Source organism: Massilia sp. CFBP9012 (assembly GCF_034045115.1).
Classification (GTDB): domain Bacteria; phylum Pseudomonadota; class Gammaproteobacteria; order Burkholderiales; family Burkholderiaceae_D; genus Telluria.
In genome coordinates, this window is the sequence record NZ_JAXCWM010000014.1 from 115,344 (window position 1) to 170,593 (window position 55,250).

Annotated in this window: 57 protein-coding genes (2 of these 57 cut by a window edge); 31 read left to right on the top strand and 26 right to left on the bottom strand. The window is 65.6% G+C overall.

Features of this window, described 5'->3' with window-relative positions; genetic code table 11:
- The 4 genes in view from SOM61_RS21715 to SOM61_RS21730 are tightly spaced (at most 8 nt apart) and all read left to right on the top strand, a layout consistent with a single transcriptional unit that may run on beyond the window.
- On the top strand, nt 1–454 hold the 3' portion of the coding sequence (locus SOM61_RS21715) for a cbb3-type cytochrome c oxidase subunit II (protein ID WP_320476007.1). 149 nt of this gene lie to the left of the window's left edge; only the last 454 of its 603 coding nucleotides appear in the window; its start codon lies off the left edge, out of view; it ends in the stop codon at nt 452–454.
- Nucleotides 455–462: 8 nt separating this feature from the next.
- A complete protein-coding gene (locus tag SOM61_RS21720) occupies nt 463–1,056 on the top strand; it encodes a c-type cytochrome (RefSeq protein ID WP_320476008.1) in 594 nt (197 codons plus the stop codon).
- Nucleotides 1,034–1,687 (top strand): SCO family protein, encoded by a 654-nt coding sequence (locus SOM61_RS21725; protein ID WP_320476009.1) that lies wholly within the window; start codon nt 1,034–1,036, stop codon nt 1,685–1,687. Before SOM61_RS21720 ends, SOM61_RS21725 begins: the two co-directional genes overlap by 23 nt.
- 3 nt (nt 1,688–1,690) lie before the next feature.
- A complete protein-coding gene (locus SOM61_RS21730; protein ID WP_320476010.1) occupies nt 1,691–2,248 on the top strand; it encodes a hypothetical protein in 558 nt (185 codons plus the stop codon).
- A 159-nt stretch (nt 2,249–2,407) separates the two neighbouring features.
- On the opposite strand, the gene SOM61_RS21735 is transcribed toward SOM61_RS21730, so the two are convergent.
- On the bottom strand, nt 2,408–3,034 hold the full coding sequence (locus SOM61_RS21735; protein ID WP_320476011.1) for a response regulator transcription factor: 627 nt from the start codon (nt 3,032–3,034) through the stop codon (nt 2,408–2,410).
- Nucleotides 3,035–3,182: 148 nt separating this feature from the next.
- Between SOM61_RS21735 and SOM61_RS21740 the strand changes: the two genes are divergently transcribed.
- Nucleotides 3,183–3,632 carry an RrF2 family transcriptional regulator gene (locus tag SOM61_RS21740; RefSeq protein WP_137172863.1) on the top strand — a complete coding sequence of 150 codons (450 nt, stop codon included), beginning with the start codon at nt 3,183–3,185 and terminating at the stop codon, nt 3,630–3,632.
- A 163-nt stretch (nt 3,633–3,795) separates the two neighbouring features.
- Here SOM61_RS21740 and SOM61_RS21745 read toward each other — a convergent pair whose 3' ends face one another.
- Nucleotides 3,796–4,215 carry a hemerythrin domain-containing protein gene (locus SOM61_RS21745; protein WP_320476012.1) on the bottom strand — a complete coding sequence of 140 codons (420 nt, stop codon included), beginning with the start codon at nt 4,213–4,215 and terminating at the stop codon, nt 3,796–3,798.
- A 136-nt stretch (nt 4,216–4,351) separates the two neighbouring features.
- Complete coding sequence (locus tag SOM61_RS21750; protein ID WP_320476013.1) at nt 4,352–5,254, bottom strand: LysR family transcriptional regulator; 903 nt, start codon at nt 5,252–5,254, stop codon at nt 4,352–4,354.
- 106 nt (nt 5,255–5,360) lie between these two features.
- Between SOM61_RS21750 and sugE the strand changes: the two genes are divergently transcribed.
- The 3 genes from sugE to SOM61_RS21765 all read left to right on the top strand — a co-directional run bounded on the left by sugE (nt 5,361) and on the right by SOM61_RS21765 (nt 8,522).
- A complete protein-coding gene (gene sugE, locus SOM61_RS21755; protein WP_147934392.1) occupies nt 5,361–5,681 on the top strand; it encodes a quaternary ammonium compound efflux SMR transporter SugE in 321 nt (106 codons plus the stop codon).
- A gap of 207 nt (nt 5,682–5,888) precedes the next feature.
- On the top strand, nt 5,889–8,075 hold the full coding sequence (locus SOM61_RS21760; protein WP_320476014.1) for a protein kinase domain-containing protein: 2,187 nt from the start codon (nt 5,889–5,891) through the stop codon (nt 8,073–8,075).
- Nucleotides 8,076–8,111: 36 nt separating this feature from the next.
- On the top strand, nt 8,112–8,522 hold the full coding sequence (locus tag SOM61_RS21765; RefSeq protein ID WP_320476015.1) for a hypothetical protein: 411 nt from the start codon (nt 8,112–8,114) through the stop codon (nt 8,520–8,522).
- On the opposite strand, the gene SOM61_RS21770 is transcribed toward SOM61_RS21765, so the two are convergent.
- On the bottom strand, nt 8,496–10,007 hold the full coding sequence (locus SOM61_RS21770) for a sigma 54-interacting transcriptional regulator (protein WP_320476016.1): 1,512 nt from the start codon (nt 10,005–10,007) through the stop codon (nt 8,496–8,498). The two genes, SOM61_RS21765 and SOM61_RS21770, sit on opposite strands and share 27 nt — an antisense overlap.
- A gap of 313 nt (nt 10,008–10,320) precedes the next feature.
- On the opposite strand from SOM61_RS21770, the gene SOM61_RS21775 reads away from it, so the two are divergent.
- Both SOM61_RS21775 and SOM61_RS21780 read left to right on the top strand, forming a co-directional pair.
- A complete protein-coding gene (locus tag SOM61_RS21775) occupies nt 10,321–11,682 on the top strand; it encodes a hypothetical protein (RefSeq protein WP_320476017.1) in 1,362 nt (453 codons plus the stop codon).
- Nucleotides 11,683–11,717: 35 nt separating this feature from the next.
- Nucleotides 11,718–11,945 carry a hypothetical protein gene (locus SOM61_RS21780; protein ID WP_320476018.1) on the top strand — a complete coding sequence of 76 codons (228 nt, stop codon included), beginning with the start codon at nt 11,718–11,720 and terminating at the stop codon, nt 11,943–11,945.
- Between the two features lie 64 nt (nt 11,946–12,009).
- Here the strand turns inward: SOM61_RS21780 and fliE are convergent, their stop codons facing one another.
- Nucleotides 12,010–12,387, bottom strand: coding sequence for a flagellar hook-basal body complex protein FliE (gene fliE / locus SOM61_RS21785; protein WP_320476019.1), 378 nt, complete (start codon nt 12,385–12,387; stop codon nt 12,010–12,012).
- Nucleotides 12,388–12,576: 189 nt separating this feature from the next.
- Between fliE and fliF the strand changes: the two genes are divergently transcribed.
- The 14 genes from fliF (at nt 12,577) to SOM61_RS21855 (ending at nt 25,204) form a co-directional block, all read left to right on the top strand.
- Nucleotides 12,577–14,277 (top strand): flagellar basal-body MS-ring/collar protein FliF, encoded by a 1,701-nt coding sequence (fliF, locus tag SOM61_RS21790; protein ID WP_320476020.1) that lies wholly within the window; start codon nt 12,577–12,579, stop codon nt 14,275–14,277.
- Complete coding sequence (gene fliG, locus SOM61_RS21795) at nt 14,270–15,274, top strand: flagellar motor switch protein FliG (RefSeq protein WP_320476021.1); 1,005 nt, start codon at nt 14,270–14,272, stop codon at nt 15,272–15,274. The genes fliF and fliG overlap by 8 nt, the downstream gene beginning before the upstream one ends.
- Nucleotides 15,274–16,017 (top strand): flagellar assembly protein FliH, encoded by a 744-nt coding sequence (locus tag SOM61_RS21800; RefSeq protein ID WP_320476022.1) that lies wholly within the window; start codon nt 15,274–15,276, stop codon nt 16,015–16,017. The genes fliG and SOM61_RS21800 overlap by 1 nt, the downstream gene beginning before the upstream one ends.
- Nucleotides 16,017–17,450 (top strand): flagellar protein export ATPase FliI, encoded by a 1,434-nt coding sequence (gene fliI, locus SOM61_RS21805; protein ID WP_320476023.1) that lies wholly within the window; start codon nt 16,017–16,019, stop codon nt 17,448–17,450. Before SOM61_RS21800 ends, fliI begins: the two co-directional genes overlap by 1 nt.
- Before the next feature lie 36 nt (nt 17,451–17,486).
- Nucleotides 17,487–17,930, top strand: coding sequence for a flagellar export protein FliJ (fliJ, locus tag SOM61_RS21810; protein ID WP_320476024.1), 444 nt, complete (start codon nt 17,487–17,489; stop codon nt 17,928–17,930).
- Nucleotides 17,931–17,937: 7 nt separating this feature from the next.
- Nucleotides 17,938–19,257, top strand: coding sequence for a flagellar hook-length control protein FliK (locus SOM61_RS21815; RefSeq protein ID WP_320476025.1), 1,320 nt, complete (start codon nt 17,938–17,940; stop codon nt 19,255–19,257).
- A gap of 330 nt (nt 19,258–19,587) precedes the next feature.
- Entirely contained in the window at nt 19,588–20,109 is a 522-nt protein-coding gene (fliL, locus tag SOM61_RS21820) for a flagellar basal body-associated protein FliL (protein WP_320476026.1), read from the top strand.
- A 12-nt stretch (nt 20,110–20,121) separates the two neighbouring features.
- The gene (fliM, locus tag SOM61_RS21825) at nt 20,122–21,105 is read left to right on the top strand and encodes a flagellar motor switch protein FliM (RefSeq protein ID WP_109346692.1); all 984 of its coding nucleotides are present in this window, start codon (nt 20,122–20,124) and stop codon (nt 21,103–21,105) included.
- 65 nt (nt 21,106–21,170) lie between these two features.
- The gene (gene fliN / locus SOM61_RS21830) at nt 21,171–21,611 is read left to right on the top strand and encodes a flagellar motor switch protein FliN (protein WP_123067746.1); all 441 of its coding nucleotides are present in this window, start codon (nt 21,171–21,173) and stop codon (nt 21,609–21,611) included.
- A complete protein-coding gene (gene fliO / locus SOM61_RS21835) occupies nt 21,608–22,381 on the top strand; it encodes a flagellar biosynthetic protein FliO (protein WP_320476027.1) in 774 nt (257 codons plus the stop codon). The genes fliN and fliO overlap by 4 nt, the downstream gene beginning before the upstream one ends.
- Entirely contained in the window at nt 22,371–23,108 is a 738-nt protein-coding gene (gene fliP / locus SOM61_RS21840) for a flagellar type III secretion system pore protein FliP (RefSeq protein WP_320476028.1), read from the top strand. Before fliO ends, fliP begins: the two co-directional genes overlap by 11 nt.
- Before the next feature lie 10 nt (nt 23,109–23,118).
- Nucleotides 23,119–23,388, top strand: coding sequence for a flagellar biosynthesis protein FliQ (fliQ, locus tag SOM61_RS21845; RefSeq protein ID WP_005665867.1), 270 nt, complete (start codon nt 23,119–23,121; stop codon nt 23,386–23,388).
- A gap of 7 nt (nt 23,389–23,395) precedes the next feature.
- Nucleotides 23,396–24,241, top strand: coding sequence for a flagellar biosynthetic protein FliR (gene fliR, locus SOM61_RS21850; RefSeq protein WP_320476029.1), 846 nt, complete (start codon nt 23,396–23,398; stop codon nt 24,239–24,241).
- 51 nt (nt 24,242–24,292) lie between these two features.
- Nucleotides 24,293–25,204, top strand: coding sequence for an alpha/beta hydrolase (locus tag SOM61_RS21855; RefSeq protein ID WP_320476030.1), 912 nt, complete (start codon nt 24,293–24,295; stop codon nt 25,202–25,204).
- On the opposite strand, the gene SOM61_RS21860 is transcribed toward SOM61_RS21855, so the two are convergent.
- Both SOM61_RS21860 and SOM61_RS21865 read right to left on the bottom strand, forming a co-directional pair.
- The gene (locus SOM61_RS21860; protein ID WP_320476031.1) at nt 25,201–25,686 is read right to left on the bottom strand and encodes a GNAT family N-acetyltransferase; all 486 of its coding nucleotides are present in this window, start codon (nt 25,684–25,686) and stop codon (nt 25,201–25,203) included. The genes SOM61_RS21855 and SOM61_RS21860 overlap by 4 nt on opposite strands.
- Before the next feature lie 75 nt (nt 25,687–25,761).
- Nucleotides 25,762–26,643, bottom strand: a complete 882-nt coding sequence (locus tag SOM61_RS21865; protein ID WP_320476032.1) for a CPBP family intramembrane glutamic endopeptidase — start codon at nt 26,641–26,643, stop codon at nt 25,762–25,764.
- 197 nt (nt 26,644–26,840) lie between these two features.
- On the opposite strand from SOM61_RS21865, the gene SOM61_RS21870 reads away from it, so the two are divergent.
- The gene (locus tag SOM61_RS21870) at nt 26,841–28,868 is read left to right on the top strand and encodes an AsmA family protein (protein ID WP_320476033.1); all 2,028 of its coding nucleotides are present in this window, start codon (nt 26,841–26,843) and stop codon (nt 28,866–28,868) included.
- Here SOM61_RS21870 and flgL read toward each other — a convergent pair whose 3' ends face one another.
- The 11 genes from flgL to flgB all read right to left on the bottom strand — a co-directional run bounded on the left by flgL (nt 28,869) and on the right by flgB (nt 39,764).
- On the bottom strand, nt 28,869–30,098 hold the full coding sequence (gene flgL / locus SOM61_RS21875; protein ID WP_320476034.1) for a flagellar hook-associated protein FlgL: 1,230 nt from the start codon (nt 30,096–30,098) through the stop codon (nt 28,869–28,871).
- 26 nt (nt 30,099–30,124) lie between these two features.
- Nucleotides 30,125–32,122 carry a flagellar hook-associated protein FlgK gene (gene flgK / locus SOM61_RS21880; RefSeq protein ID WP_320476035.1) on the bottom strand — a complete coding sequence of 666 codons (1,998 nt, stop codon included), beginning with the start codon at nt 32,120–32,122 and terminating at the stop codon, nt 30,125–30,127.
- A gap of 90 nt (nt 32,123–32,212) precedes the next feature.
- Nucleotides 32,213–33,175 carry a flagellar assembly peptidoglycan hydrolase FlgJ gene (flgJ, locus tag SOM61_RS21885; protein ID WP_320476036.1) on the bottom strand — a complete coding sequence of 321 codons (963 nt, stop codon included), beginning with the start codon at nt 33,173–33,175 and terminating at the stop codon, nt 32,213–32,215.
- A gap of 31 nt (nt 33,176–33,206) precedes the next feature.
- Nucleotides 33,207–34,331 carry a flagellar basal body P-ring protein FlgI gene (locus tag SOM61_RS21890; protein WP_320476037.1) on the bottom strand — a complete coding sequence of 375 codons (1,125 nt, stop codon included), beginning with the start codon at nt 34,329–34,331 and terminating at the stop codon, nt 33,207–33,209.
- Between the two features lie 15 nt (nt 34,332–34,346).
- Entirely contained in the window at nt 34,347–35,000 is a 654-nt protein-coding gene (locus SOM61_RS21895; protein ID WP_320476038.1) for a flagellar basal body L-ring protein FlgH, read from the bottom strand.
- Nucleotides 35,001–35,010: 10 nt separating this feature from the next.
- A complete protein-coding gene (gene flgG, locus SOM61_RS21900; protein ID WP_320476039.1) occupies nt 35,011–35,793 on the bottom strand; it encodes a flagellar basal-body rod protein FlgG in 783 nt (260 codons plus the stop codon).
- 64 nt (nt 35,794–35,857) lie between these two features.
- On the bottom strand, nt 35,858–36,598 hold the full coding sequence (gene flgF, locus SOM61_RS21905; RefSeq protein ID WP_320476040.1) for a flagellar basal-body rod protein FlgF: 741 nt from the start codon (nt 36,596–36,598) through the stop codon (nt 35,858–35,860).
- Between the two features lie 26 nt (nt 36,599–36,624).
- On the bottom strand, nt 36,625–38,160 hold the full coding sequence (locus SOM61_RS21910; RefSeq protein ID WP_320476041.1) for a flagellar hook protein FlgE: 1,536 nt from the start codon (nt 38,158–38,160) through the stop codon (nt 36,625–36,627).
- A gap of 41 nt (nt 38,161–38,201) precedes the next feature.
- Nucleotides 38,202–38,918, bottom strand: coding sequence for a flagellar hook assembly protein FlgD (locus SOM61_RS21915; protein ID WP_320476042.1), 717 nt, complete (start codon nt 38,916–38,918; stop codon nt 38,202–38,204).
- A 13-nt stretch (nt 38,919–38,931) separates the two neighbouring features.
- Complete coding sequence (gene flgC, locus SOM61_RS21920) at nt 38,932–39,333, bottom strand: flagellar basal body rod protein FlgC (RefSeq protein ID WP_071361650.1); 402 nt, start codon at nt 39,331–39,333, stop codon at nt 38,932–38,934.
- 14 nt (nt 39,334–39,347) lie between these two features.
- Nucleotides 39,348–39,764, bottom strand: a complete 417-nt coding sequence (gene flgB / locus SOM61_RS21925) for a flagellar basal body rod protein FlgB (protein WP_320476043.1) — start codon at nt 39,762–39,764, stop codon at nt 39,348–39,350.
- A 166-nt stretch (nt 39,765–39,930) separates the two neighbouring features.
- Between flgB and flgA the strand changes: the two genes are divergently transcribed.
- The 6 genes from flgA to SOM61_RS21955 all read left to right on the top strand — a co-directional run bounded on the left by flgA (nt 39,931) and on the right by SOM61_RS21955 (nt 45,213).
- Nucleotides 39,931–40,632 carry a flagellar basal body P-ring formation chaperone FlgA gene (flgA, locus tag SOM61_RS21930; RefSeq protein ID WP_320476044.1) on the top strand — a complete coding sequence of 234 codons (702 nt, stop codon included), beginning with the start codon at nt 39,931–39,933 and terminating at the stop codon, nt 40,630–40,632.
- Between the two features lie 117 nt (nt 40,633–40,749).
- Nucleotides 40,750–41,064 (top strand): flagellar biosynthesis anti-sigma factor FlgM, encoded by a 315-nt coding sequence (gene flgM, locus SOM61_RS21935; protein ID WP_147934366.1) that lies wholly within the window; start codon nt 40,750–40,752, stop codon nt 41,062–41,064.
- 3 nt (nt 41,065–41,067) lie between these two features.
- Complete coding sequence (locus tag SOM61_RS21940; protein WP_320476045.1) at nt 41,068–41,538, top strand: flagella synthesis protein FlgN; 471 nt, start codon at nt 41,068–41,070, stop codon at nt 41,536–41,538.
- Between the two features lie 225 nt (nt 41,539–41,763).
- Entirely contained in the window at nt 41,764–42,999 is a 1,236-nt protein-coding gene (locus tag SOM61_RS21945) for a GGDEF domain-containing protein (protein WP_320476046.1), read from the top strand.
- 128 nt (nt 43,000–43,127) lie between these two features.
- Complete coding sequence (locus SOM61_RS21950) at nt 43,128–43,565, top strand: hypothetical protein (RefSeq protein WP_320476047.1); 438 nt, start codon at nt 43,128–43,130, stop codon at nt 43,563–43,565.
- A gap of 301 nt (nt 43,566–43,866) precedes the next feature.
- Nucleotides 43,867–45,213: a chloride channel protein gene (locus SOM61_RS21955; protein ID WP_320476048.1), complete on the top strand. Its 1,347-nt coding sequence runs from the start codon at nt 43,867–43,869 to the stop codon at nt 45,211–45,213.
- A 31-nt stretch (nt 45,214–45,244) separates the two neighbouring features.
- On the opposite strand, the gene rfbC is transcribed toward SOM61_RS21955, so the two are convergent.
- The 8 genes from rfbC to SOM61_RS21995 all read right to left on the bottom strand — a co-directional run.
- On the bottom strand, nt 45,245–45,793 hold the full coding sequence (rfbC, locus tag SOM61_RS21960; protein ID WP_320476058.1) for a dTDP-4-dehydrorhamnose 3,5-epimerase: 549 nt from the start codon (nt 45,791–45,793) through the stop codon (nt 45,245–45,247).
- Nucleotides 45,793–46,683, bottom strand: a complete 891-nt coding sequence (rfbA, locus tag SOM61_RS21965; protein WP_320476049.1) for a glucose-1-phosphate thymidylyltransferase RfbA — start codon at nt 46,681–46,683, stop codon at nt 45,793–45,795. Before rfbA ends, rfbC begins: the two co-directional genes overlap by 1 nt.
- Entirely contained in the window at nt 46,680–47,585 is a 906-nt protein-coding gene (gene rfbD / locus SOM61_RS21970) for a dTDP-4-dehydrorhamnose reductase (RefSeq protein WP_320476050.1), read from the bottom strand. The genes rfbA and rfbD overlap by 4 nt, the downstream gene beginning before the upstream one ends.
- On the bottom strand, nt 47,582–48,658 hold the full coding sequence (rfbB, locus tag SOM61_RS21975) for a dTDP-glucose 4,6-dehydratase (protein ID WP_320476051.1): 1,077 nt from the start codon (nt 48,656–48,658) through the stop codon (nt 47,582–47,584). The genes rfbD and rfbB overlap by 4 nt, the downstream gene beginning before the upstream one ends.
- Nucleotides 48,659–48,931: 273 nt before the next feature.
- Nucleotides 48,932–49,585 carry a hypothetical protein gene (locus tag SOM61_RS21980; RefSeq protein WP_320476052.1) on the bottom strand — a complete coding sequence of 218 codons (654 nt, stop codon included), beginning with the start codon at nt 49,583–49,585 and terminating at the stop codon, nt 48,932–48,934.
- A gap of 110 nt (nt 49,586–49,695) precedes the next feature.
- Nucleotides 49,696–52,254, bottom strand: a complete 2,559-nt coding sequence (locus tag SOM61_RS21985) for an EAL domain-containing protein (RefSeq protein ID WP_320476053.1) — start codon at nt 52,252–52,254, stop codon at nt 49,696–49,698.
- 226 nt (nt 52,255–52,480) lie between these two features.
- Entirely contained in the window at nt 52,481–53,734 is a 1,254-nt protein-coding gene (locus tag SOM61_RS21990; RefSeq protein WP_320476054.1) for a sensor histidine kinase, read from the bottom strand.
- On the bottom strand, nt 53,731–55,250 hold the 3' portion of the coding sequence (locus SOM61_RS21995) for an ATPase domain-containing protein (RefSeq protein WP_320476055.1). The gene runs 40 nt beyond the window's last position; the window shows 1,520 of its 1,560 coding nt (coding positions 41–1,560); its start codon lies off the right edge, out of view — the gene reads right to left on this strand; it ends in the stop codon at nt 53,731–53,733. The genes SOM61_RS21990 and SOM61_RS21995 overlap by 4 nt, the downstream gene beginning before the upstream one ends.

Sequence of the window (55,250 nt, forward strand, 5' to 3'; positions counted from 1 at the left end):
CCAGGTGTACATCGCCAACGGCTGCATCTACTGCCACTCGCAGCAGCCGCGCGATTCCGTACAGGCGCCGGACGACAAGCGCGGCTGGGGCCGCGCCTCGGTGGCGGCCGACTACCACTACGACAAGCCGCACCTGCTGGGCACCATGCGCACCGGGCCCGACCTGTTCAACATCGGCGCGCGCCAGCCCAGCGTCGACTGGCACCTGGGCCATATGTACCAGCCGCGCGCCTACGTCGCCGGCTCGATCATGCCGGCCTATCCCTACCTGTTCGAGGTCAAGGACAAGGCCGAGGAAGGCGAGCGCGTGGTGACGCTGCCGCGCGGCTATACGCCGGCCGGCAAGGTGGTGGTGGCGCGCCAGGAGGCGCTCGACCTGGTGGCCTACCTGGTAGGCCTGGATCACACCTATCCGGCGGTCGAGACCATCGGCACACAGAGGGAACGCAAATGAGTGAGCAGATGAATGATCAGCAGCGTGAGCAAGAACGCGCGCAGCGCCGCGAGAACCCCGATCCGACCGAAGGCGAGCGGCCGTTCCCGAAACCGCTGATGGCGGTGGTGATCGGCCTGGTGGCCTGGGGCATCGGCTACATCTACGTCACCCAGAGCAACGACGACGCCGCCTTCGGCGACCACCGCACCCTGGCCACCCTGCAAGGGCCGGCGCCGGGCGCCAAGGTCGACGGCGCGCAGATCTACAACGCCCAGTGCGTGGCCTGCCACCAGGCCAGCGGCCTGGGCCTGGCGGGCGTGTTCCCGCCGCTGGCGGAATCCGAATGGGTGACGGGCGATCCGAAGCGCCTGGCGCAGATCGTGCTGCACGGCGTTTCCGGCACCCTGACGGTGAAAGGCGCCGCCTACAACGGCATGATGCCGCCCTTCAAGGACAAGCTGGACGACGCCGAGATGGCCGCCCTGCTGAGCCATATCCGCAGCCAGTTCGGCAACCGCGCCCAGGCCATAGACGCCAAGCTGGTGGCACAGGCGCGCAGCGCCAGCGCCGAGCGCACGGCGCCGTGGAAGGGCGACGATGAACTCGCCTCGTTCAAGTAGCACCGGTAGCCGCGCCACCCTCCTGGCCGTGCTGGCCGTCGCCCTGGCCGGCAGCGCCGCCCTGTACTACGGCAGCAGCGGCTTTCGCGCGATCTCGACCGAGGCCGCGCGCCGCATCGAGGTGGCGGAACGTCCGCTGCGCTTGCCGCCGGCGACCCTGAGCGGCGCCGACGGCGCGGCGCGCCTGCTCGCCGACGAACTGGCCCGCGACGGCCGCGTCACCCTGGTCACCTTCGTCTATGCGCGCTGCCAGTCGATCTGCCGCGTGGTCGGCACCGAGCTGCAGCAGATGCAGGAGCAGATCCGCGCGCGCGGCGCGGCGGACAAGGTGCGCCTGGTGACGATCAGCTTCGATCCGCGCGACGATGCCAGCGCGCTGACCCGGTACGGCCGCATGATGAAGACCGATCCGGGCGTGTGGCGCCTGTACGGGATACCGCTCGATGCCGAACGGCGCCGCCTGCTCGATGCCTTCGGCGTGATCGTGGTGCCGGCGCCGCTGGGCGAGTTCGAGCACAACGCGGCCTTCCACGTGGTCGACCGCAGCGGCCGCCTGGTGCGCATCCTCGACTACACCGAGCCCGGCACGGCGCTCGACGACGCGCTGGCGCGCGCCGCGGAAAGGACCTAGGCGATGACGCGCCTGATGCGCTGGAGCGGCCCCGCGCTGCTAGCGGCGTTGCTGGCCACCCGCGCGCCGCTGGAAGCATCGATGCTGCGCCACATGCTGGTGCAGCTGCCGCTGCTGGTGCTGTGCGGCGCGCTGCTGGGCCCCTGGCTGCGCCTGCCGCCGGGCCTGGCGCGCTGGGACTTCCAGGGCCTCACGACCTTCACAGCGACGGCCTTCGTCACCACCTACTGGATGATTCCGCGGGCGCTGGAACAGGCGCTGTACGAGCCGCTCGCGGCCGGCGCCAAATTCGCCAGCCTGCTGCTGCTCGGCGCCGCCTTGCCGGGCGCCCTGCGCCGGGCCCATGTGGTGGTCCAGCTGTTTTATGTCGCCAATATCTGCGCCATGATGGCAATCGCCGGCATGCTGTACCGCGAACTGCCGCAACGCCTGTGCAACGCCTATTTGCTCGACGACCAGACCGTCACCGGCAGCGCGCTGGTCGGCCTGGCGCTGGCGCTGGGCATCGCCTGGTGCATCGTCAATGCCCGGCATTTCGCGGATCCGCCGGAGAAGTTGTAGCACCCGCAGCCTTCGCACGTCGTTCCCGCGCAGGCGGGAATCCAAGTATGCGTGCATGACCGCATCATTTGATGCTTGCCACTGCACGAAGGCCTTGGATTCCCGCCTGCGCGGGAATGACGTGCTTGGGCTGCGGGCGACCCGGTGACGTGCTGAGGCTCAGTTATACGCGCTGCGGATGCCGCTGCCAGGACGGATCAGACCACGCTGGGTGGCGACCACCACCGCATGGGTGCGCGCGGTGGCGTCGAGCTTGCTCATCACGCCCTTCACATGGGTCTTGACGGTGCCGACGCCGATGCCCAGCTTGCGCGCGATCGACTTGTTGCAGCAGCCTTCGGCCAGCAATTGCAGCACGTCGGTCTCGCGGCCGGTCAGGTTTTCGCGGCTGAGGCTATCGGCCACGCTGCGCGTCACCGATTCGCTCAGGTAGCGCTGGCCTTGGGCCAGCGACGCGACCGCCTTGAGCAGCTCGTCCTGGCTGCACGATTGCAGCACGTAGCCATGCACGCCCGCATCCATCGCGAGGCGCACTTCCCATTCCTTGTCGAGCTGGGTGACGATCAGGACACTGGGGCGGCGCAGGCCGGCGTGCTCGGGCTGGCGCGCCAGCGCGAGGCCGGTGTCGTAATCGGCGACCAGCACCCGCGCCACCTGCCGCGCCTCGGGCTGGCTCAGGTGGGTGCTGACACGCCATTCGGGACGGTCGGCAAGGATGGCGTGCAGGCCGGCGGTCATCACCGGATCGTTGTGGATGATATGAACGGCGGATGGAATGGTAGGCATGGTGTACTCCTGATTTAGCTGCGTCGGGCTCGCTACCCGTTCGTTCATATTGGAACGACAAGTTAAGTCCGGCAAGTTAATACATGTAAAAATTGCGCCGCCGGCTCCGGGTCGGCGGCGTGACGGAATGCGTTATACTTGGGCGATCATGCGTCTGACCTCCTTCACCGATTACACGTTGCGCACGCTGCTGCACCTGGGCAGCAACCCCGGTCGCCTGGTGACGATCCAGGAGATCGCTGACCTGCACAACATTTCTAAAAACCACCTAATGAAGGTGGTGAATGAACTCGCACGCAACGGCACCATCGAAACCATTCGTGGCCGCAACGGTGGTTTCCGTCTGGCACACGAACCGAAGGACATCAACGTCGGCGCCATCGTGCGCATGAGCGAGAGCGACTTCTACATGGCCGAGTGCTTCGACCCCAACGGCACGCCCTGCGGCCTGGTCAAGGCTTGCGGCCTGAAGGGCGTGCTGGGCAATGCCACGGCCGCCTATCTGGCCGAACTCGACCGCCATACCCTGGCGTCCCTGCTGCCCGAACCGCGTCCGCGCGAAGTGCCGGTCACGGTGCACCGGCGCAAGGCCGCCTGAACCCTTAGAACCTATCCCGGTAGGTGGCAGTCGCTTCTGGCGCGCCTGACGAACGTGTGCTGCGTTGCTCGTCGTTGCATGGCTAGCCATGCGGCCTCCTCGCGCCTTGCCCACGCTCGCCATGCATCGCCAGCAGCTTCCCGCCACCTACCGGGATAGGTTCTCAGGCGGCGACCGCCCCGGCCTCGATCGCCGGATAGAATTCCCGGTCTTCGCGCCGGATGCGCTGGTACAGCTTGCGCAGCACCCGGTTCGCCTCTTGCCTGAACTGTTCCGGCGCCTTGACCAGCCGGCTGGCCAGGTTCCAGCGCCCGGCGAATGCCAGGTAGTCGGCGGCGATGTCACCCATATCGTTCTGGTACGCCTGGCTCATGCGCGCCAGGCGCAGGTCGCCCCGCGCCAGCGCCGGATACAGGGTGTCGTTCTCGACCGCCAGGTGCAGCCGCACCACGCCGCTCATCGCCACGATCTGCGCGGCGATCTCTTCAGCGTGCTCGGCTACGCCCTCCTGGCTGCTGGCGCGCAGGCGGTCGATGCTGTCGAGGATGTCAAGGTGCTGGTGCTTGAATTTATCGATGTTCATGATCGCTTCCTTCATCTGTCTACCGAGGCTTGTGCTCAGCAGTTGACCAAGTGTAATGCGGTTTTCTTAAAGATGCAAACATTCTACTTCTTTTTATGCGCTCCGCTTTCGGCCAGCCTTGCGGCCTGCCCTGGCCTCAGGATGAATGGATGCGGCGCTCGTTCAGCAGCGCCACGAAGCGCCGCGCCGCCAATCCTTGCGGGCGGTTGTTGGCCCACACCACGTCGACGAACAGCTTCATGATGTTGGTGAAGTTGGCGGACGGGATATGCACCAGCTGGCCATCCGCCAGCGGCGCGCGCACGAAGCCGGCGGGCAGCCAGGCCCAGCCCAGGCCGGCGCTGACGAGGCTCAGCGCCGCCACCGGATTGTCGGTCTTCCACTGCAGGCGCGACATGGCGATGCGCTTGTCGACCTGGTCGGCGTGGCGGCCGGCCATCACGATCTGGCGCTCGCCCAGCAAGTGCTGGTCGCGGATCGCGCCGGCCGGCACCCGCGCCAGCAGCGGGTGATCGGGCGCCAGCACCGCCACCAGCGTTTCGTGGGCCACTTCCTGGAAACCTTCGCGCGGATCCATGCCATAGCGCTCGAACACCAGCGCCAGGTCGGCGCGGCCGTCCTGCAACATCGCCAGCGCATCGGCTTGCGCCGCGCTCAGGACATTCACTTCCAGCAAGGGGAACTCGTCGGACAGCGCGCGCAGCGCATCGTGCCAGGGCGCGGCGGCCATCAGCTCGGGCACCAGCACCAGGGTCAGCGAAGGCTCGAGGTCCTGGCTCAGCGACAGCGCATGCTGGTTCAGCAGCCGCAATTGCTCGACCAGCAGGCGCGCCTGCGGCAGCAAGGCCAGCGCGTGCACAGTGGGACGCGGTTCGCGGCCGCTGCGGTCGAACAGTTCCAGGCCGAGCTCGGCTTCCAGGTTGGCGATGGCCATGCTGACGGCGGACGGCACGCGCCCCAGTGTGCGCGCGGCGGCGGAGAAGGAGCCGTGGTCGACGGCGGCGAGCAGGATGCGCAGGTGGTCGAGATCGAAAGCCATCTATCAATCATACTGATAGCTACTGACTTTTTCCATCATCTTGATTCACATAAGATACGTTCATCAGTCGCGGCAATGTCTGCCGCGTCCATTCAGGGAGAGCATCATGGTGTGGTTGGTATTGTTTTTGGCTGGGCTGTTCGAGATCTGCTGGGCCGTCGGCCTGAAGTACACGGAAGGTTTCACACGCCTGTGGCCGACGGTCGGCACGGTGGCGGCGATGGCGGTCAGCTTCGGCCTGCTATCCCAGGCCATGAAAACGCTGCCCTTGGGCACGGCGTATGCGATCTGGACCGGCATCGGCGCGGTCGGCACGGCCCTGGTCGGCATTGTCCTGTTCGGCGAATCGGCCAATCCGGCGCGCCTGGTCTGCATTGGCCTGATCGCAGCCGGCATCGTTGGACTCAAGCTGGCGACGCCAGCTTGAGACAGCCTCCCGCGTTACAACGCGGGACTAATTTAGCACTCGGCGGTTTTACGCCAGGACAGACATCGGCACTGGCCGCGTGCCCTGAAAACGCTGGCGTCACCAGCTTTTGATAAAAATCAACAGTCAACCTGACAAAACTTTCCCTCGAGCTGGTTTTCCGTACCATGCATCTTGACCTCGATCCTCTGAAACCCGACACCGTCCATGATCGCAAAGATCTGCTCTTTCAGCGAAATGCCAGCGCAGACCCTCCCGGCGAGCCGTACGCTTCCGAGCCATTACGAGCTGGGCGCGCACCTCGGGGCCGGTGGCTATGGCGAGGTGTACGAAGCCTGGGATAACAAGCTGCAGCGCAGGGTGGCAATCAAGCGCATTGACCGCGCTGCCCATGCGAGCGGCCACGCCGACCCGCTGCACGAAGCGCGCATGGCGGCATCGCTGCACCACCCTTCTTTCGTCACCGTGTACGCCATCGAGGAAGATGCCTCCGGCGCATCGATCGTGATGGAGCTGGTGCGGGGCCGCACGATCGGGCAACTGGCCCAGAAAAGCCGCATCGCCCGCGCCACGGCGCTCGACTGGATCGGCCAGGTCGCCGCCGCCATGCAGGATGCCCACGCCGCGGGCCTGGTGCACGGCGACCTGAAGCCCTCCAACCTGATGATCGAGCCATCCGGCAAGGTGCGGATACTCGACTTCGGTCTGGCCTCGCGCTGCGACGGGCTGGCCACCGGCGCGGTCGAATCGACCGGGCCGATCGGGACCATCGCCTACATGGCGCCGGAACGCCTGCTCGGACACCGCGCCGATGCACTGTGCGACATCTACGCCGTCGGCGTGCTGCTGTACGAGCTGCTGGCCAGCACCCGCCCGCACAGCCACCTCAGCGGCCTGGCGCTGGCGGCGGCGCACATGCAGTCGAGCTCGGCCAGCTGGCACTATCCCGAGACCATCGATGCTCCGCTGGTGGCCCTGATCAGGGACATGACGGCGCAGCAGTCCGCGCAGCGGCTGTCCAGCATGGCGCAGGTGGTGCAGCGGCTGGACGAGATCGCGCGCCTGCAGGCGCCGCATCCGCATCCGCCGCCGTCCCCGCGCCGCCGCCGGCAGGGCGCGCTGCCCGTGCTGCTGGCGGCCGTGCTGGCGGGCGGCGCATGGCTGGCCCTGCCAGCGCCGGCGCCAGTCCAATCGGCGGCACCCGCGCCGGCCCAATCGCCCGCGCCAGTGCCGTTCCATTCGCCGGCGCTCGAGATGCAGCGGGGGTTGGCAGCCCTGAAGAATTTCGACCGTCCCGGCAGCCTGGACGCGGCCGATCGTCGTTTCAGCGCGGTGCTGGCGCGCGACGGCGGCCATGCGGCGGCGGTGGCCGGCATGGCCCTGGTGCAGACACTGCGCTATCGCGGCGACGCCCAGGACGAGGTCTGGCTGCGCAAGGCCGACGCCAGCGCCCAGCAAGCCATGAAGCTCGACGATCAGCTGGCGCTGGCGCACATCGCCCGGGGCTGGGTGCTCGACAGCCAGCGGCAGTACGAGCGCGCCGGTCAGGCCTTCGAGCGCGCGCTCCAGCTCGACCCGGCCGATTTCTTCGCCTGGTACGGCAAGGCCCAGCTGCTGCGCCACGCCGGGCACGACGAGCAGGCGCGCGCGACGCTGCGGCTGGCCCAGGCCCGCTTTCCGCGCGAGCGCGTGTTCTTCGACGAATTGGGCAGCCTGCTCTACGAGCGCGGCGATCATGCCGGCGCCGAGCAGGCCTTCCGCCGCAGCATCGCCCTGCAGCCCGACGCGGTCACCGGCTACGCGAACCTGAATGCCGCCCTTCTGCGCCAGGGCCGCGCCGACGAGGCCCTGCGCGTGCTGCAGCAGGGATTGCAGGTGCGCCCGAGCGCCACCCTGTACGCCAACCTCGGCAACGCGCTATTCCTGCGCGGAGACTACGTCGGCGCCGCCGCCGCCTTCGAGCATGCGGTGTCGCCGGTGCGCGGCGCGCCGGGCGAATACCTCAATTGGGCCAACCTGGCCGATACCCTGCTCTGGATTCCGGGGCGCGAAGCCGAGGCCAGGCAGGCCTACGGCGAAGCGCGCCGCCTGCTCGCGCCCATCCTGCAGCGCGCGCCGCATGATGCGACCCTGGTCTCGCGCATGGGGCTGTACGCCGCCCGCAGCGGCGAGCGCGACGCGGGCATGCAGCTGTCGGCGCGCGCTACAAAGCTCGCGCCGCGCAGCGCCGACGTGCAGTTCCGCGCCGGCCTGGTGCGTGAATTGCTGGGCGAGCGCGAGCTGGCCCTGGAGTCGATCGCCAGCGCCCGGCGGCTGGGATATCCCGCCGCCTTCATCGATGCCGAACCCGACCTGGTCGCACTGCGGCGCGACCTGCGCTATCCCCATCCCTGAGCCCCCCTCCATTCCCCCCACCAGAAAGGCATCACCATGAGCGACGTCAGCCAAGCAGTTGCGCCAACCGATCACACCTTCCAGGTCTACTACAGCAAGGCGGACCGGCAGATCCGCTGGAAATTCGATGGCGCCGACGACATCGAAACATGCAAGGTGTACACCAGCGACAGCATCGCCTTCTCCTTCCAGCCCGAATCCGACGACGGTGGCGGCACCCTGGTGCAATCGGTGTTGTTGTCAGGCTCCCAGTCCGACAAGACAAAGGGCGCGCCGTTCGAGGAAGGTGCGCTGATCGACCTGAGCAAAACGATGCATCTCAAGGTCGGCAACTCGACCGGACTGTGGGGATTCAGCATCGCGTTCACCGTCGCCCACGGGGACAGCAGCACCGCGTTTTATTTCGTGCCCGATCCGGAACTACAGGTCGGGTCGATTCGCGCCTGAGCGCTCCAGCAAGCCCAGTTTGTTGAGCTTGCGGCGCAGCGGCTCGGCCAGTGTCTTCAGGGCCGCGGCGCAGCGCGCCACATCGCCCTGCGCCCCTGCCCAGGCACGGCCGATCTCCCCGGCCTCGATCCCTTCGGCGCGCCGGATCAAAGGGTGACGGTCGAGCCGCTTGTACAGGCTGGGCCGGGAGATGCCGAGGAACTCGGCGGTGCTGCGCAGGATCCAGCCGTGGCGCGCCAGCGCCTCGACCAGTTCATCGTCGCTCAGCGCGGAGGGCTTGCGGCGCGGCGCGCGCCCGCCCGCGAGCTTGCCGGCATCGGCCGCGGGCAGCGCCTGCACCAGCTGGTCGAAGCGCGGTGTGACGCCGCCCTTGACCATCAGCGCGGCGCGCTGCAGGACGCGCGCCAGCTGGCGCACATTGCCCGGCCAGTCATAGCACGCCAGTTCGGCCACCAGTGAAAAAGGCAGGTCCACGCGCCCATCGTCGGCCGGATACAGCTGCTGGATCAGCACGCCGATGTCCTCGCGCCGGCTGCGCAGCGGCGCCAGCTGGATCACCACGCCTTCAAGGCGGCGCAGCAAGGCCTGGTTGAAGTGGGAGCCATCCAGGCGCTGGTCGGTCGCCGCCACGATGCGCGCGGTCGAGCGCAACTCTTGCGCCGATCCCAGTGGCCGATAGTCGCCGCCCTCCAGCACCCGCAGCAGCATCGGCTGGACGCAGGCGGGGGCATTGCCGATCTCATCGAGGAACAGCGTCGCCCCGTTGGCTTCGCCGAACAGTCCCTTGCGGTCGGCCAGGGCGCCGGTGTAGGCCCCCTTCGCAGCGCCGAACAGGTCGGCCGCGGCCAGCGACTCGTTCAGGGCCGCCATATTGACCGTCACCAGCCTGGCGCCGGCGCGTGGGCCGAGCGCATGAATGGCGCGCGCCACCACTTCCTTGCCGGTCCCGGTTTCCCCCAGCAGCAGCACCGGCAGATCGCTGCGCGCCACCAGGCGGACCTGGTCGCGCAGCATGACGGCGGCGCTGCCGACGCCGTGCAGCCCCTGCACCTCGTTTGCCTTCGGCAGTACCGTACTCCAGTGCAGGCACAGCAGCACGGTCCGTCCCAGCGCGATCACCTGGCCGCGTTCGAGGTCGGCGTGGTCCAGCGCCACGCTGGCGCCGATCTCGCGGCCATTCAATTCGGTGGTCATGCGGCTCAGCGGCGCCTGAAGCGAGGCGCCGTCGTCGACGCGCGCGATGCGCAGCGGCTCGCGCGAGATGCTGCCATGCCCGAGCGGAAGGCCTGGGGCGCCGGGACGGCAGAACAACGGTGTGTAGCGGCTCAGCTCCAGCACGCCACTGGGCGCGCTGGCGATGCACTGCTCGCCGATGCGGGCGACGTCGGGATGCCAGAGGATGGTCAGGGTCAGTAAACGGCTGGCGGCGCCGTCCGCATGCATCAACGGCGCGGTCAGCGTACGGTCGTCACTGAGCTCATGCATGCGCGATCCTCACAGCTGCCATGTCCGGGGCCCTGGCGGTGTATATGGCGTGGAAACAGGAAGTCAATTTTACACTCCCTTGACAATGCCGGAAGCGGTAAAACAGCCCCATCAGGTCCTGTTCGCATGCCCCGCGCATGAAATGGCGTCTTCATGCGCGCAACAGCCTTGCGTGCGGCGCTGGCACACCCCTTGCGATAGATGGCCTGCGGACCGCGCCTGCGGCCGCACCATCCGGGCCGGCAGCGTGACGCCGGCCCATTCCAACCACTGGGGAACAAACGAAGTCCTCGCAATTTTCTGGAGAACGATCATGGCTGTCAATCAAGCAAGCATCATGTGGCAAAAATTCGTCCAGGGACTGAACTCGTCGAGCGCCGGGGCCGGCCTCGATCCGAAAACCTTGATGCCCACCGGCGGGCTCACCAACGCCGACTGGCAGTATATGGACGTGACCGGCCTGCCCGCTGCCGCCGGCACCCCGCCGGTGCCGGGCACTACTCTGGTAAGCGGGCTGGAGAACTGGTCCAACGTCATGCCGGCGTGGTCGCCGTCGTATGCGCCGTCGTCGATGAATTTCTACGACCAGTACAAGGCCTTCCTGTTCGCCATCGCCCTCAAGGGCGGGAATCCGGCCCTGCAGCAGATCGCCGACGGCTATGGGGTCAAGGTCACCAATGCCCAGGCCGCACTGTCGGCTGCGAACACCAAGTGCATGACCGCCTGGGCCGCGTTCAGCACGGCCCAGTCCAGCCTGCCGCCATCGGCCCAGTCCACCTATACCCAGTGGTACCAGGCGAACGGCTGGAACCAGGTGATCACCAGCGCCCAGAACGCGCTCGCCGCCCAGGTTACCCTGTACAACCAGGCCCTGGCACAGGTCGGCGGCCCGGACTACCAGACCATTTCCGGCGCCCAGGCCAAAGTGGTGCTGAGCCCCGGGTCGGGCAACGGCATCACCGATCCATCCGGTAACCTGCAGCCGGCGTACGCCATTACTCCCGGCCTCAATGACTGGTATGTGAGCGCACTCCAGACCCTGGCCAGCAGCGCGCCGCCGCAGATCTCGATGAACATCAAGCTCGACGATTCCAACAGCAGCAACCTGGTGGTCAGCAGCTTCCTGGATGTCTCGGCCTCCGGCACCTACGACGCATTCTTCTGGGGCGGTTCGGCCTCGACTTCGTACTCGCAATCGAGCGACGCCCAGGATTACACGAGCCTGGTCCAGGGCATGACCATGACCTATACCGCGCAGGCCGCCCAGCTGTTTTCGGTCGCCCCCGGCGCCTGGTTCGATTCGAGCATCGTGGCCGACTTCTACGACCAGGTCTCGCCGACCTCGGCCCTGGCCAACAAGCAGCTGTTCGGCCCCGATGGCATCCTGAACCTGCGCGCCGGCAAGCTGCTGGTGGTGCTCAAGCCTTCGGTGACCATGACTTCGGACACCCAAAGCATCCAGGCGCTGTTCTCGAAGATGTCGCAGAACAGCTCGGCCAGCATTTCCATCGGCGGCTTCTGCTGGAGCGCCCAGGCCAATATGTCGCAAGGCGCCAGCAGCTTCAGTCAGGATGTGACGATGTCCTCCGACAAGACCTCGATCACCATCACCGACAACACCAACTCGCCCAAGGTTATCGCCGTGGTGCCGATCACCATGGGTAAAAGCAGCTAAGCCCCCCTTCGCTCTTCAAGCACCAAGGAGATCACATGCCTCTTTATATGACGCAAAAAACCAGTTCCGGCGTCCTGCCGGCAATCACCTACTACCGACGCCAGACCCAGCCTCACGTATCGCACGTCGAGAGCGGCGCCTTCACCCAGGCGGCCCAACTGGCTTATGCGGCTACCAACCACGTGCCCGTCGGGGCCGTGGATCTGGGGGCCTACAAGTCTGGCCAGGGCGTTCCCACCGGCGGTAATGTCGAGCAGATCTAGGGAACAGCACTGCTGAATCACGTCCGGGGGCCCTGCTCGCAAAAGTCCCCGGGCGCAGCCGGCATCACACCTGCATATTCATGATGTCGTGATAGGCCGACACCAGCTTGTTACGCACCTGCACCGTCGCCTGGAAGGCGATGCTCGATTTCTGCATCGCGACCATGGTGTCCGACAGGCTGACCGTGTCGTCACCCATCGTGAATCGCTTGCTGAGCGCCTGCGCCTCGGCCGAGCGGTCGCTCACGCCCTGCAAGGAATTATGCAGCGCTTCCGCGAAGTCGAGCTTGACCGCCGACTTGCCGCCAACCGCGCTGGCACTGCCAAGCCCGGCAGGCGCAACCGGCCCCGCCGAGTCCGGCTTGGTGGCCGCAGCCTTGAGCTGCTCCATCATGGCCTGGATGCGGCTGCTGTCGATGCCGCCGATACCGCCAATACTCATGTTACCCTCCTGCATGTTATTGCCTTGTAGAATCATCTACAAATGCACTCAGGAAAGCAGAATAGCAGCGCAGGCGCCGATTTCACCCGTGAGTTAGGGCGGTAAACGCCCCCTATTTCGGGGTTTGAATGTTGCCCCCGGGCTCCATAATGCTGCCTGTTCCCACACATTCATCTGAATCCATCCAACATGGCTGCAACTGCGGAAGACCTTCTCGACACCACCCAGGGCCAGCCTCCGGCAGCGCCCCAGTCGTTTTTCCAGACGACCATGGGCAAGCGTGTCGCCATCGGCGGTGGCATCGCGCTGATCCTGGCGCTGATGATCGCTGTCTGGATGTGGAGCCAGGCGCCTGAATATCGCGTGCTGTTCGCCAATTACAGCGACCGCGACGGTGGCGCGATCACCGCGTCGCTCGACCAGATGGGTGTGCAGTACAAGTTTTCCGAAGGCGGCAGCGCGATCCTGGTGCCGGCCGAGCAGATCCACGACCTGCGCCTGAAGCTGGCCGCGCAAGGCCTGCCCAAGGGCGGCAACGTCGGCTTCGAGCTGATGGAAAACCAGAAGCTGGGCGTGTCCCAGTTCCTGGAACAGGTCAACTACCAGCGTTCGCTCGAAGGCGAGCTGGCGCGTTCGATCCAGTCGCTGGGTTCGGTGAGCGCCGCGCGCGTCCATCTCGCACTGCCGAAGCCGTCCGTGTTCGTGCGCGACCAGCAAAAGCCGACCGCCTCGGTGCTGCTCAACCTGCAGCCGGGCCGCGCCCTCGACCAGGGCCAGGTCAGCGCCATCGTCCACCTGGTCGCCTCCAGCGTGCCTGAGCTGACTTTCGGCAACGTGACCGTGGTCGACCAGACCGGCGCCCTGCTGTCGGAACAGGCCGGCAAAGGCGCGGGCAACAAGATGCTCGACGCCACCCAATTGAAATACGTGGACCAGGTCCAGGAAAACATCATCAAGCAGGTCGAAGCGATGATCAAGCCGCTGGTCGGCGAGGGCAATGTGCGCGCCCAGGCGACCGCCGAGATCGACTTTGCCCAGGTCGATACCGCGGCCGAGATGTACAAGCCGAATTCGCCGCCCGAGCCGCAGGCGATCCGCAGCCAGCAGACCTCGGAAACGCAAGGCGCCGGCGCCGGCGCCTCGGGCATCCCGGGCGCGCTGTCGAACCAGCCGCCGGGCGTGAACACCGCGCCGATCGATGGCGAAGCCCCGGCCGAAGCGCCTGCCCCTACCGGTCCGAGCACCAAGAACTCGACCACCAATTTTGAAGTCGACAAGACCATCCGCTACGAACAGCGTCCGATGGGCGGCGTCAAGCGCCTGACGGTCGGCGTGGTGGTCAATTACCGCCGCATCGTCGATCCGGCCACCGGCAAGGTCACCGTGCGTCCGCTGGCTGCCAACGAGGTGGCCCAGATCAACGAGCTGGTCAAGCAGGCAATGGGTTACAGCCAGGCACGCGGCGACACCCTGAACGTGACCAACGCACCGTTCGACGGTGTGGACAAGCCGGCCGAAGCAGTGGTAGAACCGGACTGGTGGCGTGACCCGGCAAATATGCCGCTGTTCAAGGACCTGGCCCGCTACGCTTTCGTGGCCGCAGTGATCGCCTTCCTGTACTTCCGCTTCCTGCGCCCGCTGCTGCGCCCGGCGATCAAGAAGTTCGACGAAGCGACCGCCGTGCCCGAGGAGCCGAAGGAAGAAGACAAGGCCGAAGGCGAAGAAGGCGAAGATGAAGCCGAGCCGGACGAGGAAGAGCTCGAAGAAGAAGAAAAGATTCGACGTGACATGGGTTACCGCGCCAACCTGAAACTGGCGAAAGACCTGGCAAACCAGGATCCGCGCATCGTCGCAAACGTGATCAAAGCATGGTTGGGTTCAAATGAGTGATAAAGACAAGGACGGCACGAACAAGGCGGCAATCCTGATGCTGGCCCTGGGTGAAGCCGAAGCGGCCGAGGTGATGAAATTCCTCGGCCCGCGCGAAGTGCTCAAGCTGGGCGCCGCGATGGCGCAGATGAAGGCGGTGCAGCACGGCCAGGTGGTCACGGTGCTCGAAGAGTTCGTCGAAGAGACCAATCTGCATTCGACCGTCGGCCTCGACTCGGACGAGTACATCCGCCAGGTGCTGACCAAGGCCCTGGGCGACGACAAGGCGGCGGTCTTGCTGAACCGCATTCTCGGCGGCAAGGACGCCTCGGGCATCGAGAGCCTGAAGTGGATGGATTCGGTCTCGGTGGCCGAACTGATCCGCAACGAGCACCCGCAGATCATCGCCACCATCCTGGTCCACCTCGAGCGCGACCAGGCTTGCGAAATTCTGGCAAACTTTACCGAACGACTGCGCAACGACGTCGTGCTGCGCATCGCCACGCTGGACGGCGTGCAGCCGGCCGCACTGCGCGAGCTGAACGACGTGCTGACCAAGCTGTTGTCGGGCAATGAACACATCAAGAAGTCCTCGCTGGGCGGCGTGCGCACCGCGGCCGAGATCCTGAACTTCATGAGCGGCGAACAAGAGTCGGCCGTGATGGATAATATCAAGAACTACGACAACGACATGGCGCAGAAGATCATGGACGAGATGTTCGTGTTCGACAATATCATCGACGTCGACGACCGCGGCATCCAGTTGCTGTTGCGCGAAGTGCAGTCCGAGATGCTGATCATCGCACTCAAGGGCGCCTCGCAGGATCTGCGCGAGAAGATCTTCAAGAATATGTCGCAGCGTGCCAGCGAGATGATGCGCGAAGACCTGGAATCGAAGGGTCCGGTGCGCCTGTCCGAAGTAGAATCGCAGCAGAAACAGATCCTGCAGATCGTGCGTCGTCTGTCCGACGAAGGCCAGATCGTGCTGGGCGGCAAAGGTGAGGATTCGTTCGTCTGATGGCACTACCGAAAGAACAGCAGAGCGCCTACCAGCGCTGGGAAATGGCGTCGTTCGGCGACGATCGCCCCAGCACGCTCGCACGCCGCGCGGCCGAAGCCGCGGCGGCGGCGCCCGGCGCCCCTGCTTCTGCTGAAGTCGACTCCGGCCTGCCGCCGGGATTTTCCCTGCCGAGCGTCGAAGAACTGGAAGCGATGCGCGAAGCGGCGCGCCAGGAAGGCTACGCGCAGGGACTGGACGAAGGCCGCACCCAGGGCCATCAAGAAGGCCATGCACAGGGTTATGCCGAAGGCGCCGAGGCCGGCCAGCGCGACGCTGCGGCCGAGCTGGAGCAGCTGCGCCAGGTGGCCGCCAACTTCGGCGACGCCATTGCCCAGGCCGACGAGACCATCGCCCGCGACGTGCTCGACCTGGCCCTGCGCCTGGCGCGCGGCATGGTGCGCACCGGGTTCGACGTGCGTCCCGAACTCATCCTGTCGGTGGTGCGCGACGCCATCGACCAGCTGCCCGTGCTGCAACAGCCGGCCGTGCTCACCCTGAACCCGCAGGACGCCGAACTGGTGCGCCATGGCATGGCCGAAGAGTTGACGAAAGGCGGCTGGCGCATCGTCGAGAACGGTTCCATTGGGCGCGGCGGCTGCAAGGTCGAGACCGCGACCAATCAGATCGATGCGCAGGCCTCGGCGCGCTGGAACCGCCTGACCCATGCGCTGGGCGCCAACGTCGAGTGGCTGGGCGACTGATGGACGACCACCAGCACCACGACGCCGGCGCCGGCGCCGACCACGACCGCGACCCGCATACCGCGCGCTGGAAATCCTTCCTGCGCGACTGCGACACCCTGGTCAGCTTCGCCGATCCGCTGCAGGTGTCGGGCCGCGTCACGCGCGTGGCCGGGCTGGTGATGGAATGCGTCGGCCTGCGTCTCGCGGTGGGCGCCGCCGCCACGATCCCCACCGCCAGCGGCTTCATCGAGGCCGAAGTGGTCGGTTTCGAGGGCGAGCGCCTGTTCCTGATGCCGCAGAGCGACACCGAAGGGGTGGTACCCGGTTCGCGCGTGTTCCCGGTCGAGAGCGTGCTGCCGCCGCCGGGCACTGTGCCGCACGGACGCCGCCGTCCGCAAGACCGCGCGCGCCACCTGCCGGTCGGCATGCAGTTGCTGGGCCGCGTGGTCGACGGCGCCGGCCGTCCGCTCGACGGCCTCGGTCCGCTCAACACGACCGAGGTCGGCCCGCTCAATGCGCGGCCGGTCAATCCGCTCGACCGCGCGCCGATCAAGGACACGCTGGACGTCGGCGTGCGCGCCATCAATGCGATGCTCACCGTCGGCCGTGGCCAGCGCCTGGGTCTGTTCGCGGGCACCGGCGTCGGCAAATCGGTGCTGCTGGGGATGATCGCGCGCTATACCGAAGCCGACGTCATCGTGGTCGGACTCATCGGCGAACGTGGCCGCGAGGTCAAGGAATTCATCGACCAGATCCTCGGCCCCGAGGGCCGCGCCCGCTCGGCCGTCGTGGCGGCCCCGGCCGACTCGCCACCATTGTTGCGCCTGCAGGGAGCGGCCTACGCCACGGCGATCGCCGAGCACTTCCGCGACCAGGGCAAGAACGTGATGCTGATCATGGATTCGCTGACCCGCTACGCGATGGCGCAGCGCGAGATCGCGCTGGCGATCGGCGAGCCGCCGGCCACCAAGGGCTACCCTCCTTCAGTCTTTGCAAAACTCCCGGTGCTGGTCGAGCGCGCCGGCAACGGCCTGGAAGGCGGCGGCTCGATCACGGCTTTCTATACCGTGCTGTCCGAGGGCGATGACCAGCAGGATCCGATCGCCGATGCGGCGCGCGGTATCCTCGACGGCCACATCGTGCTCAATCGTCACCTGGCCGAGGCCGGGCATTATCCGGCGATCGACATCGAGCAGTCCATTTCGCGGGCGATGCACTCGATCACGACCCACGAACACCAGCTGGCGGCGCGCAAGCTCAAACAATTGTATTCACGCTATCAACGCTCGCGCGACCTGATCAATGTCGGCGCCTATGCGGCCGGCAGCGACCCGGTGCTCGACCAGGCCATCGCGAAGAATGGGGTCATCGAGGAATTCCTGTGCCAGGAAATCCACGACAACGCCACGCTTCCCCAGAGCTTGGGGCAACTTTCCTCGCTATTCAACTGATTGGCAAGAATTGCTCAGCGGTAGAATCGCTGCACCATGGCCCAACTATCCGCACTTGAAACACTGATCGACCTGGCGCAGAAGGATTCCGATGCTGCCGCCAAGCGCCTGGGCGCGGCCAATAAACTGGTCGAGGAAGCCGAACAGAAGCTGGAAATGCTGGTCGGCTACCGCGACGAATATGCGCGCAAGCTGGATACGGCCCAGGTGGCCGGCATCACGCCGTTCGCGTACCACAACTTCGTTGCCTTTATTGGCAAGCTGGACAATGCCTTGAATGGCCAGCGCGACGTATTGAAGCATGCAATATTCAAGGTAGACACCGAGCGCAAGACCTTGCAGGAAAGCGAACGCAAGCGCTTGTCGTATCGCACGCTGAACGAACGTGCCGCGAGCGAAGCGCTCAAGGTGCAGAACAAGCGCGACCAGAAACAGATGGACGACCACGCGGCGCGTGGCGCCCGTTACAAACAACGCTGAGCCAAACATGACGACGCAGACTACGAATCTCCTGTTCCAGACCACGGGCGCCAACGCCGCCGCGCCACGCAGCGCCAGTCAGGACCGGCTGGCAGACAGCGCACGCAACAATGGCGCTTTCGGCGCCACCCTGTCGCGCGAACTGGCGGCGCGCCAGCAGGCGCCGCAGCCACAGGCACCGACTCCCGCTGCCCAGCAGTCGAAGCCGGCCGCGCAGCAGCAGTCGAAACCGAACGCCGCCGACAAGCCCGCCAACCGCGAGCCGGTGCGCGAGCAGGCCAGGGTTGGCGCCAAGCCGGCCAGCCACGAAAGCGATGCGAAGACCACGAAGACCGCGTCCGCCGAGGGCAAGGAAGACGCCGAGGCTGCGAAAAGTGCAGCCGAAGGTGCGGCCGAGGCCGCCGAGGCCGCCGCTGCGGCCACGACGCCGGTCACCGACATGCTGGCCTTCATGGCCAGCCTGACCAGGCCGGCGCCCGCCGATGCAGCGGCGGTGCCGGTTGACGCCGCGGCCGCCGACGCCGGCGATCAACAATTGAAAGCATTGGCAAGCGCGCTGGAGAACATGACCGGCGCAGCTACCGGCGCGGGCGATGACGCCGCGGCCGGCGCCGCCGTCACCGACGAACTCGGCAAGGGCGTCACGCTGGCCACCGGCGTGCAGCGCGCCCCGGTCGACCCGAACGCGCCCCAGGCCCAGGCGGGCGCCCTGCCGGAAGGCCAGCAAGATGCCGCCCAGTTCCAGACCCAGCTGCGCGAGAGCCAGCAGCAGCTGGCCTCGGCCGTTGACGAAGCCCCGGCCCCGCTGGCCCAGCTGCAGGCCCAGGCCGCCAAGATGGCGGACGCGGTCGGCAACCCGGCCGCCGTGCCGGGCGACCGCATCCCGGCCCGGGTGGGCAGCCAGGCCTGGGACAACCAGGTCAGCCAGCGCATCGTCTACATGGTCGGCAAGGAGCAGGCCGCCACCCTGACGCTGAACCCGCCCGACCTGGGTCCGGTCCAGATCGTGCTCAATGTGAGCAACGACCAGGCCACCGTGGCCTTCTCGGCCGAGCAGCTCGAAGTGCGCCAGGCCCTGGAAAACGCCCTGCCGCGCCTGCGCGAGATGATGAGTGAAAGCGGCATCGCCCTGAACAACGCGACGGTCGACGCCGGCGCACGCCAGCAGCAGGATGAGCAACGCCGCACGCCAGGCGGCACGGGCGCCAATGGCAACCTGGCCGGCACCGGCACGGGCGACGAGGGCGAGGCAGCGCTGAACGAAGTGGCGCCGCGTACCCGCACCGTGGGGCTGGGCGAGCGTGGGATGGTGGATTTGTTTGCCTGATCCCGGCCAGCAGCTTCAACACGTCGTTCCCGCGCAGGCGGGAACCCAAGTCCGTTGTGCTGCAACCTACGTTAAACGTAATCGCTGAGCATGCAAGCTTGGGTTCCCGCCTCCGCGGGAACGACGTTTCGGGGGGTAGCGAAAGAACAAGCGCGACCACGAATCGCCCTCCCTTTTACTTTCCATCATCGCGCGCCTGCAACAATTCCGGATTTACTGCCTCTTCCTCCCTCTTTTCTGGGCTTGCCCGGGTGCATCTTTCCGCGACAATGCCATAATGTTGTACCCCTTAACCAGCACTGAAGACCTATTTTGAAAGCGAATCCGAAAATGAAGGCTGATCCGAAAGCGGACGCGGCGGCAGCGGCGCCGGCCGGCTCGAAGAAAAAGCTCATCATCATGATCCTCGCCGCTGTTCTCGTGCTTGGCGCGGGCGCCGGCGGTGGCTGGTATTTCAGCCAGTCCTCGGCCGCCCATGGCGAAGAAGACGCTCCGGCCAAGGAAACCAAGAAGAAGAAAAAGAAAGACCCGGCGGCCAAGCCGGAATACGTGCCGATCGAGGCCTTTACCGTCAATCTGCAGCCCGAAAACGGCGAGCAGTATTTGCAGGTACAGTTCACCCTGCAAGTCGAGGGCGCGGAACAGGCGACCGCGGTGAAGGACAATATGGCGATCGTGCGCAATCGCGTGCTGCTCCTGTTGTCGAGCAAAAAAGCGTCCGAAATCAATACGGTGGAGGGCAAACAGCAATTGGCGTCCGAAATCCAGGCGGCGATCGTCGAGCCGTTTGAAAAACAGGGCGACGAACAGGAAGTGTCCGACGTATTATTCACCTCGTTCATCATCCAGTAATTACCTAGAAACATGGCCGATAATTTCCTCTCACAGGAAGAAGTCGATGCCCTCTTAAAAGGGGTCAACGGCGATCAGGACGACATAGCGACGCCTGAAGACACCTCGGGGGTACGCACCTATAACCTGGCAACGCAGGAGCGCATCGTGCGCGGCCGCATGCCGACGCTCGAGATCATCAACGAGCGTTTCGCCAGGTATTTGCGGGTCGGTCTGTTCAACTTCCTGCGCCGCAGCGCCGAGGTCTCGGTGGGTTCGGTGCGGGTCTCCAAGTACAGCGAGTTCATCCGCAACCTGGTGGTCCCGACCAACCTCAACCTGATCCACATGAAGCCGCTGCGCGGCACCGCCCTGATGGTGTTCGATCCGGGCCTGGTGTTCCTGCTGGTGGACAACCTGTTCGGCGGCGACGGGCGTTTCCACACCCGCGTCGAGGGCCGCGACTTTACCCAGACCGAGCAGCGCATCATCATGCGCATCCTCGACATCGTGTTCGAGGCCTACGGCAAGTCGTGGGAGCCGGTGTACCCGATCGAGTTCGAGTACATCCGCTCTGAGATGAACACGCAGTTCGCCAACATCGCGACCCCGAACGAAGTCGTGGTGTCCTGCACCTTCACGGTCGAGCTGGGCTCGGTGTCGGGCCAGATCCACTTCTGCATGCCCTACTCGATGATCGAGCCGATCCGCGATGCGCTGACCTCGAGCATCCAGGGCGAAGCGCTGGAAGTCGACAAGCGCTGGGTGCGCCTGCTGACGCAGCAGATCCAGGTCGCCGAGGTCGAGCTGGTCGCGGTGCTTGGCAATGGCAAGGCGAACTTCGACGAGATCCTGAACATGAAGATTGGCGACGTGATCCCGATCGTGGTGCCCGAGATGCTGCAGGCCACGGTCGACGGCGTGCCGGTGATGGATTGCAGTTACGGCGTGCACAACGGGCAATATGCGCTGAAGGTCGAGAAGCTGCTCGCCAATAGCGACACCTTCAGCAAGTAATCGATATGATTGGCCAGGCGCAGGGCGCCGGCCGGGGCAAGATAGAAGCAATACAGGAGAACACCATGTCGGACAACCAGGAAGACCAGGACCACATCGACGACGATTGGGGCGCGGCGATCGCCGAGCAGGCCGCGGCCGAAGCCGCGGCGCTCGAGCGCCAGCAACAGCAGGCGACCGCCCCGGCCGCGGCTGCCGCCGTGTTCAAGGATTTTTCGAACAAGGGCGCGCGCAACGAGACGCCGAACGACATCGACTTCATCCTCGACATCCCGGTGCAATTGACGGTGGAACTGGGCCGCACCAAGATCGCCATCAAGAACCTGCTGCAGCTGGCGCAGGGCTCGGTGGTCGAGCTGGACGGCCTGGCCGGCGAGCCGATGGACGTGCTGGTCAACGGCTGCCTGATCGCCCAGGGCGAGGTGGTGGTCGTGAATGACAAGTTCGGGATCCGACTCACTGATATCATCACGCCATCTGAACGGATTCGCAAACTGAATAAATGACCCCGCGCCGCGCCCTTGCCCCTGATTTCCTCCCTGCCGTGGGGTGGACGGCGACGCCGTCCACCCCACGGGCGCTTGCGGCGGCCTTGCTGTTCGCTCCGCTCGTCGCCTTCGCCCAGCAAGCCGCGACGACCGACACCTCGACCGCGCCTGCCCCGGCCGCCCACGAGAATTCCGAAACGCCACGCCGTCCCGGCGAAACCACCACCGGCCGCCCACCTGCGCCGGCCGTGCCGGCCCCGGCGACCACACCCACCGCGAAAGCCCCGCCGACCGCCCCGCTGCCGGGCGACGGCGCCGTAGCCGCCGACACCAACCCGCCGGTCGCCACCGCGCCCGTGTCGCCGACATCCACCGCGCCGTTGAGCGAAGCGCCGCGGGTGTCGATGCCGGCCTCGATGCCCACCTCGTCCACCGCCAGTCCCGGCGCCGGCGGCCTGCTCAAGACCATCCTGGCCCTGATGCTGGTGCTCGGCCTGCTGGCCGGCCTGGCCTGGGTAATGAAGCGCTACGGCCCCAAGATGAGCGGCGGTAGCGCCAACCTGCGCGTGGTCGGCGCCCTGAACCTGGGCGGACGCGAACGCATCATGGTGGTCGAAGTCGGCGACCAGTGGATCGTGGTCGGCGCCGCGCCGGGCCGCGTCAACGCCCTGCACACCATGCCACGCCAGGAAGCGGACCTGACGCCGGCTGCCGCGCACGGCACCATCCCGGCGAATAACTTCTCCGACTGGCTCAAGAAGACGATCGACAAACGCAATGCGAGCTAAATATTTCCTGTTGGCCGGCGCACTGGCCCTGCCGCTGATCGCGGCAGCCCAGCCCGGCATCCCGGCATTCCAGAGCAGCCCGGGGCCGGGCGGCGGCACGTCATACTCGCTGCCGGTCCAGACCCTGCTGCTGCTGACCTCCCTCACCTTCCTGCCGGCCGCACTGCTGATGATGACGGCGTTCACCCGCATCATCATCGTGCTGTCTCTGCTGCGCCAGGCGCTGGGCACGCAAACCGCGCCGCCGAACCAGGTGATGGTGGGGCTGGCGCTGTTCCTGACCTTCTTCGTGATGGGGCCGACGTTCGACCGCATCTACAGCGAGGCCTATCTGCCGCTGCAGCGCAACGAGATCCAGATGACCGATGCGATGAACCGGGGCGCGGTGCCGCTCAAGGAATTCATGGTCAAGCAGACGCGCCAGTCCGACCTGGCGCTGTTCGTCAAGATCTCGCGTTCCGAAGCGCTGCAAGGCCCCGAAGACATTCCGCTGCGGGTGCTGATCCCGGCCTTCGTCACCAGCGAACTCAAGACGGCGTTCCAGATCGGCTTCGCGATCTTCATACCGTTCCTGATCATCGACATGGTGGTGGCGTCGGTGCTGATGGCGATGGGTATGATGATGATGTCTCCCGCCGTCATTGCCCTGCCGTTCAAGCTGATGCTGTTCGTGCTGGTCGACGGCTGGCAGTTACTGCTGGGCTCGCTGTCCCAGAGTTTCTACTGAGGACGCGGCCATGACACCCGAAAGCGTGATGACGATGGGCCGCACGGCCATGGAAGTGACCCTGATGATCTCGGCGCCGCTGCTGCTGGTGGCGCTGATCATCGGCCTGATCATCAGCATCTTCCAGGCCGCGACCCAGATCAACGAGGCGACCCTGTCCTTCATTCCGAAACTGGTCGGCGTGTTCGTCGCCCTGGTGGTGGCCGGACCGTGGATGCTGTCGGTGATGCTCGATTATATGCGGCAGGTGTTCACCGGGATTCCGGGGTTGATCGGGTAAGGCCGGCGTGCTGACGCTGACTTCGGTCGAGATCAACGCCTGGATCGCAGCGCTGCTGTGGCCGCTGTCGCGCATCCTGGGGCTGATCGCCGCCGCACCGCTGTTCGGCAACGCCGCCGTGCCGCTGCGCGTCAAGGTCTTGCTGGGCGTGTTCCTGGCGCTGGTGATCGCGCCGCTGGTGCCGGCGGTGCCGGCCGTCGATCCGACCTCGTGGGCGGGCCTGCTCATCCTGGTCAAGGAAATGATCATCGGGCTGGCGATGGGCTTCGCCATGCGCCTCGTGTTCGCCGCCGTCGAGTACGCGGGCGAGGTGGCCAGCCAGACCATGGGCCTGGGTTTCGCCATGTTCTTCGATCCCAGCACGCGCGGACGCTCGTCGGCCATCAGCCAGTTCATGGCCCTGGTCGCGACCATGGCCTTCCTGGCCGTGAACGGCCACCTGGTGCTGCTCGAGGCGCTGGCCGAGAGTTTCATCACCATGCCGATCACCGAGACGCCGTTTTCCTCCAACGCGGCGCTGGAACTGGCGCGCTGGGGCGGGCGGATCTTCTCGGCCGGGCTGCAGATCGCGATGCCGATCATCGCCGCCCTCCTGATCACGCAAGTCGCCCTGGGCATCCTGACGCGCGCCGCGCCGCAGCTGAACATCTTCGGCATCGGCTTCCCGATCACGCTCGGCGTGGGCTTCCTGACCCTGAGCCTGGCCTTGCCCTACCTCAGCGCACCGATCGTCAACCTGTTCAACCAGGGCATCGAGACGACCCGTTCGCTGCCGCGGGCAGGTAATCCGCAGCCGGGCACACCGGCCGCGGCGCCTGCCCAGCCGACGCCGGTGGTGCCTGCGTCTGGATGATTACAGGAAACAAGGTTAAAATGAGAATAATTCTCATTCATCCTGTGTCATATGCCCGACTCCTCGCATCGCCGCCGCCTGATCGGCGCCGCCGCCGTCACCACTCTGGCCGGCCTCGCCACCCCGCTGGCGCGCGCCGCCGAGGGATGGCAAACCGCCACCCTGCCGCTGGCCCGGCAATATGACCTGAAGTCCGCCATCACCGGCCAGCACTACCGCATCTTCATCGCCGTGCCATCCGGTCCGGCGCCCGCCGCCGGGCATCCGGTGCTGTATGCGCTGGACGGCAATGCAACCTTCCCAACCCTGGCGCTGATGGGCCGCACGGCGGGCGTGCGCAGCAGTGTGACCGGCCAGACGCCGCCCGTCATCGTCGGCATCGGCTATGCCGGCGACCAGCCCTGGAACAGCGCGCGCGGCCGCGACTACACGCCGCCGACCGGCGCTGCGGGACCGGCGACCGAAGGCGGCGCCGACCTCTTCCTCGACTTCATCGAGAAAGAACTCAAGCCGCTGGTGGCGACGCTGGCGCCGCTCAACCCGGCGCGCCAGGCCTTGCATGGGCACTCCTACGGCGGCCTGTGCACGCTGCACGCGCTGTTCACCCGTCCCGCCATGTTCCAGACCTATCTCGCGGCCAGCCCATCGATCTGGTATGGCGAACGCGCGGTATTGTCCGGCATGGACGGATTCGCCAAACGTGTTGCCGCGCTGTCCTCGAAGCCCTCGCTGATGCTGACCGTGGGCGAGCTGGAACAGCCGGCGGCGAATGGCGCCGTGCTGGAAGGCCGCCAGGCGATCGCGGCCAAGCGGCGCATGGTCGACGAGGCGCGCGAGCTCGCCGGGCGGCTGCAGGCGGAGCAGACGCTGGCGCGGGTCCAGTTCCACCTGCTGGCCCACGAAAACCATGGCTCGGCGATGTTCCCGGCCATGGCGCGCGGGTTGGAGTTCTTCCTGGGTTAGCTCGCCGGTGCGCGGTAACGCATCGCGACGTCGCAGCGCGCATAGCGCGCGCCATAATCCGCCATGATGCCGGCGTCGTGCTCGAAGCCCAGCTTCTCGTACAGGTGGATGGCGGCGGCGCACTTGGCGTTGCTGAGCAGGTAGAGCGGCTCGGCCCCCAGATGCATGGCACGCGCGATCATTGCCTCCAGCAGGAACTCGCCGGCCTTCAGGCCGCGCGCACTTTCGCGCACGCCCATCTTGGTCAGCTCGAAACTGCGCTCGCCCGTCTTTTGCAAGGCGCAGGTGCCGACGATGCCCAGTCCGTGCGCTTCCACGAACAGGATCACGCCGCCAGGGTCGACGATCCTGGCGCGCGGGTTTTCCAGCACCTCCCTATCAGTCGCCTCGAGCTTGAACATGGCATTGATCCACTCGGCGTTGATGTCGTGGAAGTGGTGCGCGAGCTTGTCGCTGAACTCGTGGATCGTAAGGCCCGACATCTGTATTCTCCATAACCCGATATGGAACAGTGTAAATTCGCGGCAAAAGAATCGTCAACGCTTCGCCTGGTCAGTTCAGCGCGCCAGTGACGGATAGGTAAACGCCAAAAAGTGCACCGCGTTGAGGGCGAAGTGCGCCAGGATCGCCCCTTCCACCCGTTTCGACAGCAGGTAGGCCGCCGCATAGTGCAGCCCCGCGATCGTGGCCAGCAGCGCCAGCAGGCTCCCGCCGCCCAGGTGCGCCAGGCCGAACAGGATCGACGTCACGAGCGTGGCGACGAGCACGCCGCCGCGCCAGCCGCGCATGGCATGGGCCATCTTCTCGAGCAGGAAGCCGCGGAAGAACGCTTCCTCCGCCACGCAGGTAATCAACAGGTTGGAGGCGAGGAACCAGGCCGACCAGGGCGTCCATTTGACATCCAGCCGGATCTGCCCCAGCAGCCAACCCAGTCCCAGCACGACCACCAGCACTGACGCCACCACCGGCGCGATCCGGCGCAGCATCTCCCGCCATTCGGCCGCGCTGCCGATGCGTTCACAGAACACGCCGACCAGCACGATGCCCACGACCGCCTTGTCGAAGTTGGCCCACAGCGCGAAAGGGGCGCCGTCGCCGGAAAACCGGATGCCGTCGGCCAGCAGCGGATTATGGAAGCCTGGCGCCTTGTGCAGCGCCAGCGCCAGGGCGGCGACCGTGGTCAGCACCAGCAGCAGCGCCCGCACATGCTTGCCCCGCGCCTCGCGCGCGCCCCAGGCCAGCGCGGCAAAGACCGCGATCGACAGCGGTGCGCGCCAGTCGAGTATGCCGCCATGCAGGCCGGCGAGTATCGCCAGCACCAGGCCGCCGCACCAGGGCCAGGCGCGGTTGCCGCGAATGGCGGGCAGCGGCGCCCACAGGGACAGGACAGTCAGGGCCAGCAGGCCGAAAGTGAGCAGGACGTGGATGGCAATGGTCATGGGACGTGATTATATTCCGGACAAAATTGCAATTAAGAACTTTGTACTTACGCCATGAGGTAGACGGTAGATGCCTGAAAATCCAACTTTTCGGCCGTAATGCTACTTAGCCAACAAACAAAAGCGCACGGCAGGGGTAGCCTGAACATCCCAGGGCGTAGCGCCTCCACCAAGCCATGCATGTGGCCGCTATCGACATGAAAACATCAAGACCTCTCAAGATCGTCGGTTGGATCCTGCTCGGAATCACGGTCATCGTGATCCTGTTCTTCCTCCTGTTCGACTGGAATATGTTGCGGCCGTATATCAACCGCAAGGTGTCGGAGACCACCGGCCGTGAATTCGCGATCCGGGGCGACCTGGACGTGAAGTTCCAGCGTGGACTGGACAGCGAACGCGGCTGGCGGCGCTACGTGCCGCGGCCATTCATCAGCGCCAACGACGTCACCATGAGCAACCCGACCTGGAGCACCGTCGGCCCGCAGATGGCCACTGCCCAGCGCGTCGAGATGGGCCTGCACGTGCTGCCGCTGCTGCGCAAGGACGTCGTCATCACCGAGCTGCGCCTGGCGGGGCCGGACATCGCCGTGCAGCGCCTCGAGGACGGCCGCAATTCCTGGACCTTCAAGGACAACGGTCCGTCGCAATGGAAGGTCGACATCCAGCGCCTGTCCTTCAATAGCGGCAAGCTGCGCTACCAGGACGAGCCGCTTCGCCTGGACCTTCGTCTGGATGCACGCTCGATCGACGGCCAGCAGACCGCGCCGGCCGAGGGCGTGCCGCCGTATGGCCTGGCATTCACGCTGTCCGGCACCTACAACAAGGCGAAGATCGTTGGCGGCGGCAAGGCCGGCGCCGTGCTGTCGCTGACCGGCGAAGACATCACCTTCCCGATCGAGGCCAAGGCCAGCGCCGGTGAAAACAAGCTCGGCCTGCGCGGCGTGGTGCGCGATCCGCGCTCGCCCTCCGGCTTCGCCCTCAAGATGGAACTGGCCGGCGCCAGCATGGCCGACCTGTACGGGCTGACCGGCGTGCTGCTGCCCGAAACGCCGCCCTACTCCACGCGCGGCGAGCTGCTGGGCAAGAAGGACGGCGAATTCTGGACGTTCACCTATAAAGATTTCACCGGCAAGGTCGGCGCCAGCGACCTGGCCGGCACCCTCACCTTTGCCCAGCGCAAGCCGCGTCCCTTCCTGAGCGGCACCCTGACCTCGAAACAGTTGCGCCTGGCCGACCTGGGTCCGACCATTGGCGCCGATACCGGCGCCGGCACCAAGGAAGCCGGACGCGTCAAGGCGCCGCCGAGCGGCAAGGCCTTGCCGGTCGAGGGGTTCAATACCGAGAAATGGGGCGCGCTGGATGCCGACGTCAAGTTCTCCGGCAAGCGCATCGTGCGCACCCACGACATTCCGCTGGAAGACCTCGAGGCCACCATCCGCATGAAGGACAAGGTGCTCACGCTCACCCCGCTCAGCTTCGGCATGGCTGGCGGGCGCATCACGTCGAACATTCGACTCGACGGCAACGGCAAGACCCTGGACGCCGGGGCGCGCCTGGCGGCGCGCGGTCTCAAGATCCGCGAACTGTTCCCCAAGCTGCAATCGATGCAGGCCAGCTTCGGTGAGGTCAACGGTGATGGCGTGCTGGCCGGCAAGGGTAATTCGGTGGCCGCCATGCTCGGCACCTCGCACGGCGAGATCAATGCCGTCGTCACCGAAGGCTCGGTCAGCCAGTTCATGCTCGAACTGGCCGGCCTGAACGTGGCCAACGCCATCTTCGTGAAGATCTTCGGCGACAAGCAGATGACGCTCAACTGCGTGGCGGCCCAGACCACGGTGCGCAACGGCCGCGCCAACATCGACCGCTTCGTGCTCGACAGCGAGGACGCGGTAGTCAACATGTCGGGCTACGTCGACCTGGCCAGCGAACGCCTGGACCTGGACGTGCGACCCAAGACCAAGGGCGCGCGCGTACTGTCGCTGCGTACGCCGCTGTATGCGCGCGGCACTTTCACCGAGCCTAAGGTCGGGCCGCAGGCGGGGCCACTGGCGCTGAAGGCGGGCGCCGCCGTGGCCCTGGCCGCCGTGAATCCCCTGGCTGCCCTGCTGCCGCTGGTTAACATCGACAAGGCGCCGGACACCAACTGCGGCGCCGAGATCAAGGAAGCGACCAAGCCGCCGAAAGTGAATGCGAAGACGCCGCCGAAGCCGGTGGCGGCGCGCTAATCAGATGACGTTGAACAGCGACAGCCCCGACATCGTCTTGAACGACATCTGCGCCGCCTGCAAGGTCAACTGCTGCTGCGAGAAGTCCGAGATCGCCTTGACGGTGTCCAGTCCCTGCAGGTCGTCCAGCGTGCTCGCATACTGGATGTCGAGGTCCATGCCGGCGCTGTCGAGGTAGTCGAGCTCGTTCATGTGGGCGCCGACCGAGGCCTGCACCGTCAGCACGTTGTCGTGGGCGTTCTTGAGGTTGTCGATCGCCGAGTTCAGCTGGTTGGTCAGGGCCGCCTTGCCGGTGGAGCCGTCGGTGGGCGAGCGCAGCGTCTTGATCAGGTCGGTCACGGTGGTGAACACCGATTGCTTCTGGCTCGGCTCGACGCTGAACTTGTCGCCGGCGGCCGGCACGCCCTTGATGTCCATCGCCATGCCGCCGAAGGAAATCTGCTGGCCTTCCTTGTAGGGCAGGTCCTGCTGGTCGGGCAGGACGGTGCGCGGATCGTTGCTGGTGTTGTACACCGAATACGTCGGCACCGGCGGCGTGTCCGCGCTCATGCCGAACTCGATCTCGTACTTCGTGTTGTCCAGGCCCGGGCGGTTGACCACCGAGCCCGACGAGATGATCGCTGCGCCCTTGTTGGTGGCGTCGGCCTTGGTCGTGAACACGCCGTTGCCGGTCGGGATGGATTCGAACACGGTGCTGCCGGAGGCCGACAGCGGCACCTTGCGCGAGTCGCTCACCTGCAGCTGGCGCACGCCCGAGTCGCCCTGGTAGGCGGCGCCGTTCGCCGTCGCCGTGAACGGCTGGGTGGTGGTCTTGAAGCCCGAGAACAGGTAGCCGCCCACGCCGTCGGAGGTATTGGCCACGCCCAGCAGGTCGGTCAGGCGTCCTTCGAGTTCGGTCGCCAGCTTCTCGCGGTCGGCTGGCAGCATGATGCCGTTGCCGGCCTCCACCGCCAGCTCCTGGATTTCCTGGAGCAGGTCGCCGGCATTCTGGAGCGCCGATTCCACGTGGGCCATCGACGACTTCGCACTGCTGCGGTTGGTCGCGAACTGGGCGTTGATGTTCTGCGACTGGGTCACCTCGAGCGCGCGCGCCGACGCCACCGGATCGTCGGCCGGGGTCAGCAGGCGGCGGTCGGTCGACAGCTGCATCTGCGTGCGCGCGAGCGCCGACTGCAGGTTGTTGAGCTGGTTGGTCGAGGTGTTGTAGAAACTCTGGGTACTGATGCGCATGATTGTCTTTCGCGTGGGCCCGGGCGTTAGCGGCTGATCGACAGCAGCGAGTCGAAGATCGTGCCGGCGATCTGCATCACCTTGCTGGCCGCCTGGTAGGCCTGCTGGTACTTGATCAGGTTGGTGGCTTCCTCGTCCAGGTTGACGCCCGAGACGTCGGCCTGCGCGCCCTGGGCCTGCGCCAGCTGGGCATTGCCGGCCGCGGCGTTGATCTGGACTTCGCGCGTCTTGTTGCCGACTTCGCTCACCATCTGGGCGTATGACGACTGCAGGGTGGCGGTGCCGCCGTTGAAGATGTTCTTGGTCTGCAGCTCGCCCAGCGCCGCGATATTGCGGGTGTCGCCGACGCCGCTGCTGTTGTCGCTGATGGTGAACCGGTCGCCGCCGCCCGGCGCGCCGGTCATGGTCACGCTGATGCCGCCGAAGCTGTAGGTGGCGCCGTTCTCGAATTCGACGGGGCCGGTGATTTCGGTCTTGTTGCCCTTGGCGTCCACCTTGTAGATGGTCTCGCCGGCCGGGAAACCGGTCAGCGTGTCGGGCGTGGCAGGCGCGGGAGGCGCGGCGGGCGTGCCCTTGTTGAAGGTGAGCGTGATCGGCAGCGCCGGCGGCGTGTCCAGGAAGTCGTTGTCGACCTTGGTCTCGGAGATCTTGCCGGTGCCGGTGTTGGTCGGCAGGTCGCCACCGAGGATCGGCGCCGCGGCTGCGATCTGCGACACGTCGTTGATCAACACCTTGAAATCGGACGCGCCATTGATGGTCGGACGCACCAGGAAGGTATCGCCCTGGCGTGGACGTTCCGAGAACGAGAGTTCGACGCCGTTCACGACCAGCGTGGCATTGCCGTCGGCATCCGGCGCGATCGAACCGACCGCTTGCCGGCCCGGCAGGCTGACCACATGGTATTCGCCGTCGTTGAACTTGACCTCGTAGTCGTTGTCGCTCAGCTTGCTTGGATCGACGATCTTGGCCGTCACGGCGGCGGCGGGATCCGCGGCGGTGCCCTTGGCGTTATTGATGCTGGCGCCGACAAATCCCGGCGCGATACTGAAGAAGGGCTTGCCCGGCTGGCCATTCTGGTCCAGGCCCAGCTCGTGCTGCTGGTTGAATTCGAAGGCCAGGCCGACCGCGATCTTGCCCAGCTGGCTCTGGGCCTTGTCCAGGGTCGTGCTGCGGAAATCGAGCGCACCGCCCAGCTTGCCACCCGGAAGGGCTCCGTCCGGCAGCACCGACACCTTGCCGCCCACCAGGTAGCCTACTTCGAGGCGGCTCAGGTCGGTTGGTGAAGCCATGGCTGCCAGCTGGAAGGAATCCTGGCCCACCACCAGCGGCTGGCCATTGCCGATCGACACGGTCAGGCTGTTGTTGTCGCCTGGCCGGGCGTCGGCCTTGACGTATTTGTTCAGTTCCAGCACCAGCTGGTCGCGCTGGTCCAGCAGGTCGTTCGGCGGACGCTGATCCGACGAAGCGTAGTTGCCGATCTGGTCATTGAGCTTGGCGATCTGCTTGGCATAGGTGTTGATCGCGGTGACGCTCGACTCGATCTCGGAATTGACGCCTTCGCGGATCTGGCCGAGGCGCGCATCGAGGTCGTTCAGGCGCGTGGCCAGCGTCTCGGCGCTCGACAGCATCGCCTGGCGCGACGGCACCGAGGCGCGGTTGGCCGCCATGTCCTGGATGCCCTTGAAGAAGCCCTGGGTCGCCGGGGTCAGGCCCGAGGTGGTGTCGGCCAGCAGATTGTCGATCTGCTTGATCTGCGAATAATACGATTCCAGGCCGCTCGTGCCGGCCTGGGCGGTGCGTACCTGGGTATTGAGGAAGTCGTCGCTGTAGCGCTTGATCTGCGAGATCTGAGTGCCGGTGCCCATGAAGCCGACGCCGGTGTTCAGGGCCGCCGCGGTCGCCTGCACCACCACCTGGCGGCTATAGCCGGCCACATTGGCGTTGGTGATGTTGTGGCCGGTCGTGGACAGGGCCGCCTGTGCTGCGTACAGACCTGTTTTACCGATGGCGAGAAGGCTACTCATGATTATTTTCTCTCTTTAACAAGTCCGTCTACGGCAGTTTTGGGAAAAACTTGACGGTGATTTGTAAGGACATTTTTCTGGGCCAGGTCTTCAGGCCAGCGAGTTCTTGATCAATCGGGTCAGCTTGGCCGCGTAATTCGGGTCGGTCGCGTAGCCGGCGCGCTGCAGGCCCTTGGCGAACGATTCGGCATCGCCACCGCTGGCGACGACTTTTTCGTAACGCGGATTGTTCGTGATCAGCCTGGCGTAGTCGCGGAAGGAATCGGCCGGCGTATCGTAGGCGCGGAATTTCTCGACCCGGGTTTGCGGCTTGCCGTTCACGTATTCGGTGGTTACGGCAGTGGCAACCTTGCCTTTCCAGCCAGGGCCGGCCTTGATGCCGAACAGGTTGTTGCTGCTGGTGCCGTCGGTATTCTTGATCATGCGCTTGCCCCAGCCGGTCTCGAGCGCGGCCTGGCCCAGCATGAACTTGGCCGGCACGCCGGTGGTCTGCTCGGCCGCATGGGCGTGCTCGTGCATCTTTTCCTGGAAGGCGCGCACGTGCGGCGCCTGCACCCGGCCACTCTCGGTGGTGGCGGCCAGCGGCGGCGCCTTGCTGGCGACCTGGGTACCGGCGCTGTTCTGGTACATGGCGGCGGCGTTCATCGCGGTCGGCAGGCCCTTCATGCCAGGCGCGGTGGCACCGGCAGCCGAACCGGCACTTACACCGTCGGCGCCGATCGCCAGCGCCTGCTGCCCCATCTGCTGCGAGCTCAGCTGACGCACCAGCACGTCGGCCAGGCCGACGCCGCGCTTGGCCAGGTTCTGGCTGGTCTGCTGGTCGAGCATGGTGGTGAAGGTCTTGGTCTGCTGGTTGTCCATCAGGCCTTCCTGCGGCGTGGCGTCGCGCATGCTCTTCATCATCATATTGATGAACATCGCTTCGAACTGGGTCGCCGCTTCCTTCATGGCGGCCGGCGAGCCGTCCTTCGCGCTCTGCCGCAAGCCATTGAGGCTGTTGGTGTCGAGCGCGAGTTTGGCGGTCTGGTCGGCGGAAGTGGTCGAAGCGATCATGCGTGGCTCGGCAGGTTGGATTGAGATGCGATCAGATGATTTCGAGTTCGGCGCGCAGCGAACCGGACGCCTTCAGCGCCTGCAGGATGGCCAGCAGGTCTTGCGGGGTGGCGCCGATCGAGTTCATCGCCTTCACCACTTCGGCCAGCGAGGCGCCGCCCTTCACGTTGAGCACCTGGCCCGGTTCCTTCCGGATCTCGACGCTCGGGTTCTGGGTCACGACGGTGGCGCCCAGGGTGCCCGGATTCGGCTGGCTCACCTGGGTGTCGTTGCCGATCGTGATCGACAGGTTGCCGTGCGAGATCGCGCAGTCGTCCAGCATCACGGCCTGGTTCATCACCACCGAACCGGTGCGCGCATTCATGATCACCTTGGCCGAGGCCAGCGGCTGCTTGACGTCGATCTGTTCCAGCTGGCCCAGGAAGGCCACGCGCTGGTCGCTCGACGATGGGGTGCGCACGCGCACCACGCGGCCATCCAGGGCGGTGGCGACGCCAGGACCGAACTGGTCGTTGACGGCCTCCACGACGCGCGCCGCGGTGGCGAAATCGGTCTCTTTCAGTTCCAGGCGGATCTGGTTGTCCGCGCCGAGGTTCGAGGCCACCGCGCGCTCGACGGTCGCACCGGCCGAGATGCGGCCCACCGACAGGTGGTTGACCTGCACCTGCGCGCCGCCGCCCGGGGCTTGCGCGCCGACGCCGCCGACCACCAGGCTGCCCTGGGCCATCGCATACACCTGGCCATCGGCGCCATGCAGCGGCGCCATCAGCAGCGTACCGCCGCGCAGGCTCTTCGCGTTGCCGATCGACGACACGGTGATGTCCAGGGTCTGGCCCGGCTGGGCGAAGGCCGGCAGCGAGGTGGTGACCATGACGGCCGCCACGTTCTTCAGCTGCAGCTGGACGCCGGGCGGCAGGTTGACGCCCTTCTGCTGCAGCATCGCCTTGATCGACTGCACGGTGAACGGGGTTTGCGTGGTCTGGTCGCCGGTGCCGTCCAGGCCCACGACGATGCCGTAGCCGGACAACTGATTCTGGCGCACGCCGGCGATGGTCGCCAGGTCCTTCAGGCGCTCGGCCTGGGCCAGGGGCGCCGCAGTCAGCCCAACCCCGATGAGGGCGGCGGCCAGCAGCATGAAGGAGGAAATTTTACGCATGGGATTCTCTAACAATCAGAACGGCAGCATCGACAGGAAGAAACGCGACAGCATCGAGGTCACCTCGGCGCGGTCGAGACGGCTGTTGGTGCGGTATTCGACCCGCGCATCGGCGATCACGGCCGACGAGACCGTGTTGCCGGCCTGGATGGTGTCCGGGCTGACCATGCCCGAGAAACGGATGAACTCGGTGCCCTTGTTCATCGCGACCTGCTTTTCACCGGCCACGATCAGGTTACCGTTAGGCAGCACTTCGGTGACGGTCACGCCGATGGTGCCGCTGAAGTTGTTCGAGGCGCTCTGGTTGTCGCCGTCGGCATACTTGGTGCCCGACTCCAGGTCGACGCCGGCGCCAATCACGCCAGCGATCACGCCAGGCGCCGTGAAGCTGGCGCTGCCGGTCTTGTTGCCCGAGCTGGCGCCGGTCTTGGTCGCGGTGGTGCGCTCGCTGATGTTGACGGTCAGCAGATCGCCGATATGGCGTGCGCGGCGGTCTTCGAACATCGGGCGGTAGCTGTTGACGTTGAAGATCGCGCCGTCGGAGGCCGGCGCGCTGTCGACCAGCATCGGACGGGCGCTGGTCGGGCCTTGCACGATGGTGGTCGGCGCGGTATTGCAACCGGCAAGCAGCACCACGGCTGCGAGGAAAGACAGGGACAGGGTTTTCATGAGCACGGGATTAGAGCTGCGACAGTTTCTGGAGCATCTGGTCGGACGTCGTGATCGCCTTGCTGTTGATCTCGTAGGCGCGCTGGGTCTGGATCATGGCGACCATCTCTTCGACCACATTGACGTTCGACGCTTCGACGTAACCTTGCATCAGGTTGCCGGCGCCATTGGTGCCAGGCACGTTCAGGTTCGGCGCGCCGGAGGCGGTGGTTTCGACGTACAGGTTCTCGCCGCGCGACTCGAGGCCGGCGGGATTGATGAAGGTGGCCAGCTGCAGGGCGCCGATCTGGGTCAGCGCGGCTTCGCCGGCGATCTTGACCGACACGGTGCCGTCGCGGCCGACGCTGATCGATTCGGCGTTCACCGGCACGGTGATGGCGGGCTGGACCACGAAGCCGCTCGACGTGACGAGCTGGCCGTTCTGGTCTTTCTGGAAGGAGCCGTCGCGGGTATATGCCTGGGTGCCGTCCGGCATCAGGACCGGGAAGTAGCCGGGACCGTTGACCATGACGTCCTTGTCATTGCCGGTCAGCTGGGGATTGCCCTGGGTGTGGATGCGCTCGGTAGCGACGGTGCGCACACCGGTACCGATCTGCAGGCCCGATGGCAGGTTCGTCTGCTGCGACGACTGGGCGCCTGGCTGGCGCACGTTCTGGTACAGCAAGTCCTCGAACACGGCGCGCGACTTCTTGAAGCCGTTGGTGCTGACGTTGGCGAGGTTGTTCGAAATGACGTCCAGATTGGTCTGCTGGGCTTCCAGACCGGTCTTGGCGATATACAGCGAACGAATCATGGCATTCTCCTATTGGTGGCAGGCGAACACCGCCACGCACAATAGAATTATGCCGGGGCAACTATCAATTCAAAGCGAGGATCTGGGTCGCTTTTGCGGCGTTATTCTCGGCGTTCTTCAACAGGCTCATTTGCGTGTCGAACGACCTGGCCAGGGAAATCATGTCGACCATGCAATCGACCGGATTGACGTTGCTGCCCTCGAGCGCGCCGCCCGCCACCCGCACATTGGGGTCGGGCTGGGCGTTGCCGCCATCCTTCAGGCGAAACAATCCATCGTCGCCGCGCACCAGGTCGCCTTCAGGCGGATTGACCAGCTTCAGGCGCCCCAGCACGGCCGGTGCGGCCGGCGAATCGACGTTGGAGATGGTCGAGACGGTGCCGTCGCCGCCGACCGTCACGGTGCCGTCGGGAGGAATCGTGATCGGACCGCCCTCGCCGGCGATGGTCTGGCCGGATGCCGTGGTCAGCACGCCGTTCGGGCTCATCTGCAGCGAACCGTTGCGGGTGTACGCCTCGGTGCCGTCCGGCATCTGCACCGCCAGCCAGCCCTGCCCTTTCACCGCCACGTCCAGGTCGCGGCCCGTGACCTGCAGCGCGCCCGACGAAAAGTCGTTGCCGGCGGTCGAGTCGACCACGAAGGCGCGCGTCGGCAGGCCCGGGCCCTGCACCGGCGCGGCGCGGAACACGTCCATCTGGGCCCGGAAGCCGGTGGTGCTGACGTTGGCCAGGTTGTTCGAGGTCGTGGCCTGCTGCTCGAGGATGTGCTTGGCGCCGGAGGCGGCGGTGTAGATCAGGCGGTCCATGGTCGGTCCTTATTGTCTTGCGGCGATTAACGCAGGTTCACCAGCGTCTGCAGCACCGAATCCTGCGTCTTGATGGTCTGCGAGTTGGCCTGGTACACGCGCTGCGCAGTGATCATGTTGACCAGCTCGGCGGTCAGGTCGACGCTCGAGGCTTCGACCGAGCCCGACTGCATCACGCCCATGCCGCCGGTGCCGGCGGTGCCGATCAGCGCGGTGCCGGAGGCGGACGATTCGGCCCAGGCATTATTGCCCAGCGACTCCAGCCCGTTCGGGTTGGTGAAGTTGGCAAGCACAACCTGGCCCAGCGGCTTGGTCTGGCCATTGCTGTACTGGCCCAGGATGGTGCCGTCGGCGCCGGTGGTGAAGCGCTGCAGGGCGCCCGGCTTGTAGCCATCCTGGTCCAGGCGTTTTTCGCTGGTCGGGCCGCCGTACTGGGTGCTGTTGGCGAAGTCGAAGGTGACCGGGATCTGCAGCTCGGCGCCGGTGGACGGCACCACCGGCAGGTTGGTCGAGAACTTGCCGTTGAAACCAGGCGAGGTGCCGCTGGTCGCCATGTTCAGGGCGCCATTGGTGTCGAAATTGAGGGTGCCGAGCTTGGCCGCAGGCACTTTCAGCGCCTTCAGGATGGCAGCATCGACCTGCTCCGGCGTCGTGCCCGGCACGGCGGCGGCGGCGTTGGCGGCGGCGGCGATGGCGGCCTGGTCGTCCGCGCTCATCGTGGTGCCGGCGGCCGTGTAGGCGGCGAGCGCCTTGGTCAGCACGGCGCCGGAGGCGGCGGTCGCATATGCAGTAAGCGCGGCGCCCTTGCCGGCCGCGGCCGCGGTGTCCCATGCCGTGCGCGCGGCCACCGTCGGAGCATCGGTCAGCGTGACGCCGGCGGTTTCGAGCGCGGTTTTCTCGGTGCCGCCCATGCTGGTGTAGACATCCCAGGTGCCGGCTTCGGTCTTCACGTAATACAGTTGCAGGGTGTGCGGGTTGCCCAGCGTGTCATACGAGGACATGGCGCTCTGCTTGTTGTACGAGAATGGATCGTCCGCATTGAACGGCTTGTTCTTCGGCGGTTCGACGCGCGAGTCGAGCTGGATCTCGGCAAAGATGTTCTCGGTGACCTTCGGTGGCTGGTCCGAGGTGTCGATCCTGATCGGCACCGGCGCGCCGGCGGCCAGCTGGCCGTTCGGGCCCAGGCCATAACCAGTCAGTTTTGCGCCCTGTGCATTGACGATGAAGCCCTGCTTGTCGAGCGAGAACTGGCCATTGCGCGAATACTGCACCACGCCGGCCTGTTCGATACGGAAGAAGCCGGCGCCGTTGATGGCGATGTCGAGCGGATTGCCCGAGGTTTCGATATTACCCTGGTTGAACTGCTGGGCGACGGCTGCCACTTTCACGCCGATACCGGCCGAAATGCCGCCGGCGCCGTTGAGCGCATTGGCGTAGACGTCGGCGAACTGGGTGGTCGAGCCCTTGAAGCCGACCGTGCTGGCGTTGGCGATATTGTTGCCGATGACGTCAAGCGATTTAGCTGCAGCATTCAAGCCGCTCAAGCCTTGTTGGAAAGACATGGTAGTACTCCTGAATAAGGGTAGAGAGTAAGCAGCTCGGCTTACATGACTTGTTTGATATCGGCCAGGGTGACGGCACCCTTGCCAGGCAGGTTCAACTTGACGCCGTCCTTGCCACCGGTGGTGACGCTGGCGACGCTGTCGAAAGACAGCGTCTTGACGTCCTTGAGCGTCTCGCCGCCGCGGCTGGCGACGACGCGGAAGGTGTAGGCGCCGTCGGGCAGCGCGATCGGCTTGCCGTCGGCGTCGACCTTGGCCGGGTCAGGCACGCCGTCCCAGGCGATCGGCAGGATGCCGGCTTCCTGTTCGCCCAGCTCGATCGAGGCGACGTCCTTGCCGGTCTTGGAGTCGACGATGGTGATCTGCACCTTGTCGGCCGGGGTTTCCAGTTCCAGGCCCAGGATCGCCTGGCTCTTGTGCAGCAGGATGTCCTTGCCTTCGACCAGGACGCCGTTGCCGATCAGTTGGGTCGCCTGCAGCGCTTCGGTCGACTGGTAGCTGGTCTTGAGCGACTCCAGGGTCGTGTTGAGCTTGTTCACGCCGGTCACGGTCTGCAACTGGGCCAGCTGGCTGGTCATCTGCGCGTTGTCCATTGGGCTGAGCGGATCCTGGTTCTTGAGCTGGGTTACCAGCATGGTCATGAACTTGTCGGTGTCGGCCTGGACGCTGTCGGTCTCGGTCTTGGCCTTGGCGTTCATTGCTGTCTGCAGGTCGGCGATATTCGCGGTCGGGCTCTGGGTGCTGATCGGGCTGGTCATGGTAAGTAGAAGTTTATTGTCCGATGGTCAGGGTCTTGAGCAGCATGGTCTTGGCTGCGTTCATGGTTTCGACGTTGGTCTGGTAGGAGCGCGAGGCCGACAGCATGTTCACCATCTCGTCGACCACGTTCACGTTGGGCATCGACACATAGCCCTTGTCGTCGGCCATCGGATGCTTGGGATCGTAGACCTGCTTGAGCGGCGAGGGGTCTTCGACCACTTCGCGCACCCGCACGCCGGTCGCGCCCGAGGCGGTCGGCACCGACTCGAACACGACCGCCTTGGCGCGGTAGGCCTCGCCGGTGGGCGACGTGGCGCTGTCGGCGTTGGCCAGGTTGCTGGCGGTGGTGTTCAGGCGCTGGGCCTGGGCGCTCATCGCCGAGCCCGACACATTGAAGATATTAAATAGCGACATGGTCAATCAGCTCCTTATTGGCTCTGCAGCGCCGTCATCAGGCCCTTGAGCTGGCTGTTGATCATCATGACCCCGGCCTCGTAGCGCAGCGCGTTGTCGGCGAACTGGTTGCGCTCGACGTCCATGTCGACGGTATTGCCGTCGACGCTGCCCTGCACCACGCCGCGATACAGCACCGGCGTGCCATTGGCCAGGGTGTCGCCGGTGGCGGCGCCGCGCGGCATATGGTTGCTGCTGGTAGTGTTCATCGCGCCCGCGCTCTTGCCGCCCGCCATCGCATTCTGCAAGGCGCTGGCGAAGTCGATGTCGCGTGCCTTGTAGTTGGGCGTGTCGGCGTTGGCGATGTTCGACGCCAGCAGTTCCTGGCGCTGCGAGCGCAGGGACAGTGCGGTTTCATTGAAACGCAGGTAGTTGTCGAGATTGCCGATCATGCTGCCTCCGATGGTGGCTTGTTGGGACAGAAGCGATGATACGGACCCGGCTTGCCGGCCAATCGACGGATAAGGAGGTGGAAATGCCCCGCTATTCAATGTTTCGCTACGGAATCATTGGACCTAAGATTGCAGCATTCCCGATGTTCCTTCAACTGGAATCACTATGAAACAGCAATTTGTCGCGTTTTCGCTGCTGGCCCTGCTGGTCGGCGCCGTCCAGGCGCAACAGACGCCCGCCGCCGCACGCCAGAAGGCGGAAAGCCTGCGCGCGGTCGCCGAGCAGTTCCTCAAGACCCAGAGCGCCGGCCTGCCGGGCCAGGTGACGGTGAAGGTGGGCGGCGTCGACCCGCGCCTCTCCCTGCCGGCCTGCCCGGCGCCGGAAGCCTTCCTGCAACCGGGCGCCCGTCCCTGGGGCAAGACCACGGTGGGCGTGCGCTGCAGCGCCCCGGCCTGGTCGCTCTACCTGCAGGCGCAGGTGAGCGTGGTGGCGGACTACGTCGCCGCCGCCGTGCCCCTGGCCCAGGGCCAGCCGCTCGATGCGAGCCAGCTGGTGCTGGTGAAGGCCGACATCGCCGCCATGCCGAACGGCATCATCACCGACGTGGCGCAGGCGATCGGCCGCACCCCGACCATCTCGCTGCCGGCCGGCACCGCGTTGCGCGCCGACACCCTGCGCAGCCAGCAGGTGATCAAGCAGGGCCAGGCGGTACGGCTGGTATCGCGCGGTTCGAACTTCTCGGTATCGAGCGAAGCCAAGGCGATCAACAACGCCAGCGACGGCCAGGTGGTGCAGGTGCGCACCCAGTCCGGCACCGTCGTCAGCGGCCTGGCGCGCAACGGCGGGATGGTGGAAATAGTGCTGTAAAGAAATTGTGATTTTGACGCATCGATTTCGTGATTGATCGCTAAAGTTTGTAAAGGCGCAGCCGTTACAACAAGCAGATCCCGGAGCTTGTAGCTTCGAACCGAGAAGGATGATGCTGTGAAAATCAACGATACGCTCAAGGGCAACCCTGGCCTCCAGCCGGCGGCCACGCAGACGAATACCGCGCGTGGCGCCGACAAGGCCGCAACGACGGCGCCAACGACCCAGGCGCAGACCGACAGCGTGCGGCTGTCCTCGCAAGGCCAGGCCATGGCCAATGCGGTGGGCGGCGGCGCGCAGGTGTTCGACGCGAAGAAGGTCGAACGCATCAAGATGGCCATCGCCGATGGCCAGTTCCAAGTCAACTCCGAGAAAGTGGCGGACGGCTTGCTAGAAACCGTACGCGACTTGCTCCATTCAAGACAACGCTAAACCATGACTCCGAGCCCGACCCAGACTATTGCCGCAGAACACCAGCACCTCGATGCCCTCGTGGCATTGATGAAACAGGAACAGCAATCCCTGGTCGCGCTCGACGCCGACGAGTTGTCCAGCCTGACTACGCAAAAGAACGCGCTGCTGGCCAGCCTGTCGGGCCTGTCGCAACAGCGCCACGCGGCGCTGCAGGCAGCAGGATGCGAGGGATCGGAAGCGGGCATGGAGCCATGGCTGGCCGCCAGCGACGATGGCGGCGTGCGGGAACAATGGGAACGCATGCTGCACGTGGCCCGCGAAGCCAAGGAACTGAACCGCGTCAACGGCATGCTGATCAGCAAGCAGCTGGCGCACAACCAGGGCGTACTCAACGCCCTGCGCACCCCAACCAACGCGCCGACCGGCGCGATCTATGGCGCCAGCGGCCAGACCGTGGGGCTGGGGGTGTCGAAGCGGTATGTTGTTGGCTGAAGAGTCACGATAAACATTCCTGCCGGCAAAACATTAGCGGCATAATGCTGCATCATCCGTAACACGGAACCGTAGCACGTCGTTCCCGCGCAGGCGGGAACCTAAGCTTGCCGGCGTTTCGATGACGCAAAAAACTTGGGTTCCCGCCTGCGCGGGAACGACGGGCTGCCGCTAACTGTCAATATTCTTTGCTATCTGAGCGGCCCGATCCATAGGCTGTTTCCCATGCTCGCCACCCAGCAGATCTTCCTGATCGCCGCCCTGCTCTGCTTTCTCGTCTTCCTGGCCCTGCTGGCGGCCGGGTCGGAGAACGTGCGGGGCATGCGTGCGATGCTGGCGTCCACCGTGCTGGGGCTGGTAGGCAATCTGCTGTACGCCTTCGGCCTTGAACTACCGCCGCCACTGACCTATGAAGTAGCCAATATGGCCTATGCCGGCGCCGGCGCCGCGCTGGCGGCCGGCTACCGCCAGCTGGCCGGCCTGCCGGCCCGCATCAAGCCGCTGGTCCTGCTGGTCGGGGCGGTCGGCCTGCTGATCGCGCTATTCCATTACTATTTCTACTCCTTCGCCGCGCGCAGCGCCGTGGCCTCGCTGTTCCAGGCCGCCGTCTGCGCCGACATCGCGCGCAGCGTGCTGGTGCGCCGCGGCGCCAGCCCGGCGCAGCCCTTTGCGGGACGACCGGAGCAGCAGGCGCCGGCCACCCTGCACAAGGTGCAGCGCTTCGTGCTGCTCATGTGCAGCCTGGTCGTGGCCGGCCACACCGTGCGCATGGCCTGGCTGCTGCTGGCGGCCGAGCCGCCGGGCTCGCTGCTGCAGCCAAGCACCGTCAGCCTGGCGATCCTGACCGCCGCCGCGCTGGCGCTGCCCGCACTGACCCTGGGCGGCCTGCTGACCATGCACCGCTACATCCTGCAGCAGGCCGAGTACATCGCCAACCACGACCACCTGACCGGCGCCTGGTCGCGCAAGGCCTTCTTCGATATCGCCGAGCGCGAGCTGGCGCGCAGCCGGCGCAACGGCCAGCCGCTGGCCCTGATGCTGATCGACCTCGACCATTTCAAGGTCATCAACGACAGCGGCGGCCACGAAGCCGGCGACGTCGCCCTGCAACTGGTGGCCGAACGCGCCCGCGCCTCGCTGCGCGCGGCCGACTGCATGGCGCGCCTGGGCGGCGACGAGTTCGCGGTGCTGCTGCCTGAAACCACCCTGGCCGAGGCCTGCACGGTGGGCGAAAAGCTGCAGGACGGGCTGCGCCAGCTGGCCGCCACCCTGCAGCGCCACGCCGGACAATGCCCGCTGACCCTGAGCATCGGTGTGACCGTGACCCAGGCCGAAGAGCCATTCAAGGCGACCCTGGCGCGCGCCGACGCCGCGCTGTACGCGGCCAAGTCGGCCGGCCGCGACAAGGTGATCGCGCTGGCGCCGCAACTGCAGCCGGCGCGTGCTCGCCAGGTCGGCTAGGACCGCCCGACCGCACGATCAAGCAGCTTGAACGGAAAGTCCTACGCACAGGCGCTCTGCCCTCCTATTGGGAATGATGGCCGGTGCACCAAGATGTTCATTTTGTCAGCTGTGCCAAGGAGAACATCATGGAAGATAAGAAACCGAAGGACATTCAGCAGGATAATCCGGGCCAGGGCCTGCGCCAAGGCCGCGCCGATTCCTATGCGGGCTTCGTGACCGACGACCAGGACGGCACGTCGAGCATCGGCTCGGGCAAGCAGCAGTCCGGCGTCAACAGCAACTTCGCCAAGGCTTCGCCCGAAAGCAATGTCGGCCCAGCCGGCGCGGCGCAGAGCAGCCACGGCAATGCGTCCGGACCGATCCCAGGCGGCGTGCTGGGCAAGTCGGAAGATGGACAGAGCAGCCAGTCGGCGATCGGCGGCGCGGCCACCGGCGGCTCGCCGGGCACCCATCTCGACCACGCGGCGCAGGATTATGTGGGGAGGGCCGGCAATGACAAGATCAGTGAGCGGCTGGCAGATGGGGCCGAGAGCTCGGGGACGCCGGGGGATGGGCCGAGGTAGGGTTGTTGGCAGGCGCAATTGCAGCTGGCTTCCATTCTGCCAGCGGCCTCTGAACGTCGTTCCCGCGGAGGCGGGAACCTAAGCATGCTCGCGCTGACGATGTATTTGAACAGATCGACTGCGCAACGAACTTAGGTTCCCGCCTTCGCGGGAACGACGTGGTGGTGGGAATTTCGGCTAATGTGTTAACGCCGAGGTGCTGCGAATTCGGCCAATGTGTTCAGTGTCGTAATTACGCACCAAACAGCAATACATTCGTACAAATGTTTATAATGATGGCTTCCACTATTCATCGGCCAGCATGCCGCCCGAACCCTCTTCGCACGATGTGCGCTCCGCCTTTCGGCGGGAATTCGTTTCTCCTCATCTCTGGCGCACCCGAATCGTCGTGGTCAGCATGGCTGCCATCGCCGGCCTGGTCGTGGTTGCCTTCACCTGGCTCGCCGAATCCGCCTTTGGACAATTCCAGCAACTAAATGACCTGGCATGGTGGGCGCCCCTGATATGGACGCCGCTGTGCTGCGCCGCCATCGTCTGGGTGACGCGCCGGTACGTGCGCGGCGCCGGTGGCTCCGGCATCCCGCAAGTGATGGCGGCGCTCGATCCGGCGCTATCGGGCGGTCGCCGGCCCCTCCTCGTGTCGCTCAAGCTGAGCCTTGCCAAGATCGGCCTGACCTCGGCCGGCCTGCTGGGCGGCTTGTCGCTGGGGCGCGAAGGCCCGTCGGTGCAGATCGCGGCCGGCGTGATGCTGTCGGCCCGGCGCTGGTTGCCACGGCGCAGCGGCATCAGCGCGCACTCCTTATTAGTGGCGGGCGGCGCCGCCGGCATCGCCGCCGCCTTCAACACCCCGCTGGCGGGCATCATGTTCGCGATCGAAGAGCTGTCGCGCACACCCGAGCAGCGCAATAGCGGCCTGATCGTGGCGGGCATCGTGCTGGCCGGCCTGATCGCCGTCTCCGTTCACGGCAACGGCCCCCACTTCGGCGTGATCCACCCCGGTCCGATCGGCCTGTCGCTGCTGTGGCCGGGACTGCTGGCCGCCGTGGTCTGCGGCTTCGCCGGCGGCCTGTTCGCGCGCGTACTGCTGGCCAGCCTGCGCGGCGCGTCGCCCGACCTGCCCAGCCGCTGGCGCGCCCGCTATCCGGTACGCTTCGCCCTCGGCTGCGGCCTGGCGGTGGCCATCATCGGCATCGTCAGCGGCGGCGCCACCTATGGCAGCGGCAACGAAGCCACCCGTGGCCTGCTCGAAAACGAGGCCAGCGTGCCGGTCGCATTCGCCCTGTTCAAGTTCGCCGCCACCTGGCTGACCGCCTGGTCGGGCGTGCCGGCCGGGATTTTCGCGCCATCGCTGTCGATCGGCGCCGCCCTGGGCCACGACATCGCCGTGCTGACCGGCTATCCGCATGCGCCGGCACTGATCGCACTGGGGATGGTCGGCTTTCTTGCTGCCGCGACCCAGGCGCCGTTGACGGCATTCATCATCGTCATGGAAATGGTCGATGGACACAGTATGGTGCTGAGCCTGATGGCTTGTGCGGTTGTGGCGAGTACCGTGTCGCGGGTGCTCAGCCCGCCACTGTATGGGGCATTGGCAGCGATTCAACTGCCGCCCAGGCCGGTGCGCGAAGGGAACGGCGAACCCGACTGACAGGACGAACGTACGGATCCGGGGCGGTGCGTTAGTCGAACAGTTCAGCCGAAGCGAATGGAAGACCTTGGCGATCCTTGGTCGACACGGTCGGCGCGACCGCCGTAGGCGGCCACCCGATGGCGAGGTGTGGATCGTCCCAGGCAATGCAGCGCTCATGCTCCGGCGCGTAGTAATCGGTCGTCTTATAGACAGTCTCGGCGCTAGCGGACAGCACGACGAAACCGTGGGCAAAACCTTCGGGTATCCACATTTGCGCCCGGTTTTCGGCGCTCAGCACCTCACCTACCCAATGGCCGAAGGTCGGCGAGGAGCGGCGCAGATCGACCGCCACGTCGAACACGCTTCCACTCACGACGCGCACCAGCTTGCCCTGCACCTGCCGGACCTGGTAATGCAGGCCGCGCAGCACATTGCCGGCCGAACCGGAATGGTTGTCCTGGACAAACGCAACTTTGCGGCCCACTGCCGCATCGAAGATATCCTGGCGAAAGCTCTCGTAGAAGAAGCCGCGTTCGTCTACGAGCGACCGGGGAACGATGCGCAAGACGTCAGGGATCGCCAGCCGCGTAATCTGCATCAATGCCCCTCTTTTGCCGTGCGCAACAGATACTGTCCATAGCTGTTGCCCTTCATCGACGATGCCAGTATCTCCAGCTGCTGTGCATCGATCCACCCTTTGCGAAAGGCAATCTCTTCAGGGCACGACACTTTCAGTCCCTGACGCCGCTCGATCGTTGCGATGAACTGGCTGGCGTCGAGGAGCGATTCGTGCGTACCGGTATCGAGCCAGGCATAGCCACGCCCCATGACTTCCACATTCAGCTTGCCCATCTTTAAATACAAGCGATTCAAGTCGGTGATTTCGAGTTCGCCCCTGGCGGACGGCTTCAGCTCGCGCGCCATCGCCACGACGTCGCGATCGTAGAAGTACAAGCCCGTGACGGCATAATTCGAACGCGGCACGGCCGGCTTTTCCTCGAGGGTAACCGCCTTGCCTTCGCTATCGAACTCGACCACGCCATAGCGCTCCGGATCCTGGACATGATAGGCGAATATGCTCGCGATGTCGTGACGCGCGTTGGCCCGCTCGAGCATCGGATGAAGATTGTGACCATAGAACAGGTTGTCGCCCAATACCAGCGCCGAAGGCGCGTCGCCGATGAAGCGTTCGCCGAGGAGGAAGGCCTGCGCCAGGCCATCGGGCGATGCCTGCACCGCGTACGAGAAATTCAGCCCCCAGCGCGCACCGTCCCCCAGCAATTGCTGGAACCGCGGCGTATCCTGCGGCGTCGAAATGATCAGGATGTCGCGAATCCCGCCCAGCATCAGCGTACTCAGCGGATAATAAATCATCGGCTTGTCGAACACTGGCAATAGCTGCTTCGAGATCGCCAGCGTGGCCGGATGCAGCCGTGTGCCGCTGCCGCCGGCGAGAATGATGCCTTTGCGTTTCACGGGTTCATTCATAAATTTCCTTGCGCCGACAACTCGGCGATCATACGGTCCACGTGGTAGCGCCAGTCAGGCAGCACCAATCCGAAGCTCGTGCAAAATTTGCTGCAATCCAGACGCGAATTTGCCGGCCGCACCGCGGGCGTTGGAAAAGCCCTGCTGGCGATCGGCTGCGCCGCCTCGGGTCCAGCTTTCAGTACCGCTCCATGTGCCTGTGCCTGAGCCAGCACATGCCGGGCATATGCATGCCAGGTGGTGCTACCACTTGCGGCCAAGTGATATGTGCCAGACAGGTTGCGTGCCTCGCCCCCCAGGGCCGCGATGCGATGCAACGCCAGCGCCGTGGCATCCGCCAGCAGTTCGGCGCCAGTCGGCGCGCCGTGCTGGTCGGCCACTACGTTCAAGATCTCGTGGTCCTTTGCCTGACGCAATATGCTCTTGGCAAAATTGCCGCCACGCGGAGCAAATACCCAGCTGGTGCGCAGGATCAGGTGCCTGACGCCGCTCGCACGGATCCGTTCCTCGCCGTCGTACTTGGTACGGCCATACACCGACAGCGGATTGACGGCATCGGTCTCGACCCATGCGCCCTCTTTCGAGCCGTCGAACACGTAGTCGGTCGAATAATGCACCAGCCAGGCGCCAAGAGTAGCTGCCTCTTCGGCAAGGACGCCGGGCGCGACCGTGTTGCAAGCGTGCGCGGCTTGCTGATCGCTTTCGGCCTTGTCCACCGCCGTGTAGGCCGCGGCATTGACGATCACATCAGGCGCGAAATCCCGCATCAGCCCGCGCAGCGAGTCCGGATCACCGAAGTCGGCTTCGCTGCGGCCATATGCACGCAGCTCGCCCAGCAAAGCCAGCGTTCGCTGCAACTCCCAGCCAACCTGGCCATCCTTGCCGAGCAACAGGATCTTCATGCCGCCGGCCGTCCATCGGCATACTGCCGGTCGATCCACTCGCGGTAGGCGCCGCTGGTCACGTTGCGCACCCATTCGCCATTGGCCAGATACCACTCGACTGTCTTGCGGATGCCGGTCTCGAAGGTCTCGGCAGGACGCCAGCCCAGTTCGAGCTCCAGCTTGCTCGCGTCGATCGCGTAACGGCGGTCGTGGCCGGGGCGGTCCTTTACGAAAGTCATCTGCGACGCATACGATTCGTTATCGCCACGCGGATGCAGTTCGTCGAGGATCGCGCACAAGGTGCGCACCACGTCGATATTCGCCTTCTCGTTGCAACCACCGACGTTATAAGTCTCGCCCAGGCGGCCCGCCGTCAATACGCGGCGAATGGCGCTGCAGTGATCCGTCACATATAGCCAGTCGCGGATCTGCTGGCCATCGCCATAGATCGGCAGCGGCTTGCCCGCCAGCGCGTTGTGGATCACGAGCGGAATCAGCTTCTCCGGGAAGTGGTAGGGGCCGTAGTTATTGGAGCAGTTGGTCGTCACGACCGGCAGGCCATAAGTATGGTGGTAGGCACGCACCAGGTGGTCGGATGCGGCCTTGCTGGCGGAATACGGGCTGTTCGGTTCGTAGCGGTTCTGCTCGTTGAAGGCCGGCGCTTCGCTCGACAACGAGCCGTACACCTCGTCCGTGGACACGTGCAGAAGGCGGAACGCCGAACGCGCCTCGGACTGCAAGCCGCCCCAGTAAGCGCGCACTGCTTCCAGCAAATTGAAGGTGCCGACGATATTGGTCTGGATGAAAGCCCCGGGGCCTTCGATCGAGCGGTCGACGTGGCTTTCAGCCGCAAAGTTCAGTACCGCGCGAACCTGGTGTTCAGCCAGCAGGCGGCCCACCAGTTCGCCGTCACCGATGTCGCCACGTACAAAGCGGTGACGCGGATTGCCTTCGAGGCTGGCGAGATTCTGGAGATTGCCGGCGTAGGTCAGTTTGTCGAGATTGACGACTGGCTCATCGTGTTGGGCCAGCCAGTCGATGACGAAGTTCGAGCCAATGAAGCCCGCTCCGCCCGTCACGAGGATGGTCATTCCTGCGATTCCTGGGTAATTGGTTGGACATCGAGCCAGACCGGGAGGGTGGCGGCTCACGCCTGAAAGTTGTCATTGACGAGAGGCAGTCGGCTTACGGACCACCGGCGCGATCGTGGTTTGCTGCGATAGTGCTTCGCGTACGTACATGCAGCCGTTTTATCGCGGCTGGAGAATACAAACGTAACATCCAGCACCATTTTCCGAGCGATCCCGATGCTTTGTCAATGCCAGAGCGCTACTCCCCTATTCTGCCATGTTCAAGCGGTCGGCCTACCTGGTGCTTGCCGGACGGGCTTTCATGGTGCGGCACTCCATGGCATAAGCAATCTCGTAAGGCTGATCGAAGCAGTTCTGCAAGCCTTCGACCACATCGATATTCGGCGGCCATCGCATACTTAGGGTCTGGCCGTCCGGCGTTTTTACCTCGAAGTAGCCATCCTTGATGACCAGCTTCTCCCCGGGTGGCGGCGCGAGCGCGGCAAGCCGCCGGCGCGCCGTTTCGAGAGCGGCCTGGTCCCGGCCCAGGAATGCAACCGTGGCGTCGACATAGGCCTTCCAGCCGCCCTTGTCTTCCTCGCCCGGTCCGCGCGAACGCCGCATCAGCGCGATCGCCTGCGCGTACTGGCCGGCGAAGGCGCGCATCTGCCCTTCGTGCCAGAGCAGCATGGTGGAATCGCTCTTGTGCAGCTCGCGGTAGTCGCGCAGCAGGTCGGCCGCCACCAGTTCGCATTCCTCGCCCTTGTCGGCGATCGCGCGCCAGCCGCCGCTGAAGTCCTGGTCGAAGCTGTGCTCATCCAGGGCCAGCAGGCGCGCGCGATCGTGAGCGCATGCGACGCTTGCCGCGCCCTGAAGCTGCGGCTGGGCCGCGCTATACGACGGTATTAGTGCAATTGCGAGAACGGGGATCAGAGACCGGAACGGCATGGAGGATTGGCATGTTCAAACAGCGTGACAGGATACCAAAAAGTATCCATGCAAAATGCGTACTTTCTCACGCGCCAAGCATAATGGCCGCGAGCAGGCCGCACGCGCACTTACGCCGCCTCGGCCGCCTTCAACAACGCCTCGATCCCCTGCGGCTCCACCGGCCTGCTGAAACAATACCCCTGCATCTGATCGCACCCATGCTCGTGCAAGAAGGCCAGCTGCTCCGACGTCTCCACCCCTTCCGCGATCACGTTCAGCTTCATCGAATGCGCCAGCGCGATCACCGCATTGACGATCGCGGCGTCGTCCGCGTCCTGGGTCAGGTCGCTCACGAAGGAGCGGTCGATCTTGAGGCTGTGGATCGGGAAGCGCTTCAAGCTCGCCAGGCTCGAATACCCGGTCCCGAAATCGTCGATCGCCAGCTGCACGCCCATGTTCGCCAGCCGGGCCATGGTCTCGGCGGCGGCGGCCGGGTTCTGCATCAATACGCTCTCGGTGATCTCCAGCGTCAGCCAGCGCGGATCGCAGCCGGTTTTCGCCAGCAGCGCGGCCACGCGCTGGGCCACATCCTGGCCCAGGAACTGGCGCGCCGACAGGTTCACGCTCACGCGCACCGGCGGCAGGCCGCGGCGCAGCCAGGCCACCTGCTGCGCCATCGCGGTCTCCAGCACCCATTCGCCGATCGGCACGATCAGGCCGGTCTCCTCGGCCAGCGGGATGAAGTCGGACGGCGCCACCATCGGCCGGCCGTGCGGCTTCCAGCGCAGCAGCGCTTCCACGCCGCTCACATTGCCGGTCGCGATGTCGACCACCGGCTGGTAGTGCAGCAGGAATTCCTGGCGCTGCAGCGCGCGTTGCAGCGCGCCTTCCATGCGCAGGTGCTCCACCGACTGGGCGCCCATGTCGGCCACGTAGAAACTGTAGTGGTTGCCGCCCGAGCCCTTCGACTGGTACATCGCGCTGTCGGCGCACTTGAGCAGGGTCGCGGCGTCCAGGCCGTCGCGCGGGTACATCGAGATGCCGATCGAGCCGGTCGGGAAGACCTCCTGGCCGCACAGCAGCAGCGGCTGGAACAGGTTATCCAGCAGCTTCTGCGCCACCTTGGCCGCATCGGCTTCGCCGGCCAGCTCGGGCAGCACCACCACGAATTCGTCGCCACCCTGGCGCGCCACCGTGTCGCTCTCGCGCAGGCTGCTCGCCAGGCGACGCGCGATCTCGACGATCATCTTGTCGCCGGCGTCGTGGCCCAGGCTGTCGTTCACGTGCTTGAAGCGGTCCAGGTCGATGAACATGACCGCCACCTGCGTGCCGGCGCGGTGCGCGTGCACGATGGCTTGCGCCAGGCGGTCCTGCAGCAGCACCCGGTTCGGCAGGCCGGTCAGGGCGTCGTGGTTGGCCATGCGCAGCAGCGCTTCCTCGGCGCTCTTGCGGCGCGAGATGTCCTCGACCACCGAGATGAAGCGCTGGTTGCCGTTGGCGTCGCGCATCATCGAGACGCTGATGTTCACCCAGATCGGCGTGCCGTCGCGCCGCAGCAGGCGCCGCTCGCGCTGGTAGTCGCCGATTTCTCCGGCGCGCAGGCGTTTTACCAGCGCCAGCTCGTCGGGCAGGTCGGCTTCATGGGTCAGTTGCTGGAAGAAGCGCTGCAGCAGCTCTACTTCGCTAAAGCCCAGGATCTGCGCCATCTTGCGGTTCACGCGCAGCAGGCGCCCGTCGGGGCCCAGCAGCACGATGCCCACCGCGGCCTGGCTGAAGGTGAGCCGGAAGAATTCCTCGCTCTCCTGCAGGCGCAGGCGCGCCTTGCGGCGGAAGGTGATGTCCTGGCCGATCAAGAGCAGCATGTGGCCGCCGGCCTGCTGGGTGCGGCGGATGTTGAACTCCACGTAGCGCACGCCGTCGGCGCGGCCGTCCAGCGTCACCAGCACATTGTCTTGCGGCGTGCCGGTGCGCAGCGCCTCGTCGACGCGCGCCGCCAGCTCGGCGTCGGGCAGCCAATCCTCGAGCGGGCGCCCCGCCGCCGCGGCTTCTTCCGGCGCGCCGATCAGGTCGGCCATGGTGCGGTTCATCGAACGCACCTTGCTGTTGGCGTCCACCACCACCAGCCCGGCCGGCATGCCGTCGATGACCTGTTCCAGATAGTCGCGGTTCTGGCGCACGTTACGCTGGTCGGCGTGGGCATAGGTGTCCAGCGCCAGCCCCATGTCGAAGCAGACCACCTTCAGCACCGCATCCCAGGCCTCGATGAAGCGCGCCGGGTCGTGGTGCAGTTTCTGCCACAGCATGCTGGATAGTTCGGACAGGTATTTGCGGTAGGCGCCGATATACCATTTCGGGTCGAGCCCGATGCGCTGGTGGGCCGCGCCCACGCGCAGGCGTTCGTGGATGTAGGCCGGGCCATAGTCGCCGGCCGTCAGGCTGCTGAAATAGCCGGCCTGTGCGCGGCGCAGGCGCGACGTGGTCTCGCTGTCGGCCAGCAGCTCGCGCATGCGCGGGAAGGCCAGCAGGTGCGCGTAAAAGCTGTCCGAGAAGGTGTCGCGCTCCTGCTCCAGCAGCTCGTGCACCTCGCGCAGGACGGCGGTGTCGCGCTCGTCGAGTTGCAGAAAACTCCGGCGCGCCGCGATTTCCTCGTCGTCCAGGCCGATCTCTCGTGCCAGGGCGTCGATCATTTCACCGGTTTCCCTCTCGCGGCCCTGGCGCGCTGGTGCGGGCTGCAGTGTAGCGCTTGTCGTACCGTGTTTCGTCTGGATATTCATCGGGAAGACCCTGGCCGCGTGACGCCGACCAGAATTAAATAGCAGCTCGGACATTTTGGTTGCATGATAGCAAACCCGATATCGGACTTCCCGGCTTCTTTGCTAACTGTTGTTTATTGAGCGTTGGTAGCGCCTGGAATTAATCTGGTTTAAGAAACAGTGCCTCTTGCCCTGGTTGCGGCAAGTGGATGATGAAACTCGTTCCCCGGCCCAGTCCGGCGCTCTCGACGCTGATCGCCCCTCCGTGCAACTCGACGATGCGGCGGGCGATGTACAAGCCCAGGCCCAGGCCGCTCGCATTGGCCTGGGTTTGCAGGGTGAAGGCCCCGAACACATGCGGCAGGTCTTCGGGGGCGATACCCTGCCCGCTGTCGGTGACGCGAATGTGCACGCCGTCGGCAGCGCTCCTGATCGCCACCCCGACCGCGCCACCTTCGGCGGTGAACTTGATCGCATTGAGGATCAGGTTCCACAACACCTGTTGCAGGCGGCGCGGGTCGGCATCGATCTGCAGATGGTCGCCGAAATCGGCCGGCGTCACGCTGAACGCGATGCGTTTGGCGTGCGCGGTCGCCTCGATGGCAGACACGGCGTCGCGCACGATCCTTCCCAGCGATACCGGACCGCGCTCGATCGACATGGTGCCGGTGAGCGTGCGGGCGGCGTCGATCAGGTCCTCGACCATGCCGGCCTCCTGGCGCACGTGCACGCGCATTGCCGTCAATGCCGTGGTCAGCGCCGGCGGCAGGTCGTGCATGGTCTTGAGCAGCAGGTCGATGCGCATCGCCAGCGCCGACAGCGGCGTGCGCATCTCGTGCGAGACGGTGGCCAGGAACAGGTCGCGCGTCTGGCTCACGCGGTTGAGCTCATCGATCGTGTCGCGCTGGCGATCGAGCGAATCGGCCAGTGTGCGCAGCAGTGCGCGGAAGGTGGCCAGACGGGCTTCGGCCAGCGGTGCTTCGAGCCGCACTTCGTTCCACAGGGCCGGGCCGGGCAGGTCGACCTGCCGGGCCAGCTGTTCGCACGCCATGGGCGAGCTGAAATCGCGCCAGCGCCAGCCGAATACCACGGCGCCATAACGTTCGCCAGCGCGCGTCAGCGGCAGGCCGCACACGCACAGGCCATGCCATTCTTCTTCGGCATAGTCGTCGCCGGCGGCCAGCGCCGCAACCAATCGTCGCTCGAGCGCCAGGCCCGGGCCGTCCTCGCGCCACAAGCGCGAACTGGCCAGCAAGCGCGCGGTGCGCGTTCCGACCATCGGCCCGGCCTTGCGCTGTCCCCCGATGTCGTAGGCCGACACCACCAGGCCGCTGGCCTGGCAAAACTGTTCCAGGGGCGCTTCCCACTCGCTCCAGTCCGGCTGGGACGAATGCGGCCGGGCGATCCGGATCACGGGGCATCTTCCACCGGCAGCTCGACCGATGGCGGCAACGCCTCCCCCTGCGCCACCGCGACGTCGATGGCGGGACTCTGGCGCGTGGGCGAGCGCGACAGCAGGCTCGAATAGGCCGAGAACGGCAGTTGCGGCACGGCGTTGGCCGTGGCCGTGGGCGACGTGTCTTCGTCGAGCAGCGCCACGCCCCCGGCGGCGATGATGTATTCGCGCGTGACCTGCTGGATGCGGCTGCCGCGCACCTTGGGGATCGCAATGGCGCGGCGCAAGACCGTCGAGATCTCGACGTAGCTCAGCAGGATGATATTGTCGACCAGGTGAGAGCCCTTGAGCTCCTCGCTGATCTGCGACACGCCCAGCAGCTCCGGGCTCTCGTAGTTGAAGAACACCGTCGCCAGGCGGTTCTTGCAATAGGTCGCCAGGGCGTACAGGTAATCGGCGACCTCGGAGCGGCTTGACAGTTCATACACGGCGACCGAATCGAAGACGATGCAATCGATCCCTTCGCGTTCGGCCAGGCTGGTCACGCTGTGGAAGTGAACGTCCAGGTCGAGTTCGAGCGGCGACTCGTACAGCAGGAACAGCTCGCCGCGCGCGATCATGCCTTCCAGGTCGAAGCCCAGCGAAGCGGCGTTGCGGATCAGCTGGCGCGGATGCTCGTCGAGCGTGACCAGCAGGGTCTTGCGCCCCTGGCTGACAGCCGCGGTCAGGAATTGCACCGACAGGACAGTCTTGCCGGTACCCGAAATCCCGCTCACCATGGTGACCGACCCTTCGTACAGGCCGCCGTCCATCAGGACGTCGATGGCCGGCACGCCGGTCGAAATGCGCTGGTCGGAGGTCGGCTGGTCATTGATCGCCTTGGGCCGCGAATGCGCGCGGCGGTACACGTGCACGCCCTGGTGCGCCTCGATCCGCATGGTGTGGCTGCCGCCGATGAAATCCTGGCCGCGCGACTTTGTCACCGTCAGGCGCCGCTCGACCCGGCGCTTGTGCTCGGCGCGGGTGAGTTCAATGATGGTGTCGAACACGAAGCGCTCATGCGCAGGGGCCGCCATCGACTCATCGCGTTCGGCCGTGACCAGGGTCGTCACGCCCAGCCGGTTGAGGCCCTCGATCAAGAGGTGAACGTCCTCGCGGAACGGCATGTCGTGCACTTCCGCGTACAGGCGCATCGGCGTCAGGCCGTCGATCAGCAGCCGCTTGGCGCCCATGCTGCGCAGCGCGTCGGCAAACGCGCCGTCGCCGTTGCGAAACTCCGACAGCAGCACGGCAGGGCTGGTCTGGATGATCTTGACCATGCCCTTGTCGATCTGCGCCTGCAGGTCCCAATCGAAGCCGGCGGCGTCGCGCAGCAGCTTGGCCGAGTCGAGCTCGAAGGACACGATCACGCCCGGCTCGCCATACTGCGCCGCGCCCGCATGGATGAAACCCAGGCCAAGCGTGGTCTTGCCCGAGCCGGGCGGACCTTCGACGATCAGGTTGTTATGGCGTGGAATGCCACCGAGAAAGATTT

Coding starts and splice junctions, on each gene's coding strand:
- SOM61_RS21720 (WP_320476008.1), top strand. CDS start 463: ATGAATGATCAGCAGCGTGAGCAAGAACGCGCGCAGCGCCGCGAGAAC.
- SOM61_RS21725 (WP_320476009.1), top strand. CDS start 1,034: ATGAACTCGCCTCGTTCAAGTAGCACCGGTAGCCGCGCCACCCTCCTG.
- SOM61_RS21730 (WP_320476010.1), top strand. CDS start 1,691: ATGACGCGCCTGATGCGCTGGAGCGGCCCCGCGCTGCTAGCGGCGTTG.
- SOM61_RS21735 (WP_320476011.1), bottom strand. CDS start 3,034: ATGCCTACCATTCCATCCGCCGTTCATATCATCCACAACGATCCGGTG.
- SOM61_RS21740 (WP_137172863.1), top strand. CDS start 3,183: ATGCGTCTGACCTCCTTCACCGATTACACGTTGCGCACGCTGCTGCAC.
- SOM61_RS21745 (WP_320476012.1), bottom strand. CDS start 4,215: ATGAACATCGATAAATTCAAGCACCAGCACCTTGACATCCTCGACAGC.
- SOM61_RS21750 (WP_320476013.1), bottom strand. CDS start 5,254: ATGGCTTTCGATCTCGACCACCTGCGCATCCTGCTCGCCGCCGTCGAC.
- sugE (WP_147934392.1), top strand. CDS start 5,361: ATGGTGTGGTTGGTATTGTTTTTGGCTGGGCTGTTCGAGATCTGCTGG.
- SOM61_RS21760 (WP_320476014.1), top strand. CDS start 5,889: ATGATCGCAAAGATCTGCTCTTTCAGCGAAATGCCAGCGCAGACCCTC.
- SOM61_RS21765 (WP_320476015.1), top strand. CDS start 8,112: ATGAGCGACGTCAGCCAAGCAGTTGCGCCAACCGATCACACCTTCCAG.
- SOM61_RS21770 (WP_320476016.1), bottom strand. CDS start 10,007: ATGCATGAGCTCAGTGACGACCGTACGCTGACCGCGCCGTTGATGCAT.
- SOM61_RS21775 (WP_320476017.1), top strand. CDS start 10,321: ATGGCTGTCAATCAAGCAAGCATCATGTGGCAAAAATTCGTCCAGGGA.
- SOM61_RS21780 (WP_320476018.1), top strand. CDS start 11,718: ATGCCTCTTTATATGACGCAAAAAACCAGTTCCGGCGTCCTGCCGGCA.
- fliE (WP_320476019.1), bottom strand. CDS start 12,387: ATGAGTATTGGCGGTATCGGCGGCATCGACAGCAGCCGCATCCAGGCC.
- fliF (WP_320476020.1), top strand. CDS start 12,577: ATGGCTGCAACTGCGGAAGACCTTCTCGACACCACCCAGGGCCAGCCT.
- fliG (WP_320476021.1), top strand. CDS start 14,270: ATGAGTGATAAAGACAAGGACGGCACGAACAAGGCGGCAATCCTGATG.
- SOM61_RS21800 (WP_320476022.1), top strand. CDS start 15,274: ATGGCACTACCGAAAGAACAGCAGAGCGCCTACCAGCGCTGGGAAATG.
- fliI (WP_320476023.1), top strand. CDS start 16,017: ATGGACGACCACCAGCACCACGACGCCGGCGCCGGCGCCGACCACGAC.
- fliJ (WP_320476024.1), top strand. CDS start 17,487: ATGGCCCAACTATCCGCACTTGAAACACTGATCGACCTGGCGCAGAAG.
- SOM61_RS21815 (WP_320476025.1), top strand. CDS start 17,938: ATGACGACGCAGACTACGAATCTCCTGTTCCAGACCACGGGCGCCAAC.
- fliL (WP_320476026.1), top strand. CDS start 19,588: ATGAAGGCTGATCCGAAAGCGGACGCGGCGGCAGCGGCGCCGGCCGGC.
- fliM (WP_109346692.1), top strand. CDS start 20,122: ATGGCCGATAATTTCCTCTCACAGGAAGAAGTCGATGCCCTCTTAAAA.
- fliN (WP_123067746.1), top strand. CDS start 21,171: ATGTCGGACAACCAGGAAGACCAGGACCACATCGACGACGATTGGGGC.
- fliO (WP_320476027.1), top strand. CDS start 21,608: ATGACCCCGCGCCGCGCCCTTGCCCCTGATTTCCTCCCTGCCGTGGGG.
- fliP (WP_320476028.1), top strand. CDS start 22,371: ATGCGAGCTAAATATTTCCTGTTGGCCGGCGCACTGGCCCTGCCGCTG.
- fliQ (WP_005665867.1), top strand. CDS start 23,119: ATGACACCCGAAAGCGTGATGACGATGGGCCGCACGGCCATGGAAGTG.
- SOM61_RS21855 (WP_320476030.1), top strand. CDS start 24,293: ATGCCCGACTCCTCGCATCGCCGCCGCCTGATCGGCGCCGCCGCCGTC.
- SOM61_RS21860 (WP_320476031.1), bottom strand. CDS start 25,686: ATGTCGGGCCTTACGATCCACGAGTTCAGCGACAAGCTCGCGCACCAC.
- SOM61_RS21865 (WP_320476032.1), bottom strand. CDS start 26,643: ATGACCATTGCCATCCACGTCCTGCTCACTTTCGGCCTGCTGGCCCTG.
- SOM61_RS21870 (WP_320476033.1), top strand. CDS start 26,841: ATGAAAACATCAAGACCTCTCAAGATCGTCGGTTGGATCCTGCTCGGA.
- flgL (WP_320476034.1), bottom strand. CDS start 30,098: ATGCGCATCAGTACCCAGAGTTTCTACAACACCTCGACCAACCAGCTC.
- flgK (WP_320476035.1), bottom strand. CDS start 32,122: ATGAGTAGCCTTCTCGCCATCGGTAAAACAGGTCTGTACGCAGCACAG.
- flgJ (WP_320476036.1), bottom strand. CDS start 33,175: ATGATCGCTTCGACCACTTCCGCCGACCAGACCGCCAAACTCGCGCTC.
- SOM61_RS21890 (WP_320476037.1), bottom strand. CDS start 34,331: ATGCGTAAAATTTCCTCCTTCATGCTGCTGGCCGCCGCCCTCATCGGG.
- SOM61_RS21895 (WP_320476038.1), bottom strand. CDS start 35,000: ATGAAAACCCTGTCCCTGTCTTTCCTCGCAGCCGTGGTGCTGCTTGCC.
- flgG (WP_320476039.1), bottom strand. CDS start 35,793: ATGATTCGTTCGCTGTATATCGCCAAGACCGGTCTGGAAGCCCAGCAG.
- flgF (WP_320476040.1), bottom strand. CDS start 36,598: ATGGACCGCCTGATCTACACCGCCGCCTCCGGCGCCAAGCACATCCTC.
- SOM61_RS21910 (WP_320476041.1), bottom strand. CDS start 38,160: ATGTCTTTCCAACAAGGCTTGAGCGGCTTGAATGCTGCAGCTAAATCG.
- SOM61_RS21915 (WP_320476042.1), bottom strand. CDS start 38,918: ATGACCAGCCCGATCAGCACCCAGAGCCCGACCGCGAATATCGCCGAC.
- flgC (WP_071361650.1), bottom strand. CDS start 39,333: ATGTCGCTATTTAATATCTTCAATGTGTCGGGCTCGGCGATGAGCGCC.
- flgB (WP_320476043.1), bottom strand. CDS start 39,764: ATGATCGGCAATCTCGACAACTACCTGCGTTTCAATGAAACCGCACTG.
- flgA (WP_320476044.1), top strand. CDS start 39,931: ATGAAACAGCAATTTGTCGCGTTTTCGCTGCTGGCCCTGCTGGTCGGC.
- SOM61_RS21940 (WP_320476045.1), top strand. CDS start 41,068: ATGACTCCGAGCCCGACCCAGACTATTGCCGCAGAACACCAGCACCTC.
- SOM61_RS21945 (WP_320476046.1), top strand. CDS start 41,764: ATGCTCGCCACCCAGCAGATCTTCCTGATCGCCGCCCTGCTCTGCTTT.
- SOM61_RS21950 (WP_320476047.1), top strand. CDS start 43,128: ATGGAAGATAAGAAACCGAAGGACATTCAGCAGGATAATCCGGGCCAG.
- SOM61_RS21955 (WP_320476048.1), top strand. CDS start 43,867: ATGCCGCCCGAACCCTCTTCGCACGATGTGCGCTCCGCCTTTCGGCGG.
- rfbC (WP_320476058.1), bottom strand. CDS start 45,793: ATGCAGATTACGCGGCTGGCGATCCCTGACGTCTTGCGCATCGTTCCC.
- rfbA (WP_320476049.1), bottom strand. CDS start 46,683: ATGAATGAACCCGTGAAACGCAAAGGCATCATTCTCGCCGGCGGCAGC.
- rfbD (WP_320476050.1), bottom strand. CDS start 47,585: ATGAAGATCCTGTTGCTCGGCAAGGATGGCCAGGTTGGCTGGGAGTTG.
- rfbB (WP_320476051.1), bottom strand. CDS start 48,658: ATGACCATCCTCGTGACGGGCGGAGCGGGCTTCATTGGCTCGAACTTC.
- SOM61_RS21980 (WP_320476052.1), bottom strand. CDS start 49,585: ATGCCGTTCCGGTCTCTGATCCCCGTTCTCGCAATTGCACTAATACCG.
- SOM61_RS21985 (WP_320476053.1), bottom strand. CDS start 52,254: ATGATCGACGCCCTGGCACGAGAGATCGGCCTGGACGACGAGGAAATC.